The following is a 57,029-nucleotide window of genomic DNA, read 5'->3' on the forward strand; positions in this document are numbered from 1 at the left end:
CCACACCCCACACCCCACACCCCACACCCCACACCCCCACTTCGGCCTAGGAACCTCTTTGATAATCGGCTAATCTAAAAGCAGCAATCCCTAGATTCAATCCTGACTATGAAACTACAAGAGCTTTTAACAACTATCCCTCTGGTTTCCCCGATTTCTTCTCCTATCGCTTCTATTACCGAGATTACAGGAATTTCTACTAATTCCCATGCTTGTCAACCGGGAGATTTATTTATCGGTTTACCCGGTACTCGCGTCGATGGGGGGGAATTTTGGCGTTCCGCTTTGGAAAGCGGGGCCCTAGCGGCGCTTATCTCCCCAGCAGCCGCAGCTAAATTTCCCCCCCCGGAGGATGCTTGCGTAATCGTTGTGGCAGATTTAGTTACTGCCACTGCCGCGATCGCTGCTAAATTCTATCATTATCCGGCCCTTACCCTAAAATTAATCGGTGTGACGGGAACCAACGGCAAAACCACCACCACCCATCTAATTGAATATTTTCTCAGCCAAGCAGGGATTCCCACCGCGTTATTCGGGACTCTTTATACCCGTTGGCAAGGATTCCAAGAAACTGCTAATCATACCACCCCTTTCGCTAACGAGTTACAAGCGAGTTTAGCCAAAGCAGTGAGCGCCGGCAATGAAATCGCCGTCATGGAAGTTAGTTCCCATGCACTGGATCAGGGACGGGTACAGGGTTGTACTTTTCCTGTGACGGTGTTTACCAATCTCACCCGGGACCATCTCGATTATCACCTCGACATGGAGGATTATTTTGCCGCTAAAGCTAAATTATTTAGTCCCGATTATCTGCAAGGTAAGGCGATTATTAACCTTGATGATGCCTACGGTCAACGTTTAGCGGCCTCCCTCTCTCCTCAACAGGTTTTAACCTATAGTGTGTGCGATGCTCGTGCCGATTTTTATACTAAGGATTTACACTATCAACCCACGGGAGTGGAAGGGGTGATGGTGACTCCCCAAGGGGAAATAGCCTTTGCTTCTCCTCTGGTGGGTCAATATAATCTAGCTAACCTCTTAGCGGCGGTGGCGGCAGTGTTAGAATGTGGTGTAGATTTAGAGACAGTAATCGGTCAAATTCCCCAGTTTTCAGGAGTACCGGGGCGGATGGAACGGGTTAGCATCGCTCCCGACCAAGATATCAGCGTCATTGTCGATTATGCCCATACTCCCGACAGTTTAGAGAATGTTTTAAAAGCAACACGTCCCTTTATTTCTGGTCGGATGATTTGTGTTTTTGGTTGTGGCGGCGATCGAGATCGGACAAAACGGCCGTTAATGGGGAAAATAGCGGCAGAATTAGCAGATTTAGCCATAGTTACCTCCGATAATCCCCGCACAGAAGCTCCCGAACGAATCCTTGAGGATATTATCGCTGGCATTCCCCCAGAAATTACTGTTCAGGTAATTAGCGATCGCGCTTTGGCCATTGACACGGCTATTCAAGCAGCACAACCGGGAGACGGAGTAATTATTGCGGGTAAAGGTCACGAAGATTATCAAATTTTGGGGACGGAAAAAATCCATTTCGATGACCGCGAACAGGCCCGGGCTGCTTTGATGAAAGGGAAAAAGTGATTAGGGGTGTTGAATTATCAAGAAAAGCTAAGATTAGTTGACAATTAGCAGAGGTAGCCAATTTTAAAATCTGTGGTAAGCTAAAAGAGTTAAGGAAAAAATCCCAGTTAACAAGCAAACTCCATCTTGATAAGTTGCCCCTGCGTTAACTAAGCAATGACACAAAAAAGCGTTACAGGCGCTTTGAATGTCTCAGATCTCTGGTTTTGGACTTTGGGAGATACCTCCTCTTGAGGAGAATCTCTGAGGGTGCATTGTTGAACTTTCTTAGCAAAAAAGTATCGGTCAACTGGTGACTCTATATGACCTACTGTCTTAATCCCGACTGTCCTCAACCGAAAAACGCCGCAACAGCGTTAATCTGCGAGAGTTGCGGTTCAAAACTTCTTCTCCACAACCGCTATCGAATTCTAGGCATTTTAGGGAAAGGAGGGTTTGGGGCAACCTTTGCCTCATCGGATTTGTCCCTACCAGGTACCCCCCTATGTGTGGTCAAACAACTGCGACCTTGCACTGATGATGCTAATGTTTTTAAGATGTCCAAGGAACTTTTTGAGCGAGAAGCGGAAACCCTAGGAAAACTGGGGGTTCATCCGCAGGTTCCCCGATTATTGGACTATTTTGAAGATAATCAACAGTTTTATCTAGTTCAGGAATACGTTAAAGGTCATAACCTCTACCAAGAGGTAAAAAAACGTGGCCCGTTTAGCGAAGCGGGAGTCAAACAAGTTTTAAGTGAACTTTTGCCGATTTTGAAATATATCCACAAACAAAGGGTAATTCATCGGGATATCAAACCCGCTAACCTAATTCTCCGGCACACGGATCGAAAATTGGTTCTGATTGACTTTGGGGCTGTCAAAAATCAAGTTAACACTGTTATTGCCAATGTCAATTCTCAAGACGCTTTGACTAATTTTGCCGTGGGTACCCAAGGTTATGCCCCTCCCGAACAGATGGCCATGCGTCCGGTCTATGCCAGTGATATCTATGCCGTGGGAGTTACCTGTATCTATCTACTCACGGGCATATCTCCTAAGACTATCGAAGTTGATGTCAATACAGGTGAATTACTCTGGGAAAAATTAGTCAAGGTGAGTCCTCAGTTTGCTAAAGTCCTGAAAACAATGCTGCAAGTCTCCATCCGTCATCGCTACAAATCCGCCCAAGAGGTAATGGATGCTTTAGACATGACCGCTTATGCCGATAGTCTAGCCCAAAGTTTAATCGCGGCTCCAATGGTTACTTCCCCGAAACCACCACAAGATTCAGGTCAAATAGCCACTTCCTCCGTTTCTAGCTCTCTCAACTCTAAATTTCGCTCCAAAAATAAAAATCCAGAAACCTCTCCAGATAATCTGCCGGGGGCGCAGATGGCCTTTTCAATAACTAATACAAATATACTGCCGAAAAACAAAGACCACAGCAGCCCAGATATAACCTTACCGAAGAGAAAACGCCGCTTAGATGAAAAAGCGATTCTCTATGCTTACAATAACGGCCGGCGCAATTTCGCCCAGGAGGAATTATCGAATCTCAATCTGTCTAAAGTACAACTTTTGCGGGTAATTTTCTTTCAATGCAAATTAACAGGAACTAATTTACAAGGGGCGGATCTGTCCCATGCGGATCTGGGCCGGGCCAATCTCAGTCAAGCGATTCTCAAAAATGCCAATTTAGATAATGCCTATCTCGGTTATGCAGACCTGGAAGAGTCCGATTTACGCGGGGCTAATCTCACCTGCGCCCGTCTTCGCTACGCTAATCTCAAAGATGCTAATCTTTGCGGGGCTAATCTCTCTGATGCCCAAGTAACTCGAGAACAAATCGCTATGGCAAAAACCAATTGGTTAACAGTTATGCCCAATGGTAAACGCGGTTGCTGGTAATCTTTTTTCAGTGATCAATAATCAGCAATCAGTAAAAAGACAAGGAAACTTCGATTTAATACTGTCACTTAAAACTCAAATCTGATAGCTGATAACTTACCCACTGATAACTGATCACTGATCACTGATTTAACCGCGGCTTTCCTTAAAGGTTTTGTAGGCGGTTTCGGAGTCGAAAATATGGCAATAATCAACGATTCGCTTCATTAATGCCCAAGAAAACTGGGTTTCTTTCAGGTGACTACCCCAATTTTCTTGGAGACTAGCGTGAACTTTGCGGAGGTTATAGGAAGGAATCGCCGTCGAGATATGATGGGGGATATGGACATTAATATCGTGACAGAGAATTTCTACCCAACGGGGATAGCTACAGTGAACTGTTCCTTCTAGTTGCGCTAAAGCTTGATTCCAGTCTTCAGGATGGAAAAATTGAATATCGGGGTCTGTGTGATGGACAAGGGTAAAGGTACTCATCCAAAAATGATAGACAAACCAAGGTACCACCCAAAATTTAACCAATCCCCAGACACCAGTGTAGAAAATGAGGGTTGGGAAAAAAATAGCGGCAAAAACTAGGACGACAATCATCGAAAAGCGGGCTTTTTCCCGTTCGTTCTCCTTGAATTGTTCGATATTGAAGTGTAGAATAGCCCAGTGGGCGATCGAACCGAGCCACCAGAAACGTCCGCGAATGCCGCGATAAAAGAGACGCACTAGGGGATTGGCCGAGTTAAAAGCTTCTAATTCCCACGGATCCCAAGCATTATCTATCGTTACCATGTTAGTTTTAGCATGATGGCGATCATGGAGGAAACGCCAGCAGTGGAAGGGATAGATAAGGGGTAAAAGGAAAATATGACCGACAAGATCATTAACCCAGGGTCGATTAGAAAAAGACCGATGACCGCCATCATGGGCGATCACAAAGAATCCCGTTAAAGCTGTACCCGTGAAAATCCAAGCTAAAGGCAGTAAATACCAGGGAGAATAAACTAGCATTGCATAACCGGCAATGACCGCCAAAATATTCGTAATTACACCAAACCAAGCTTTAAGCGGGTCTTTCTGGAAATATTCTTTGGGAATGCTTTGAATAATATCTTTCAGTTTAAAGTCTGGCTCGATCGAGGTGATCAACTCCCCATGCAATTTATCCGTCGTTGCCGTCATGAAATCTCCAATTACACTTAGGTGAACCCTTGACAATAAATCAGCTAGGAGGTTTAGCCAAATTCTGCTCTATACCACAAGCCAATTTTTTTGTCAATATATTTTTAACTTTAATTAATAAACTTCCGCGAAGCTTAATAATCCTTTACTTTATATAACATAAGAGGGGATTTTCTGTTTTGGCAAAATTTGCCTTTTGCCTCTTGCCTTTTGCCTTCAGAAGCTGATAACCGATAAAAAGCCCAAATATTGACTATTTTTAGACGTTTTTTAACGACTAGCTGTGTTTTCTAGGGATTTAATCTCCTCCTGTACCTTACGGTGTTCGCGATTTAACTGTTTTTTGACCGATTCGGGGAGTTGTTCCTGTTTTTTCAGGGCATTATTAAAGTAATCTAGTGCCAGTTTCAAAGAGCCAGTATTTTTATCCGTATTGCCTTGAATTCTCAGGATTTGACCCTTCAGATACATTAATTCCGGATTCTCGGGGGTCGCTTTCAGAGCGTTATCGATAAACCGCAAAGCCTGATCATACTGCTTTAAATCCCGGTAAGCTAGAGCGATACCTCGATCGACCAAGTAATCAGGACTCCCATAGGTTTCTAGCCGTTGAATTGCCTCTTGAGGACTAGAAAAGGGCAAATTAACCGCTAAAATCAAATCCATATAACCCTTTAACAGGTTCAATTCCGGATCCGTAGGATTAACCTTTTCTGCGGTTTCCAAATACTGAAACACCTGTTGTAATCTGGGGATGGCCGATACTGCTCCTTCGGTTTGAAAAACGTAGGTTCCCTCCAAAAAACTCCCCACCGCGAGATACAAATTTCCCCTTAAAGGGTCACTGTCCTGCATTTGTTTGGCCGCTGCCTTAGTTTTCTCGGAGTAGGTTTTGAGGGTGTTCCAATCCTGGTCGGTAAAAGCAAGAGAGGCACGCATAGCATGGGACAAAGGTTCTTGGGGTTCCTTTTCTGTGGCCTCAACAATTAATTTTTTTGCCTCTAGATAATTACCTTGTTTAAAAATAGCGTTAAAAGCGGCCTCGGTCTTATCACCAATCGGTCGGGGATTGGTTTTGCGGAAAGGATCTCCAGCTAACCCTGGACTAATCCAGTTAACCACTACCATAACAGCCAGCGAAGCACCGATCGCCATTTTTTTCGTTAAACCTAACCTCAGCACCATGGTCAAAAGTCTCCTTGAGCGAATGAAAAAATCTGTCACAATAGAAACGGGTTTCTAGACTTAATTTCCAGTTATTTTCCTGTCAATGCTTTATCTCAAAGATGTGGTTTATCATCCTCCCGCTGCCCTCAATCCCATTTTACAGGGGATTAATCTCGAATTAGCATCCCAAGAATTAGGTCTGATTGTCGGGCCCAGTGGTTCCGGAAAAACGACTCTTTTGGAAATTTTAGCAGGCTTTGCCGATAAAACGGCAGGGACGATTCACTGGCGCGACCAAGAATTAACGGTGCTGCACCTGCAACAATTAGGAGGAATCGTTTTTCAGTTTCCTGAACGTCATTTTTGCGGTAAAACCATCCTTGAGGAGTTGCGTCTCGGTCATCCGGAGATTAAAAGCGATCGCCTGACGGCGGCCTTAAAGGAGGTAGGATTAGAAAACATTCCCCTGGATACTTCTCCCCACAATCTTAGTGGAGGTCAACAGCGTCGTTTATCCCTCGCTGTTCAGTTAATCCGGCAGCCTAATCTGTTACTTCTCGATGAACCTACGGCCGGTTTAGATTGGTCGATGCGTCGTCAATTGGCTAAACTTCTCGCTAGTCTCAAACAAAACTGGACTTTATTAGTAGTTAGTCACGATGCTGGGGAATTATTGCCTATTGCTGACCGTCACTGGAAAATTGAACAAGGACATTTGAGGGAAGTAATAAAGTAAAAAAACAGATAGTTGAGGTTTTGGGGTTTTGAGGTTTTGGAGTATTAGTTGAAATTTCCCCACTTCCCTATCTCCCCATTCCCCCATCTCCTATCTCCTGACTTGAAAGAGTATGAATTGTCTCCTAGGCACTTCTTAAAACTGGGGAACAGGCGTTCGTTATGTATGTATTATACATATAGGTTATGTATATATTGATTGTATATATAAGCTTGGGCATAATATAGTTAGTTATAAATAGTTGACTAGACAAAAAATGTCCATATAATGAATGGTTATGCGGTAACTCTCGCTGAATAAGGATAATGAGTATTAAGTTAAATATCGGGATATTATTTTTTGGGGTTTTCTTGTGGGGAGAGGCGGTTAAGGCACAGCTAGTCCCCACTAAGGGTTTATCTCCCTATGGTGAATATCGTCAAGAAATTCTCAATTTAGGTTGGAAGCCAAAACCAAGTATTGTTCCAGATTATGTACCAGGTTGGCCTGAAATTATTTGTGGAAACAGATTATGTAGTGCTACCTTTATTTCTCCCAATGGGAAACAAATTTTAACTTTATCTGTTTGGTTTGATGTTAAGCCTGGACACATAGATTATTATGTGGCTCCAGCTTTTGATATTGTTGAAGTTGAGCAAACAATTCAATAGACCTCAACCTAATTTAACTTAGTGCGATCACCAATCTCCCGGGTTGGGTACTCGCAACGAAACCCAACATCATTTTTAGCCTTGATTGTAAATTCTAGATAGTTTAAGCGATCGCCCCTTAAGAAAATGGCAATACAAACAACCTTTGCAGAGATTCTAGAAGCAGCCGAGCAACTTCCCCTTGAAGATCAAGAAAATCTCATTCATATTTTACAGAATCGTCTTCGAGATCAAAAAAGAACAGAGTTGTTTAGAGATGTTCAAGAAGCTCAACAAGAATTTGCACAAGGTCAATGTCAACCCATGACACCTGAACAAATCATGGAGGAAATCCTTTCGTGAATTTTGTTTTATTACGCTCGAATATACTTATTATAAATGCTCGAAAAGTTGTGAAAAAACAGGCTTTTTTAGTTCAAAATATCCAAGAAACTTTAGCTTTATTATCCGTAGATCCATTTCAACCTCGATTAAGAACACACAAATTAAAAGGGGAGCTTAAAGACTCTTATGCTTGTAGTATGGGCTATGATTTAAGAATTGTCTTTAAATTCGTTGAATATGAGCAGAAACAGGCAATTCTTTTGGAGTCAATTGGGACTCACGATGAAGTTTATTAGTGCGGATGATTATTACGCTCAGTTTGGAGAAACCGAACCAGAATCAAGATAAAAAACCCTAAGATGCCTCATTAACAGATATTTCAGCTTTTTTGAGGGCAATTTGCCATTCTAAGTCGGCTATTTCTCGCTCGAGTTCAACAATTTCACTATTAACTTGCTTTAAATCGGCGATAATTTCTTGTTTACTGCGTTTTCTACCGTAGATAGCCAGTTCATCCTCTTGTAATTTCTCAAGGATAGAGTCTAGGGAAGCGGTTAAATCGGCCGAGGGACTATCCATAATACCTAGACGCATCAATACCTGTACCGCTTTGACAACGTCTTGCTGATAAGCTTCTCTAGAAGGGTAATCTTGGGGGTTTTTGAGATTTAAAGCGTCAATGATATTCATAAGTAGTCGTGCAAAATTAATTTCCTAGTGAAGATAGGCAAGAGGCAAGAGGCAAGAGGCAAGAGGCAAGAGGCAAGAGGTGGTTAGATATGTGTAATTAATTTTGCTTAGGTACTTATTCCATACTGTGATTATGTCACATTTACATACCTCAAGTTTCTAATAAATTCCCTAACAGGGATTGCAATATCTTTTATTCTAGAGTAGAAATGCTCGACCGAGAAAATATTGATAGAGTATTGATAGGAGACTGGGGAAAAATTCAACTTTAAGAGGATTGTCACTGATGACAGCAGTTACCGAGAATGATCTGAAAAGGTTAGAAGATTTAATCGTTAGCGGACAGAAAGCGATCGAATCCCGACTGACAGCGATCGAGTCCCGACTGACAAACCTAGAAAATGGACAGAAGGCGATCAAAAACAGTTTAGGAGAAATTAAAGGGGATATTAAGGCCTTAGATGCCAAAGTTACGCGACTAGAAAAGCGGGTTGACGATCTCAACGCACGAGTCAACATTACCACCATTGGATTCCTTAGCATTGTCGGCATTTTGGTGACAGGAATGCTGACTATTGCCAGCAAAACAGTCTTTTTCCCCTAGTCCCTAGAATGATACTAAATCCTGTGTAAAAGGGATGGGAGAGTAGGTGAGTGCCAGAGCGGGGAAAAACAATCGATAACTTGGCAGTTAATCACACTATTAAAAACGGATTTGGGGTAAGACGGCCTAAATAAGTCAGTATATGCTTCTGCTCGCTGTCTATCCCGGGGAGAAATCCCTGTGGCGTTTCTCCAGTGCGAAATCTGGGCTAAAAATTGGCCTAGTCAGGAAATCTTGATCTTAAATTCCCCAACAATTGCGCTAGGATCGGCTTCATAGCACAGGAAGGGCGATCGAGTGGGATAACCGATCCTGTGGTTTGAGAAGGTGACTGTATAATTGTTAGAGTGTCAATAGATCAATTCCAGAGGAATCATGAGCAATATCCAAGACAAAATTCAAGAAGAGCTAGAAAATGCCAGAGCCGTCTGTAGTACGGAAGGTGCTACCTCTGGTGAATGTGCCGCCGCTTGGGATGCGGTGGAAGAATTACAAGCAGAAGCAGCTCACCAACGTCAAGACCACCCCCAAAAAACCTACTTCGAAAAGTATTGTGATGATAATCCCGATGCGGCCGAGTGTCGCGTTTATGACGATTAATGGAGTCGGGCAGCGGTTTTTTCTCTCCTCACAGTAGAATCCTAGCTTTAGGGCGATCTCAACTATAAAGAGATCGCCCCTCGTTTTCTTGTTTGTTGGTCAAGCTGTGGCCGATTTTAGCTGCTGCGTCCGAAGACAGTAAAATGTTGACAGTGTAATTATGTCTGAATAGTTTATGAATCAACTTTGGTTTCGTCCTCTCGTTTGGATAGATTATCGTTTAGCCGTCCTATTTACGGTGATTATTCCGGCAATTTTGTTGATTTGGTCTTTATTTGCAAAAATCGAATCATTACAGAAATTGTTGATTATCTATTGGCGAGTGGCTAGTCTTTTATTAATTACTGTATATTTAATGATTGCTTCCTGGCCGATTGGTTTTGTCACCAGTTTTTTAGCTAAGATTTTAATCCCGATTTCCCTCTGGTTTTGGGTGGATATTAACGATGAAATTAAAGATTTACCCGCTAGTCCGATTAAATTTGTCACCACTGCTTGGCGTTGGGCAGTAACTATCTATTCTCCTCTGGGCGCGATTTCTACCTTACCTTTTCTCTCCTGTGCTATGTCAGGGGAATTGCTAAATTCTCCCTATTGTCAGGTTTGGCAAGAAGCACCCTGGCAGTTTCGCGAGATTTTTCATTCAGAAGCTACCGCTAATGTTTTGGGCTTTTTTGGTTTGGTTGGTCTCTCTTTTTATACTCTCTATTTTGCCCATTTTCTTCTTATTCGCCTTGGCAAACAGGGACGTTCAGCTTTACAACAGTAAGTCTTTAGCTATCGATAATTAGCCATTTTTCTATGAATATTGGTCAACAACTCGAACAATACACCCTCAAAAATCCCCACGAGGTTTTATTAGTGACTATTGCTGTGGATGGGGAGGAGGAAGAAATCTCTATTTTTAAGGGTTTTTCTAGTTCTCTTACTCGCAGCACCCCCTACGATCCCGATATTCCGATCATTCCTGAAACGGCGACAATTATTAAGATAGATCGTCTTGCTAGTCCTTATCATCCCCTTAATCCTCGCTATATCCAAGAAAATCTTAGCTTAGAGGAAATGCAATTTTTACTGATTAATTGAACGGGTAATTTTGCTTGGATAATATCAGCACCCATCTCGATGGATTTAACAGCTTTTATTTACCTTCCACAAACCTTGTCTAGATAGACAAGAGGTAAATTTTGCGGCGTTTTATGGTAAAATTACCGGGGAACGATAATCTCTGCCAGCATTCAAGCTGTCAAAGTGGATTTCGTCCCCGGCATCGATCGAGAACAATCAAAAAACTGGAGAATAATCTGGAGAATCTATGCAGCTTAAACCATCTAAACAAGAACTATTACAAATTGAGTATTTAGCCACCGCTGCCACCGGTAAAAATATAGCTAAAGATCAGGGAAAAGATGTGATTGAAGGATTAACTAAAACCCCCAAAAGTTTACCATCTAAATATTTTTATGATCGGCAAGGTTCCCAACTTTTTGAAGAAATCTGTCAATTGCCAGAATACTATCCCACTAGGACAGAAGCGGCTATTCTCCAAGAATATGCTCAAGAAATTGTCGCCTATACAGGTCCCTGCGAATTGATAGAATTAGGTAGTGGTAGTTCCACTAAAACTCGTCTGTTATTGGACGCTTATTATCGGCAACAAAAATCCTCTAAATATGTACCTATCGATGTTAGTGAAACTATTCTCCAAGCTAGTGCCATAGAATTACAAAAAGAATATCCTAATTTACCGATTCAGGGGTTAATTGGAACCTATGAACAGGCCTTAGCTTATTATCAAAATGCTTCCGATAATACTAGAATGATTTTTTTCTTGGGAAGTTCGATCGGTAATTTTTCTGCGGCTGAATGTGATAAATTTTTAGGAAAAATTGGCACTGTCTTAAAAGCTGGAGATTATTTTTTATTGGGGATTGATCTCCAAAAACCGTCGGCAATATTAGAAGCCGCTTATAATGATGCTCAAGGGGTGACAGCCGCTTTTAATTTAAATATGCTTTCCCATTTAAATTGGCGTTTTCAAGCTGATTTTAACCTTGATTTATTTAGTCATCAAGCTATCTATAATCAAGATAAATCTCAAATTGAAATGTATTTAATTTGTCAAAAAACTCACCCTGTTCATCTCAAAAAACTCGATTTAACAGTTAATTTTCAAGCATCGGAGAGTATTTTAACAGAAATCTCGCGTAAATTTAACCTAGAAACTATGCAAAAAGACCTAGAATCAAAGGGATTAAACCCGCTCAAGGTTTTCACCGATCCTGAAAATTTATTTGGGTTAATTCTCTGTCAGTTATCCCTGTAATTAACGAAAACATTATCATCAGTAATAGAGGCACAAAAACATGGAAAAGATTCAAGCACAGGCTCCTATCTCTCTAAGTAACTGTAGTCGAGAAAATATACTGGACTATTTTGAAAATGCTTGGCAATTAGAAGATATGCTGTTAAAAAGCATCATCAAAGAAGAAGCTTTTTATTGTAACCCTGACGATTTAAGAAATCCCCTCATCTTTTATTTAGGTCATGCTGCCGCTTTTTATCTGAATAAATTGCAGATGGTTAACCTATTAAAAAAAAGCCCTAATTCTGACTACGAATCATTGTTTGGAGTGGGAGTAGATCCGGCAACTCCCGCAGAATTAAACTCTGCTATCGCTCAGATTCAGTGGACTAGGGTGGATAAAGTTTGGGAATATCGGCAACAAGTCTATGAAATTGTGGTCGAAATAATTAAAAATATCCCCCTCAATCTTCCTATTCATCCGCAGCATTCTCTCTGGTCATTAATGATGGGAATTGAGCATCAGCGTGTTCACTTTGAAACATCTTCAATGTTACTCAGACAACTGCCGTTAGACTGTCTGCAACGTCCTTCCGGTTGGCATTATGCCCCTTCTTTTGGTCAAGCTAGTCCTAATCAAATGGTGGAGGTTTCTGGGGGAATAGTAGAAATTGGTAAACCCCAGGATTCTCCTGTTTATGGTTGGGACAACGAGTATGGTTATCGTCAAGTTCAAGTTAACAATTTTCTGGTGAGTAAATATATGATTACCAACGGAGAATTTAAAGAATTTGTCCATAATGGTGGCTACGAAAATCCCAGTTATTGGGATGAGGAAGCTTGGCAATGGAAAAATCATTATCGAGTCAAATATCCTAAATTTTGGCTGGTAGATGAGGGAGGAAATTATCAATATCGATCCATGTTTGATGCTCTCGATTTACCTCTTGATTGGCCAGTAGAAGTTAACTATTATGAAGCGATCGCCTACTGTCGTTTTCAAGGTCAAGGAATACGTTTAATGACGGAAGCTGAGTGGAATTTAGCCACCTATGGCAGTCAAAAAAATCGATGTTATACCCTAGAAAACGATAACTTTGATGACTATAACCTCAATTTAAAATTCTGTTCTCCCACTCCCGTAGGAATGTTAAAAAATACGGGCAATAACTCAGAAATTTATGACTTACGCGGTAACGTCTGGGAATGGCTAGAAGATGATTTTAATCCCTTAACTGACTTTCAACCCCATTACCTCTATGCTGACAATTCCACTCCTTTCTTTAATAGTCAACATAAAATGATGTTAGGAGGAGCTTGGGTGACTAACGGCACAGAAATCCTACCCTACTATCGCAATTGGTTTCGCCGGAATTTTTATCAACACGCTGGTTTTAGAATCGCACAAAGTCTTTAGGTGGGGTGTGGGGTGTGGGGTTTTACCCATTTTCAGGGGGTCAATTACCTAATTTTCAGGGAAAAAGTGCCTAATTTTCTCCCCCGATTACTGCAAAAGCCAGCACTTTTTGATATCTTGAGATTTATCGGGCCAATTCTAGGTAATTGCCAATTAAAAAAAAATTCCCGGAAGGGTCGCCCCTCGATCGCTACAATAGAACCTAGTAGAATGCGGATAAACTCGATCGCCATGAATCAACCTGCAATTTTTCATCTCGCTATTCCGATTACCGATGTGTCCACAGCTAAAAGCTTTTACTGTGATGGTTTAGGTTGTTTAGCAGGAAGGGAAACCGAGAAAGCGATAATCTTAAATTTCTATGGTCATCAGGTAGTCGCTCACGTCACCGAAATGCCTCTTACTCCCCAAAATAGCATTTATCCTCGCCATTTTGGTCTAATTCTGCCAGATGCCAGGGATTGGGACAATCTTCTCGAAAAAGCACGAGTCAATCAACTAAAATTTTATCTAGAACCAAAAACTCGCTTTAATGGGGAGATAACCGAACATAAAACCTTTTTTCTAGAGGATCCTTTCTATAATCTCCTCGAATTTAAACATTATCGCCACTACGAAGCTATTTTTGCCAGTCGGCAATTAACAGCGATCGGCGATCGAGCTTAAAATAAACAACAGGTGACTTTTTTGTAACTGGTTAGTCCTATCTTTAACTGCGACAAAAATAGGGGAACTTCCCTCGGATTCTCTCATCGAAACTAAAAAAACCTTGGCTGGCAATGATCAATTCTTAGGAAATCTATGAAAAAAATTTTATTGTTAACCCTATTCGTTATCGGTCTAGGATTTGCGCTCTTTCACTTTACTGGATTAGCAAATCGGGGCGAATATCAATCAATTTTAATCGACTTTAAGGACGATATACCGGTCAACGTCCTCGATGAGCAGTTAAATACTGTCAATAAAAAAGCGGGAAAAACCACCAGTTTAAATAGTATTTTTTCCATCGATGAACATCTTTACATTATCGATGGAGATAGCAAACTCCTGAAAACTCTCCGCAATTCCGAGCTAAAAAAATACACTGAATCGATCGAACCAGATTATATATATCATGCTTTTATCGCCCCCAATGACCCCGACTATAGCAAACAGTGGAACCTGCGGGGAATTAACATCGAACGCGCTTGGGAAGAAAATCACGGTGAGGGGATCACCGTCGCCGTTATTGATACAGGTGTATCAAAAGTCCCCGATCTGCGAGAAACCGAGTTTGTCGAAGGCTACGACTTCGTCAATGATCGCAGCAATGCCGAGGACGATAACGGTCACGGAACCCATGTAGCGGGAACAATTGCCCAATCGACCAATAATAACTACGGGGTAGCCGGCATCGCCTACAAAGCCAAAATTATGCCCCTCAAGGTGCTTTCCGGGACGGGTGGGGGAACCGTGGGCGATATTGCCGAAGCGATCCGTTTTGCTGTCGATAATAAAGCCGATGTCATCAATATGAGTTTAGGGGGTGGAGGCGAAACCCAAGTAATGAAAGAGGCGATCGAATATGCCTATAGTAAAGGTGTGGTAATCGTCGCCGCTGCCGGTAATGCCGATGATAATTCCGCCGCCTATCCTGCCCGTTTTCCCCACGTTATCGGCGTTTCTGCGGTAGATGCCTCCGGAAATAAAGCCCCCTATTCTAATTTCGGGGCTGGAATCGATATTGCTGCCCCAGGCGGCTCCGATACGGGTAAAATTATCCAAGAAACCATCGATCCGGCTAAGGGAGGGGAACCGGCGTTCCTCGGTTTTCAGGGAACCAGCATGGCAGCCCCTCACGTTGCCGGGGTGGTAGCTTTAATCAAGGCTGCGGGAATTAAAGAACCCAATGCAGTTTTAGAGGTTTTGCAACAGTCAGCCCGTAAGATCAATGATGATCCCTTTAATCATTTTGGGGCCGGACAATTAGACGCGGGCAGTGCCGTACAATTGGCCCTGAAAGGACAGATTACTTTCCAAGATTTTTGGCGTTGGTTGCGCGATAACGGTTATCTCAATCCCCGTTTCTGGATTGATGGCGGTGCGGTGGCGGTTTTGCCCAAAATGGCTATGGTGTTGGGTTCTTATCTGCTTGCTTGGTGGCTGAGAAATTATTTTCCCTTCCCCTGGAACGGATTTTTGAATGCTGGTCTAATTTTTGGCAGTTCTGGCTTATTTTTCCTCAGAGGTCTTTATATCTTCGATTTACCCCAATGGCCTTTCCGAGTGATGGGGAGTTCTCTTTCCGACCTAGGAGGCGTTATTCAGGGAAGTTCTGCCCTTAATCCGCTTTTTGCCAGTGTTATCCTGCCCTTTGTCCTGATTGCTCTACTTTTGGGTCATCCCCAGGCAAAATGGTTAGCGGTGGGGGTATCTTTAGCCATGGCGGTGAGTTTAGGTATCAGTGCCGTTATCGATCCTACTCTGGTCTGGTTAGGTTCTGGTAGGATCGCTCAGGCATTTTTGGGCATAAATGCGCTTTTATGTCTCGGTTTAGGTTATTTAGCCCTGAAAAGTGCTACTTCATCCCGATACGCTTAAACAGGGGTTACAATGGGACAACAAAGGTGATTTACCGTTCAAAACCTTTTTGGTTTTGGTATCTTCCTTTTGTTTTGCATTGAGTTCTCCTACAACAGCAGCCTCGGACATTAACCGAGGTTTTTTCTTTATGGTGTATCTTAGTTTCTAAGGGTTTTTTGGGAATTCTCAATGCCTATGCCGAAAGTTTTCGCCAATATCCCCTCGAATCATCGAGTTTATCCATTGTCTCTTTTCTCAGGTGTCTATCGTGTCAAATCATAAAATTCTCGTTATCGATGACAGTAAAGTGATTAGGATGCGCGTTCGCGATATGTTACCAGAGGGTAACTTTGAATTCCTCGAAGCTAAAGACGGATTAGAGGGCTATAATCTCATTCGTACCGAAAACCCAAATTTGATTATTTTGGACTTCCTTCTCCCAAAAATGAGCGGTTGGGAGGTGTTTCAGCAAATCCAAAGCGAAGATAATCTCAAAAGTATTCCCCTAGTGTTAATGTCAGGAAGGAAAGAGGAGGTAGTAGAGAAAATACCCGAACCTTTCCAATATTTTGCCTTTATTGAAAAGCCTTTCGACCAAAAACAATTGCTACAGGCGATTAAAGAAGCGATGGCCAAGGCAAAACAGTATTCTGCCAAACCAACAGTTTCCAACCCGAAACTAGAGGAACTCTCCGGGGATTATAGCACTGATATTCAGAATCTCCATGGCCAAATTGCCCAAATGCAAACAGAAATGGAAACTATCAAAAAACAAATGTCTCAATTAGTGGCTTTTATTAAGAAAAAACTAGCCTAGAACTATTCATCCCGATCTTTGATGATTTGGGTAAGCAGTTATCCTTATCCAGTGTCGCTAATCTCTGGCTAATCTCCTATCCCTTTTCAACAGGATTTAGTATAATAGGAAGTGGTATTTATTTAGTGAGTGACTAAGAAGTTATTAATTCACTGATAACTAATTATGAATTGGCAAGAAATAGCAGGTAATTGGGTTTTTCTCCCCCGTCGTCCCCGGGGTATCATTCACTTTTTAGGTGGGGCATTTGTGGCGGCGGCACCGAATATTACCTATCGTTGGTTATTAGAAAGTCTTGGGAATTCAGGATACGCTATTGTCGCTACTCCCTTTGTTAATACCCTCGATCACAAATCGATCGCCCGCACAGTTTTAAACCGTTTTGATAATATTATTGAACGTCTGCGCTGGAATCATAGTCTGCGCCAAGGTTATCTCCCCATCTACGGATTGGGTCACAGTATGGGGTGTAAACTACATTTATTAATCGGTAGTCTCTACGAAGTGGAACGGGAGGGAAATATCCTCATTTCCTTTAATAATTATCCGATTCGTCGGGCTATTCCCTTCATCGAACCTTTGCAAATTGACACCACTTTTAACCTCGAATTTACCCCTTCCCCCGAAGAAACAAACGAGTTAATTTTCCAAGATTATGCCATTCGTCGCAATCTTTTAATCCGTTTTCAAGACGACACGATCGATCAATCTCTGGTATTAAATCCCCTGCTAAAAAAACGCTTTAATGATTTAATTGCCCTGCGAACTCTCCCGGGTAATCATCTCACTCCCTTGGGTCAAGATGTCAGTTGGCAAACCGGAGAAGTATTTACTCCCCTCGATGCGATCGGCCAATGGTTAAAACAGGGACTTGCCCGGGATAATTCCCGTCTCAAAGATGAGATTCTCCACTGGTTAAATCCCGTCCTTCCCGCCCCTCGTTAGCTTTCCTCCAGATTAATCCCCATTGCCCGTAATTGCGACTCTAGGCGGGCTAATTTTGCCTCAGCTTCCCGGGCCCGTTGTCGTTCCTGTTGGGCTTGCTGTTCGGCAGTCCTAGCTCGTTGTTCGGCTAATTCCGCTTTTTGCTTGATTTCTAGGGTGGTCAAAAACCGGGAGCCATCGGGATAAAAAATAGCTAACTGGGGACTCTCCAGTTGAAAACGAATCTGTAGAAGCGGACTCTGCCAATTATCGATCGCGGCAATCATCTCCAATTGATCACCCCTGCGCCACCAACCCTGTAGATAATTAGCATCGGGATCGTAGAGATAATATTCTTCTACGCCAAAACGCTGATAAAATTGCCATTTTCGGCGCATTTCCGCTTTAGTGTTGCCCGGAGAGAGAATTTCAAAGACTACCTGCGGCGCAATCTGGTTTTCTAACCATTGCTTATAGGAACCTCGATCGCCCTTGGGTCTGCCAAACACCACCATAGCATCCGGCGCTTGACAGATTTTATTATCCCCCTCGACCGGATACCACAACAGATCGCCAGCGATAAACACATTGTCATTGTCTGCGAATAAACATTCGAGATTTTCCTTAATCGTCACAATCCAGCGAAACTGTTTGGTATTATCGGCCATCGGTTTACCATCACTATCGGCATAGATAATCTCCGAGTCAGAGAAAGATTGGGCTTTTACCATCGTTCTACTCCCTAGCGTACTAACTATTTAGTATAACATTAAATTCCCTGACGAAAGAGGGCAAAGGCCGAGGTATAACCGTGTAAAAAAGTGCGACCGGCCACCGGCCCGATTTCTCCATTGCCAAAGAAACCGGCGAGGGGAACATTGGCGAAATAACGCTGAAAAAGACCCGAATCAAAGTCCGGTTTTTCGTAGAGATTTTCCCCGCGACCGAGACAGGAAAAGATTAAAGCCCCTAGTACCTCTGAACTATTAGGTCTTTCTTGGGGAAAAGCTTGCAAAAGTAATTCTAAATCTAGGGCGGAAGTGTCGGCATCGCGCAGGTGAAATTGTACCCGCTGCCCCGGACGAACTCGATCGCCAATTGCGATCGCACCTTGTCGAGGATCTACTCCCAAAACACTGCGAATTAAGAAATCCCCAGCCCGCAACTGCATTTTAAACTCATCCCTAGCAATACCGATAAAAAGGGAGTTTTGCACTAATTCTCGGTCTTTTTCCCTTAAGGAGGGGATTAAATCCCGCAGTAGATTTAAAGGTGGTTGCGGAGTCCCATCGGCCTCTTTACTGGTCATGGAGATGATAATATTGCGTTCTCCCTCACTCACCTGATAAATCGGTCCAATGGGACGACAACCCTGGGCGACGATAGTTTCGACGATAATATTGCCAGAAAGGGCGATTCCTACGGTTCCCTGACGATAGAGATAGCTATTACGCGGTTTTTGTTGATCGTGGTAGAATAGACCCCCAGAACGTTCGATCATGCCACCACTGACTAAACCGCCGATTTTGGCCGAACCGGGGTAGGCAAAATCCAAACCCTCTAACAGGTCATTGATGCGACTGGAAAAAGGATCGGCTAAAAGGATAAATTGGGGATTTTTGGCCGCTTCTACCCCTAATAATTCTGTCCAACTAGAGGGGGAACTGTCGAGATCGGGCATTTCCGCCGCTTCGATATAGAAGGGCTGCACTTCCACATTAGGCAAATGGGCGACGGTGAGACTTAAAGCCGGACTCGCTTCGATTTCTCGCGCTTTTTCCCTGTCACCCATACCGACAATCCCCGCCCCACCGCAGCCGATCAGGACAGGAACGGGGAGTTTATCCAAGATTAAGGGAACTAAACGGGGATAGTCGCTGGCATAGGCAGAAGAAATAAAAATTATGGCTAGATCTGCCGATCCGACTAACTTATCTTGCACTTTTTCCACTACTTCCGTCACCGCCGCTTCTAGGGAGGGACGGGTTGACAGGGCATTAATCCACTCGATGCGATCGCTCATGTTTCTTGACCCCAAATTTGGTCTCAATGGTCAAAGATGATCATCTTAACAATAAATTAACCTAAAAATCCTATCCGCGCCCCTAGATGGCGCAATAAATTGTAGAATTGTCATGACGTGAGCCAATAAGGCCGCAAGGGATTGTCAGTTATTTTAATCATATTTAATCTTAAAATAGAGAATTGTCCCCGCTAAGATAAAAGTAACAAAATTAGCAATAATAATCGGTTTACTGTTCATATAAAGGCCGTAGATGAGCCAAAGAAAAACCCCCAGACAAAAGCAAATAAACATAGTTAAGGACAAGTCCTTAGCCGAACGATAACGCCAAGTTTTAATCACTTGGGGTAAAAAGGAGACAGTGGTTAATATTCCCGCCACGATCCCAATTAGTTCAATAATATTCACCGATTATCCTCTTGGCTCAGTTTCTCTCATTTTAAACTGTTGACTATCTAAATTGCTGGTTAAGACGGCTCTCTCGACATCATCGGGTAAAGTGTTGGTAAATGTGACATTTTTTCCCATTGTTTCTATTGAGCGATTACTATCACCGAAGTGCCGATTTTTACCTTTTCAAATAAAGCTTTTATATCTCGATCGCGCATCCTGACGCAACCGTGGGAGACGGCCCGGCCGATGAGATTTTCTTGGGGTGTACCGTGAAAACCGATAAAATTCGCGCCATCAGTCCAAAATCCAATCCAACGGGCCCCTAAGGGGTTGTTTTTTCCCGATGGCACCAGTTGACCGGTGAAAGGATGTTCCCAGACTGGTTCCCGCACCATCTGAATCACCCTAAATTGTCCCGTCGGGGTTTCCCAACCCGGACGACCGATCGCCACTGGGTAAGAAGCGATTATTTTCTGTCCTTGGTAAACAAAAACTCGTCTTTTTTTTAAATTCAGCAGCAAACGGGTTTCCGTTCGAGTTACCGTGGTTGCGGGAAAGGAATTGACGGGACTAATGGGGGGATTGAGGAAAAATTCCCCTATTCCTAGACATAAACAGAGAATTGGCAGAAAAACTCGCATCTGATAGCAGCAAAGTCAAGATTTTTTATCTGCATTCTAATCTGATTGTGATGAGATAAAACCAAAGTCGATAGGACGATCCCGAGGGGGAAGGATAAAATCGCCGTCGAGTTGGGCTAATTCGGTTACACTAATCCATAGCTAGAATATTAACTTTTGTAACTATGACCGCCGCTATTGCTCTCGATCGCGTTTCTAAAATCTATAATAATCTCCCGGTAGTTAACGAGCTTTCCTTTGCTATCGAAAAAGGGGAAATCTTTGGTTTACTCGGTCCCAACGGTGCGGGAAAATCGACGACAATCCGCATGATTATCACTCTAACCGAAGCAAGTCAAGGAGAAATCGAAGTGGCGGGGTATGATGTGAAAAAATACCGCGATCAGGTGAAGAAAAATATTGGGGTAGTCTTACAACAGATTAGCGTTGATGGGGAATTAACCGTCTGGGAAAATATGGAATTTCACGGCCGGATGCACCATATCCCCAATCCCCAGAGACAAGAATTAATTGATCGCTATTTAGATTATGTCAGTTTAAGCGATCGAAAATCTGCCCTTGCCAAAACTCTTTCCGGTGGGATGAAACGACGTTTACAGATTGCTCGCGCTCTTCTTCACGAACCAAAAATCCTCTTTCTCGATGAACCAACTGTCGGTTTAGACCCCCAAAATCGTCGTCGTTTGTGGGAAGTAATTCGCGATTTAAACCAGCAAGGAATGACAATTTTGTTAACCACTCACTACATGGAAGAAGTGGAATTTCTCTGTCAGGATAACGCCGCAGGAAAACCGGGCAGAATTGGCATTATGGATGCGGGCAAATTAATCGAATTAGGAACTCTAACGGATTTTCGTAGTAAGTATGGCGAGGGTTTAGTTATCAAACAAGTTGGCGATAAAATCGATTATAAATTTTTCCCCACCGTGGCTGATGCTAATGCCTATCTCGACACTTTGAGCGATAAAACTGGAGTAATGTGTCGCCCTTCCAACCTCGAAGATATCTTTGTGGAACTGACGGGACATCAATTAGATTAAATTCTTAGTTTGTCCCTTAGGAAATTGTTAAGTTATCGGTTTTTGACTCCAGTTTTTCTGAGATTAGCTCTGTTTAAATTGGCATTTCTTGGCTTTGATCTGGTGTCAATTTTATGGGTCAACCTGCTAGAGTCTAGGTCAATTAGCTGAGGCTGTCCCTAAAAACCGAATTCAACCCTAAAAAAAGAGGCTTTTAGCAATTTTTAAGCTTTTTGAGCCAGATAAATCGACCAAGAAGGGAACTTTTTCCGAAGAGGGAGAGTCGTCGGGGACTGGATAAAAACTAGAGTACTCCCTCGATCGATAGACAAGATTGACGGTAATCGTTTAGAATAAGGCACTGAATACTGACGAGATGACAATTATCCCTATGACCGATCTCCAAGCAAAAACTAGATGGTCAACAGCGCGGCGATATTACGAATTGCTTAGTGTTTTAGTGGAACGTAATCTCAAGGGACGCTATCGGGGTTCTTTTCTGGGGGTTTACTGGTCTTTGTTAAATCCCGTGATTATGACTGCACTATACACGGCAATTTTCGGCACGGTTTTCGCCTCTTATTTTGATAATTCTATAGTTAACTATGTCCTAGCGGCTTTCACTGGTTTAGTCGTCATAAATTTCTTTAATGCTTCCACTAACCAAGCTTTACCTAGTATTGTTGGTAATGGCAGTATTTTAAATAAAATTCGTCTGCCAGTTAGCATTTTTCCCGTTTCCATGGTAGTGGCAAATATTTTTCAATTTGCTATTAGTATCTTTCCCCTTTTGGCTATAGTAACTCTCTGGAAGTCTCAAAGTTTAATTAATGTAATTGCTCTGATTTTTCCCGTGATCGGTCTTTCTCTGGTTTGCACGGGAGTGGGTTTCTTTGTTAGTACCCTCTACGTTTTCTTCAGAGACTTACCCTATTTTTACGAAATTGTTTGTTTTGTCGCTTGGATTAGCAGCCCGATTTTCTATCCTCCAGAAATTATTCCTCCCTCCGTACAACCATTCCTCCTATTAAACCCATTATTACCAGTAATTGAAAGTATTCGCCAATTGTCCCTTTCCCCCGGATTACCGGATTTTAGTTTGATTTTTCAATCTCTACTCGGTGGGATCATTATCTTAGGAATTGGTTGGACTTGCTTCCGACTCTGGCGACATTTATTTATGGATTTATTATAAATGACAGAAGTAATTCGACTCGATCAAGTGTCTCTCGAAAGACGCACTCAAGAAGAATTTTCCTACGATCTAAAAAGGACAATCTTCTCTCTTCTTGAAGGTAAATATCGTCAACCTGCCAAAAAATTAGTTCTAGATGATATAGATTTAGTAATTAATTCTGGAGCAAAATTAGGTATCATTGGAGCTAATGGCGCAGGAAAATCTACTCTCCTAAAAGTTATTTGTGGTATTCTGGAACCGACAAAGGGACAGGTGAGAGTCAGGGGACAAATTGCTTCTTTAATTGAATTAGGAGCGGGTTTTGATCCAGATTTACCAGTAAAAGATAATATTATTCTCTATGGGGTAATGCTGGGATTTTCGCGTCAGGAAATGAAGGAAAAAACCAAAGATATCCTTGACTTTGCTGAGTTAGAAGAATATATGGGAGCGCCGGTGAAATCTCTTTCTTCTGGGATGGTGGCTCGTTTAGGATTTGCGATCGCAACAGAGGTTCACCCCGATATTCTTATTCTTGATGAAGTCCTTTCCGTCGGGGATGAAAGTTTTAAAAATAAGTGTAAACGACGTTTAAAAAAATTCTGGAATTCTAACGCTACTATTTTAGTAGTTTCCCACGATTTGACTTTAATTCAAGAGTCCTGTGACCAAGCAATTTGGCTGAATAAAGGCCAGCTGCAATGTCAGGGTGCATCGGAAGATGTAATCAAGTTTTATTTGGATTCCGTGCATCAAAATGAAGTTAATTTTTAATTAAGTAGGTAATCTCAATTAATTTATCTACGTTTGGCTCTCTTGGGTTTGGTGGGTAAAATGTATTATAGGATACATTCCTGCTGGCAATCAACTGGAACGAACCACAAAGACCCAAAGAACACAAAGATTGATCGCTTCTAGATAATCTAAACTTATCACACAAAGAATAAGAGAGCCTACGTTTTACTCAGTCGAAAACGCTGTCACAAAATAAAAAACCTCGGTGTCCAGCCGAGGTAGCGCTAAGTTATGTAGGAGAACTCAAGCAAATCTGTCAATGGGGTAAACCCAAACCCCGAAAACTTTTTAAGCTAGTAGGCCAAGTTTTTTGCCGTTGTCTCGGACTCAAGGAATCATCTTCTGTCCTATACTCTTCGAGACAATCTAAACCGGCTTGCTGTCTTGGCTGTTTTGCTTTAACTTTTAGTTCATGTAAATAAATGTAACAATATTTTTACGAATTGTAAAGAAGGATTGACAAAATAAAACTTATAGGATGTATAAGCTAAGTTAATATTTTTCGCCGATCGAAGCTAGGGAGGTAATATATAGGGAGATTGGTTCACTAGCATGACAAGGTGTACCCAGAATGTCCTATTTGTTTTTGTTGCCACTATTCACCGCTGCTCTGGCTGCCTATTTCTGGCAGAAGTCCAGCGATGAAATTGCTTATCTCGCCAGTGCCGCCACGGTAATTAGTTTAGTGTTGAGTCTGGTTTTAGCTCCTTGGCAGATTCAGCTATTAATTCTCTTGACAGTTGTGATTGTCGTCACCTTTTTATGGCAAGGACGAGAAGAGCAGAAGAATATCCCCGTCCCCACTCCAGAAACCGCCGGCGAGAAAAAGTACCGTGGGGCCACCTATATGGAGCCAACAGTCGCCGAGGCTCCTGTCAAGGAGCGAGGGGGTAAATATCGCGGTGCGGAGGTTAAAATCACCAATAATCCCACGGTGGCTAACCCAATTCGCTCCTCATCTCTCAAATATCGCGGTGCTGGTTCGGCAAACAAGGACCAGTAATCAGTTATCAGTTATCAGTTATCAGTTATCAGCTTCTGAAGGCAAAAGGCAAAAGAAAGAATCTGGCAATTCTCTTACCTAAAAAGAAGGTTAGAAACTAAGCACATCAAAGCTTTTGGCTTAACCAATTAGGTCTTAGATTCAGTCGAGTTATCAGATTTGAGTTTTAAGTTCACTGATTGGGTGCATCTTATATTTGTGATTTTGGTGAGCAGCAGAAGTTATTAAAAGAGGGCGAATGCAATTCGCCCCTACAATAATATTATTGAGATGCCCCCACTTCCTACTTCCCACTTATCTACTGGTCTTGAATATAAGGCTGATTATTCTTGAGACAGTTGTATGCCTTTTGTAACTCGATTCCCAGATAACCGATATGTTCGGGAATGATTGCGGGATTAGTAGCGGCAAGCTCGCGGATTAATTTCAGGGGATTTTTGCCTTGATAACAGGCGACAATTTCCCCACTGCCGGGGGTAGTTTGTTGGACGAGAATTTGTTCTTTTTCCACGGAAATCAAAAAGTTACCGCTAGGGTCAAAAAAATCGCGCTGATTGACAATTTTATCGTACTGGGTGGCGATTAATCGTTCGACATTCTCCCAAGTATCATCGTATATATGGGCCGATTGACTAATAGTAATTAATGGACCCATTGATAAATTGTATTCGGAGCGCTTGCTAATCTCATCCCTAATATGTTGCTGTAAAGCGCGCAATCCCATGGCATTTGCCGGCCAAGCGGCAAACATATCATTACTTCTAAATATTGCGGTGAGGGATAATTCATTTTCCACCACTCGCACCCAAATATGATTTAAACAGGGACTACCTCCCTTTTCGTGGTCTTTCACATCCCAGAGGGACATAACTGCACTGGCTGCGTCAATTTCTGAGATTAATTTATTGATAACCTGTGCAATTTGGTCTCGGCCAAACCAAGAGCGCAATCTTTGACCATAGGTGTATTTAACTCCTTCTGTACAGGGAGAATCATCGAGAATTTGTCCGATATATTCGGTGAGAAAAGGTCTATCTATAGGCAAATAATTAGGTTCGGGAAAGTAAAAGTCTGGAGGTTCATCGGTGACAACGGCCATTAGGTCAATTAATTCTTGCCATTTACCATCATATCCTGTGGGTCTAATTGTGCCGGTGGTTTTAATCTTTTGGAGAATTTTTACCCAGGTTTCGGCAATAGTTTTTCCTTCAATGCGATGACCGTATCTTGTCCCAGGTAGCAGAGAAGGAAGATTTTCTAAGAGGGGAAAGATTAAGGGTTCTCCCCAAGTTGGTAAGGGAGATTGTTCTGCATAACTTTTGACGATTTCAATCGCTTCTGGGATGGATTTAACCAGTTGATATTGAATCGATTGACGTAATTTTTCGAGGGTTTCTCGGTCAATTTCTTTGTCAATATATCCCGTGATAGGAGAATTAATTAACCAACATTCTCTACCTGTGTCACTTTTTCCTAACTGAAATCCTTGACTAAAAAAATCTAGCAAACACTGACAGCTACCAGAGTTTTTATCTTCCTTGGTAGCGTTGAGAATAACTAAATATCTAACGTGGGGATTTGCTATTAAGTTTCTCAGCAGGGGACTAATTCCTCTGGTGGGACTATAAAGATTGCCAATTACTGCGTATTGGTCGGGATTTAAATGTTTAGCAAGGGACTGTTTTACTGTCCATCCCGTGATAATTGCCGTTTGTCCGTGACCGCAGATTAATTGATTAGGTTTATAGTGGGGTTGGTAGATGAATTTAGGGGTGGTTTCTGTACTGAGCATGGATTTAAATTAATTGTTCAAGATAATTAATAATATTTCGGTGAAGGTGTTCTATTGTATCATTGCCATCCAGTTGTAAATAATTATCTTTATATTCTTTAAATATCTCGATAAACATCTGACGAACTTTCATTAATTTTTCTTGTTTTTCGTACACTTCTGTGATGGCTCTGTTTTTAATTCTCGCTAGAGAAATATCGGGAATAACATCGATATAAATAACTATATCTGGATTGGGAAAATGTTGATTTAACTGCCGAACAAAAGCCAATTCTTCGGGATTATTGCAATTGTAGGCCAGGGAAGAAAAATAATAACGAGTAGTGATAACGTGGGTTTGTTCTTGGTGAATAAGTTTAAAAACGCCATCGTGATCATTATATAAGTGATAATGGCGATCAGCTGCAAATAAATAAGCCATTTGTCGGTCAAATTGATTTTGATCTTGGATAGAAATAAGATTAGTTTGCATTATTTCTCGAATCAAACGACCGATGACTCCCTCGGAAGGTTCCGGACTTAAAACTGCTTTTTCCCCTCGCTTGAAAAAATATTCTTGTAAGAGTTTTGCTTGGGTACTTGTTCCCGATCCATCAATACCTTCAAAGACAATAAATTTCGGTTTCATAATTTAATCTTCTTTTTTTACATCTAATTATCTGAATAATTTTTTTAGCCAAGTTAACCAAGATTTTTTCTGGGGGATTAATTGCGTCATTTCTCCGATAACCTCTCCCATACTTCCCCAAGCATAAATATTTTTATTGAGGGATTGTATGGTTAAATTTTCTTGTAAAGCTAAACTGATGATACCGATCATTTCTGCCGATTGATTACCGACTATTTGCGCTCCCAGTACTTTACCATCTTGTCGGTAGATTAATTGACAAAATCCGGTGGTTTCTCCCCAGATTTGCTGTGCCACTATATTTTTGATGGGATAGTTAATCATCTTTACCTCCTCACCATAGCTCTCCCGGGCTGCTTTTCCAGTTAAACCCACCCAAGCAATAGCAGGATCAAAAGCAATAAATGAGGGAATTTGATCGGGATTAAAGTTAAATTTTTCTCCCGTGAGCAGATGCTTGACTAACCCAAAAGCAGCCCGGTGATTTAAAGTAGGATCGGGATAATTATTTCTGAGCAAATTTAGGGCATAAATGCGGGAATTATCGGTTTGTAATTGCTGATTAACCCTAATTAATCCTTGTTCTAGTTTAACTCCCACCCCGGCCAAATTTAATCCCTGTTCATTGACTTGATAATTACCGGCAAAAATGAGATCATCAACTTCGATAACACGATTGCCTAATTGTAGCCATTTTTGACCCTCGATCGCTTTCACTTGACTAGGACAATAACCGGGTAAAATCTTAATTCCTTCCGCTTCTAAAATGGCAGTAACTAAATGGCAGATTTCCCGATCAATATCCGGCAGTAGATAATTATTCTCGATAATTAAGCTAATTTCTTTCCCCAAACGTCGGAGAATTTGCGCTAAACTCACAGCCATGCTGCTGTTACCAATAATCGCTAAATGTTGTCCCAACTTGTCTAAATTTGGCTCTTGCCAAAGGGTTTGAGCGGTAAAATAATTAACCTCATCTAAGCCGAAAATTTTCGGGACTTGCAGATAAAAACCCGGGGCGATAAGATAGTGTTTAGCCAACAATTGCCGACCGTTAACCACGAATCCTAAATGGGGCAGCCGGACAAATTCCCCCCCACCCGGGATCACATCTATTCCTTCCGTGGCTAATCTTGCCAAAGAATGATATTTATTAATAGTTTTATCCACTTCCTCTAACCATTGCCGCAACCGTTGCCATTGGGGATAAATGGCCGTTTCTTGCCAATGATTGAGCAGTTTATAGAGATTGATAATTTGGCTGTATCCCTTGCTAAAAATGTCCTCAGATGCCTCTAAATTGTCACTAGAAGGCTGTTGCACTAAAGCCACCCTTTTTTTGAGGTGAACAGCCAACAAAGCCGCTTCTATCCCCGCAGGAGTGGCACCGATAATTACTAAGTCGTAAACCACAAATATAAAGTAGGAATCAGGAGTCAGTATTCAGGAGTCAGGAGACAGTATTCAGGAGTCAGAATTCAGGAGACAGTATTCAGGAGACAGTATTCAGGAATCAGGAGTCGGTATTCAGGAATCGGAAACTTAACACTTAAGTAGGGAGGCACAATTATTTGTAGGATGGGTTAGCGGTAGCGTAACATAATCTGGCGTTGGGTTTCATGCTTCAACCCAACCTACGTTCATCTTATATTTAATTCCACCCACCCACTTAAAACTCAAATCTGATAACTGATAACTGATAACTGATAACTGATTACCGGCGCCGGTCTTGCAATTTTTTATAGACATCTCGCAGAGGAACTTGATGATAGGCGAGAGCGACGAGAGTATGATAAAAAAGATCGGCCACTTCTGCAGCAATAGCATCGCCATCATTATCTTTGCAGGCCATGACCACTTCTGCCGATTCTTCGCCGATTTTCTTGAGAATTTTGTTATCTCCCCCGGCCAAAAGTTTACAGGTGTAGGATTCCGGATGAGGATCGTCTCTGCGATCGCAAATTACCTTAAACAATTCCGAGAGGGTGTCGGCCGCTGGCGGTGATTTTTGCCAATTTACTTGATGAAAACAGCTTCTTTCGCCGGTATGACAGGCGATATCACCGATTTGCTCAACAGTCAGCAAGATAGCATCACTATCGCAATCGTAGCGAATTTGACGCACTTTTTGGATATGGCCCGAGGTGGCTCCTTTGTGCCATAATTCTTGACGAGAACGACTCCAATACCACGCTTCCCCGGTGGTGAGGGTTTTTTCGAGGGATTCCCGATTCATCCAGGCCATCATTAACACTGTAGCATCAAGATAGTCTTGAGCGATCGCTGGTACTAAACCCTGGGGATTATAAGCGATCGCGTCGAGGGGAATAGCGGAGAGTAAAGAGGACATCAGTTTTTCGCGGTCAAGAATTATGGTGGGACAAATTGCCCAAAGCTTAATTATATAGCCTTAACGTTGGGCAATTTCCACAGTGCGATCATTACTAAAGGAATCCACCACAATAATATGATCTATACCCAAGCTTTTTGGTGAAAGCTGGATAAATAAACAGGCTCTAGTTTTAAGAAATATCTCAAACTGTTATAAAACTTAATCAAGAGAGGGATCATATACAAAACTTAACATTGTTTAACGTCAAAACTTCAGTTCAAAGCCAATCAATTCCCTAACCAGGCAGCTGCGTTAAAATGGGGATAAGGTTAAGAATACAACTAATCCCTACAGCAGAGTCTTTTGGATTGGCACCTATAACAAGTTATCCCGTGCGATGATCGGGGAAACTCAGGTTTTAGGAGAACAAAGAATTTTTTTCCAAATCTCTGTGGAAAGATGTATTATGAGCCATCATAAATCTTCTTCAATCAGCATTGGGAGCTAATCACAGTATGAAAGTGGACAAACACCTGTCTTAAGTTAGACAATTCTACCCTCAGGAATTTCTTTGATTTAAAACCGAGTCCTGTCGATAGAGTTATGTATATAGTAATTTCAATTAAGCTTGAGAATATCAATACCAGATTTCCTAAGAGTTTTGTCGGTCTAGACTATATTAAACCTATCTGAAATGACTATTATTCCTACTCGAGGTAATCACAGGGTGAAGGTGGACAACTACACTGTCTCAGGTTGAACGATTCTCCTACAATAAATTTTTCTAATTTAAAACCAAGTTACTATGTATGGATAACCTAATCACGATTAGAGAAGCCTCGGGCTTGCTCGGAGTTAGCATTAAAACCCTCCGGCGCTGGGAACAACAGGGGAAAATTTCCTCAATTCGTACCCCTGGTGGTCATCGGCGCTACCGACGGCAAGATATATTACAATCTGTTCAATCAACCCCATTTATCATTGGCTATGCTCGTGTTAACCGACCTGAACAAAAACAACAACTAGAGGATCAAATAAAAGCCTTAGAAGACTTTTGTCATCAGCAGGGTCAACCCTTTGAAATTCTCAGCGATATCGGCAACGGAGTCAGTCACAATCGCCCTAATCTTATGCGTCTAGTAGAGATGATGTGTAACGGTGGGTTGGAATGTCTAGTTTTAACCCATCCAGAAAGTGTTGGCCGCTTTTGTCATGATTTTATTTTGGGTTTGTGCAGTTTCTTGAAAATCCAAGTCATTCTCCTCAATCAACCCCAGAAATCCATTGCAGCTGAGGATTTAGTGGACGATCTGCAAGCCCTCGTCACCATCTGTTACAATCGTCTCTACCCGCTACATAACCCGGATCATCGGCAATTGGTGGAATACCTAGGGGCGCTTAAGAATCTCCCCTCGGCTTAAAATTATCCTTGGACTGGGTTTCTCCTCCCTCTTTGTTGCCTGTCTGATGCCGACTCGGCTATTCCCCGAACAAGGGCCAAGAATAGTAATATTTTAGCTGACGACTAACGGCTATCATAACTCTACATTGACGGCAAATGAAACTAGAAACCACGGCGATTAAACGGATTCTCGATGCTAACCTTGACCGCGCTAGAGAAGGACTGCGAATTATCGAAGAATGGTGTCGTTTTGGCTTAGATAATCCCAATTTAGCCCAAGAATGTAAAGAAATGCGCCATCAATTAGCTAGTTGGCACTCGATCGATCTTAAACGACATCGGGACACAGCCGGCGATATCGGCACAAATTTAAGTCATCCCAGGGAAGAAATCCGGGAGACTGTCGAGGGACTGCTGCAAGCAAATCTCGCTCGCGTACAGGAGGCTTTTAGGGTTTTAGAAGAATACGGTAAACTCTATGATCTAGAGCTAGGGATAGCCTGTAAACAGCTGCGCTATCGGGTTTATCAGCTAGAGAGTAAACTATTAATCTCGCCACCTCTGGAAAAACTAAAAGCATCTCCCCTCTATCTAGTCACTTCTCCCGCCGAAAATCTGTTAGAAATCGTCGAATTAGCCCTAAAAGCAGGTTTAAAATTGGTGCAGTACCGCCATAAAACCGCCGCTGATACGATTCGTTTAGAAGAAGCTGCTAAACTGTGTGAGTTATGCCACCGTTATGATGCTTTGTTTATTATGAACGATCGCGTCGATATTGCTCAGGCCGTTCATGCTGATGGTGTTCATCTCGGTCAACAGGATCTACCGATTTCCCTAGCGCGGCAATTTCTCGGCCCGACGGCAATTATCGGCCGGTCCACCACTAATCCCCAAGAGATGGCCAAAGCAATCCAAGAAAAGGCCGATTATGTGGGAGTTGGTCCAGTTTATGCCACCCCCACCAAAGCGGGAAAAACCCCCGCAGGATTGGAATACGTCCGTTATGCGCGGGAAAATTGCCCTTTACCCTGGTTTGCGATCGGTGGTATTGATAGTAATAACATTAAAGAGGTTTTAGAGGCAGGAGCGCAACAGGTAGCTGTAGTCCGGGCCATCATGGAAGCGCAGCACCCCGATGTGGTGACACAAGAATTATTAACCCAATTAAAGTAGGGTGTGGGGTGTGGGGTGTAGGGTGTGGGGTGTAGGGTGTGGGGAGAAAAAAGCTGTCTCCTGTCTCCTGAATACTGTCTCCTGTCTCGACTAGGAAATTAATTTTGCACGACTACTTATCCAAATCCATGTCAGAAATAACCTTGCAAATTAACGGCAAAACTCAAACCTGTTTACCCGCAACTAAACTACCGCAAATGCTAGAAAATTTGGGCATGAATCCTCGGTTAGTTGCAGTGGAATATAACGGGGAAATCCTCCATCGTCAGTATTGGGAAAACACGGAAATCAAGGAGGGGGATAAATTAGAAATTGTTACTATTGTCGGGGGGGGGATAAAATAATCAACAATCGACAGTTGAGGGAAAAAACTTGTTAGTTATCGGTTTAATGAGTGGCACATCGGTGGATGGCATCGATACCGCTTTAGTGGAGATTAGCGGTACAGTGGAATCTCCACAGGTGCAGTTATTAGCAGGGGAAACCTATCCCTATTCCCCCCGATTACGAGAGACAATTTTGCAAGTCTGTGGGGGAGAAAAGCTATCTATTGAAGCTTTAGCCAGCTTAGATGATAACATCGCCGCAGAATTCGCCCAAGCCGCCTTAAATATCCAAAAAGAAGCCCCAAAAGCCCAATTAATCGGCAGTCACGGTCAAACCGTTTTTCATCGACCCCCCCAAAATGATCGCCTCGGTTACACGGTACAATTAGGACGGGGAGCAGCGATCGCAAAAATCACCAGTATTCCCACCATTAGTAATTTTCGCGCTGCCGATATCGCCCAAGCTGGTCACGGTGCGCCCCTAGTGCCGAAAATTGACGCTTATCTGCTTTCTCACCCCACCAAAGCCCGCTGCGTCCAAAATATCGGCGGTATTGGCAATTTAACCTATCTACCCCCCCGACAAACGGAAAATTGGCAGCAAAAAATTTTCGGTTGGGATACCGGCCCCGGCAATGTCCTCATCGATTTGGCCGTACAATTTTTGAGCCAAGGCCAACAAACCTACGACCATAACGGTCAATGGTCGGCCCAGGGTCAACCCTGCTCCGAATTAGTTCATAAATGGCTACAGGAGCCTTATTTTCAACAATATCCCCCTAAATCCACCGGCAGAGAGTTATTTAGCCCCGCCTATCTAGCCCAATTGCACCGGGATGCCCAAGCTTATTCCCTCAGTGATGCCGACTGGTTGGCCAGTTTAACCGATTTAACCGCCATTTCGATCGCCCACAGCTATCAAACCTTTTTGCCAGAAATGCCCGCAGAAGTGCTGCTCTGTGGTGGTGGCGCTCATAATGCCTACCTGCGCCAAAGACTACTAGCACATTTGGGGTCAAATGTCAAGCTTTTGACCACTGATGAGGTAGGATTAAATAGCGATTTTAAAGAAGCGATCGCTTTTGCCCTTTTGGCCTATTGGCGCTGGCACAATTTCCCCAGTAATTTACCGAAAGTCACGGGAGCAAAAGAGGAGGTTTTATTAGGAGAAATTTATCTATGAGCAGTATATATGAAATATTTTCAACAATTCAACGCCAAAGAGTCAGCGATGGGCAAATAGTGCCAATTTTAAGCGATTGTGCCGACTATAAACGTCTTTTAATTCTTGTTTGGCCGCAATTGGGAGATTTTGATAGTCTCGAATACGCTTGGTGGTTAGAAAAAGAGGCAGCCCTTTGGCAAAATGCCGGGATTACCATTCGTGCCATCGGTATCGGCGATCGCAATTCAGGTTTAAAATTCGCTGAATATACGAAATTTCGGCAAGATTGGCTGTTTGTTGACCCGAAAGCTGAATTACACGATTTATTAGGACTGTATCGCGGTTTATCGTTAAAATTACCGAGATTTTCCCCCGGACAAAATGCCTGGTTAAATCTAATTTTGATGTGTGCGGGTGTGGGTAGTCCGGGGACTCTGGCCGAAGTGCTGCGGGGTTATCGTGGCGATCGCAAAGCCCCCCAATTAATTGCCGAGGAGGAAACAATACAAGCGCGGCCTTTACCAGCTTTCCGGGGTTCCCTATTCAATCTTGCTGGGGGTCAAGGTTTTCAGCGACCTTTTGAATTAGCCACCCTGAGACTGCGTAATATGACTCAAGTTTTGGGCAATTGGTCAACATATATCCCCGATAGTAGTTATCTCACCCAACGGGGAGGGACTTTTTTATTTGATAGTCAAGGAAAGTTACTCTATGAGCATCGAGATGGAGGTATCTTGGGATTTGCTGAGAATATGAGTTATCCCCTCGCTTTTTTGCGGGATTAAGCTTTTTTATTCTCTATATAGAGAGTTTCGATTAAATAATACCAGTCCAAAATTTTAATCTTTTCCTGTTTCTCACCGATTTCAGGGAATAATAATCACAATAACCCTTTTGTAGGGCTTTTTGTTTCCCCATCGGGAATTATCATCTTACCTTGGCAGACTAGAACTGATGCACCACCCACAGAAACTTCCGTAATTTTACGGTTGTTTTTCTGAAACTTTAATTGTAAACTGCTGGGTCTGCCCATTTCCACCCCCTGGATTATCGTCCATTGATTCATCCCTTCCCTAGAAGATTCTAAGGCCCCTAGGTAGCCCGCTAAAGCGGCCACAGCCGAACCAGTGGCGGGATCTTCCATAACTCCTAAACCGGGGGCAAACATTCGGCCATAGAGACGAGATAGGGGAGATTCTGGGTCAAAACAGCAGACAAAAAGGGAATTAGCGGGGGATTGACCTAATAATGATGACCAAAGAGTTAGATTTAGTTTTATTTTCCCTAAAATATCTCGATTTTTGACGGGGATGAATAAAAAAGGGAGACCACAGGAAAAAGCGCGTGGGGGATAACCGGGTAAGAAATCGGCAACGCGTAGGGAAAGAATCGCCGCTAAATCATCGAGAGCATAAGTATCCGTCACTAATTCTGGCAATTGTGCCACTTTTAACTCACTATAGACCGGTTTTTCCCCCTCCATGATAATTTTCACCGGTACTAAACCGACTCCTTCCTCCAGATAAATCGTGGTTTCTTGGTAGGGGGGAATAGCGCCGATTAGGGCTAAAATATAGGCTGTGCCGACGGTAGGATGACCAGCAAAGGGTAATTCGGTACTGGGGGTGAAAATCCGGACTTTTTTAGTGCCTTGGGGCGTTTCTGGCGCAAAAACGAAGACTGTCTCCGAGAAGTTAAATTCGGCGGCGATTTTTTGCATCTGGGTGCGGGTTAATCCAGACGCTTCCGGAAAAACCGCCAGGGGATTACCGCCAAAAATGCGATCGCTAAAAACATCGGCGGTATAGTAGGAATAGGTAGGCACGCGGGGGATAGGGCAACAGTTATCGGAGAATTTTTTGATCTTACAACTATTTTCACCCGTGACCGCTGGGCGCACGCGGTGCGCCCCTACTTTTGGCGCGATAATAAATATTATTGTAGGGGCGAATTGCCTTCGCCCTCTTTTAATAACTTCTGCTGCTCACCATCAGTCCTGTTAGTCTTTATTAAGAAATAATTAAAATACAGAGTTTTTCCTAAAGATAAGGTATGTCTTGAATCATCTCGGAGTCTCCTAATAACTCTACTACTTATCCGCTTCTAATCTGGCTAATAAACTGACTAACTTATCTCTGACGGAATTGTGAGTGTATTCGTCTTCAGGGTGGGGTTTTTGATGGGGTTTTTGAAAATAGGGACGTTCCCCGTATAATTGTCCCCATTTCACATCGACTCGGTGTACTAATTCATAGAGTAATTCTTGATTGTCTAAAATTTCTTCTAGGATTAACTGTAAAGCTTGAACGGGATTATCTAAATTTTGACTGACTTTGGTTAATTCTTCATCGACAATAAGCTGTAAAATTATCTGCAAAGCTCCCGAAGAATCCCCTAAATTAGCGGCAATAAATTGTTTAATCTCTGTGGTAACTTGCACCAATTTGGGGACAGGAGATTCTCCTTTGAGGAAATCCGCCCCCTCTTGAGCGATAAAATCTGCTAGGGTAAACTCGCGCCTTTCGATGATATCTTGGGAAAAATCCGGTTCTTCAGGGGTCATAAATTAAAAATATTAGCGATAATAGACTCTAGGACTTATTGTGACATTTTTAGGAATATCTATGGGCATCGATCGCAGAGAGTTTCAGCAGCGTCGTCAGCAGGTAATGGAAAAAATCGGCAATGGAACGGCAATTTTTCGCAGTGCGCCCATGGTGGTCATGCACAATGACGTAGAATACACCTATCGTCAGGATAGTGACTTTTTTTACCTGACAGGATTTAATGAACCGGAGGCGGTGGCGGTTTTAGCACCCCATCACCCCGAACATCAGTTTATCCTGTTCGTGCAGCCAAAAGACCCAGAAAAAGAAACCTGGACCGGCTATCTCCACGGTGTGGAAGGAGCAAAGGAAATTTTTGCTGCTGATGAGGCCTATTCTATCGAAGAATTGGACGAAAAATTACCCCAATATCTCGAAAAAGCCGAACGAATTTATTATCATCTCGGCCGGGACAAAACTTTTAATACAAATGTTCTCAAGCACTGGCAAAAATTAATCGCCACTTTTCCCCGTCGCGGCACTGGACCGACTGCTTTAGAGGATACTAATTTTATTCTCCATCCTTTGCGCTTACTGAAAACCGAGGCCGAATTGGACAATATTCGCCAAGCAACTGCTATTTCAGCACAGGCACATAATCGGGCCAGAGAATTTACCAAAGTTGGTCACTACGAGTATCAAATTCAAGCGGAAATTGAGCATACTTTTCGCCTAGAAGGGGGTATGGGTCCCGCTTATCCTTCTATTGTTGCTAGTGGTGCTAATGCCTGTATTCTGCACTATATCAACAATAATCGCCAAGTACAAGAAAATGAGCTTTTATTAATTGATGCTGGTTGTGCCTACAATTACTATAACGGTGATATTACCCGCACTTTTCCCGTTAATGGTAAATTTACCCCCGAACAAAAAATTATCTATGAAATTGTTCTGGAAGCTCAATTAAAGGCGATTGAAGTGGTAAAAACTGGTAATCCTTATAATCTTTTTCATGACACAGCCGTGAGGACAATTGTGGAGGGATTAGTGGATTTAGGGCTATTGGTCGGCGACATTGATGAGATAATTAAAGAGGAAAAATATAAGCCTTTTTATATGCACAGAACTGGCCATTGGTTAGGATTAGATGTCCATGATGCGGGAGGTTATAAAGTTAACGAAGAAACTTGGCAAACTTTGCAGCCTGGTCATGTTTTAACCGTGGAACCGGGGATTTATATCTCCCCCGATATTAAACCGGCTGAGGGACAGCCGGAAGTGCCAGAAAAATGGCGGGGTATCGGTATCCGTATCGAAGATGATGTGTTAGTTACTGCCACAGGAAATGAGGTTTTAACTGCAACGGTTCCCAAAAAAGTTGAGGATATCGAATCTTAAGTAAAAAGCTAGGTGTTAAAAATTGTCAGATTCCCCCTAACCCTAGGGTTGATTAATAGTAGGGTTGATTCATGAATCAACCCTACCCCCCTTAAGGATATTCAATTAAGTTTTTTCTAGAGATTATTATGGTTGTCACCAAAGAAAAATTATATACCTTTGCGGAATATTTAAATTATCAGGACTGCACGGATGATAAATACGAATTATTTAACGGAGAATTAATTTCCATGCCTCCCGCTAGTGGCTTTCATTCTTTGATACTTAGATATATATTTAAGGTGTTAGAAAGGGAAATAGAGAGGCTACAATTAGACTGGCAAGTTATGCCCGCTACGGTGGGAATTCGCACCGATAAAGCTAAATCGAGAATTCCCGACTTAATGATTTTAACTGCCGAACAATGTCAAGAGATTAGAAATATGACCACAGCAGTGATTGAATTTCCTCCCCTGTTAGTTGTAGAAATTGTTAGCCCCAATAATGCTGATGATGACTACCGTTATAAACGTTCAGAATACGCAGTGAGAGGCATTCCTGAATACTGGATTATCGATCCTATTGCCCTAAAAATATCGGTTTTAAACCTAATTTCGGGATTTTATGAACTGGCAGAATTTAACAACGAAGATAGGATAATATCGGTGACATTTCCCGATTTACAATTAACTCCTCAAATGGTCTTTGCACAGTAAAATATTAGCTGGAGACTTTTATGATTGCTACCCAACAAAAAATATATACCTTTGCGGAATATTTAAATTATCAGGACTGCACGGATGATAAATACGAATTATTTAACGGAGAATTAATTTCCATGCCTCCCGCTAGTGGCTTTCATGCTTTGATACTTAGATATATATTTAAGGTGTTAGAAAGGGAAATAGAGAGGCTACAATTAGACTGGAAAGTCATGCCTGCTACCGTGGGAATTCGCACCGATAAAGCTAAATCGAGAATTCCCGACTTAATGATTTTAACTGCCGAACAATGTCAAGAGATTAGAAATATGACCACAGCAGTGATTGAATTTCCTCCCCTGTTAGTTGTAGAAATTGTTAGCCCCAATAATGCTGATGATGACTACCGTTATAAACGTTCAGAATACGCAGTGAGAGGCATTCCTGAATACTGGATTATCGATCCTATTGCCCTAAAAATATCGGTTTTAAACCTAATTTCGGGATTTTATGAACTGGCAGAATTTAACAACGAAGATAGGATAATATCGATAACATTTCCCAGTTTAAAATTAACTCCTCAAATGGTTTTTGCCCAGTAGCATTATTAACGATTATGACTATCCCCTTAGAAATCCAACAACGCTGCCAACAATTAAAAACAGAACTACAAAGGGCCAGTTATGCTTATTATGTTCTTGATGATCCTTTTATATCCGATAGCGTTTATGATCAACTTTATCGGGAGTTAGAAGACATAGAAAAGCGTTATCCCCAATTAATCACCCCCGATAGTCCCACCCAAAGAGTCGGGGATAAAATCTCTAGTCAATTCGTTTCTGTTCGTCATAATATTCCCCTGTATAGTCTCGAAAATGCCTTTAACCTCGAAGAATTAAATAAATGGGGCAACCGTTGGCAAAGATATGTAAATGAAACCCAAGACACGGAATATGTGTGTGAATTAAAAATCGATGGTTCCGCGTTAGCTTTAACCTACGAAAACGGCTTTTTAGTCAGAGGTGTTACTAGAGGGGATGGAGTCAATGGCGAAGATATTACCCCCAATGTGCGGACAATTCGCTCTATTCCTTTACGCTTAAATATAGATAATCCCCCAGCAATTGTGGAAGTGCGCGGTGAAGCCTTTTTACCTCTCGATACCTTCGATAAAATCAATCAAGAAAGAGAAGAAAAAAGGGAATCTCTCTTTGCTAATCCCCGCAATGCGGCAGCAGGAACCCTACGACAATTAGATCCGAAAATAGTTGATAAAAGACGCTTACAATTTTTTGCCTATACCCTGCATTTAGACGATAACAATATCACTACTCAATGGCAATCCTTAGATAGATTAGAAACCATGGGATTTCTGGTTAATCCCCACCGTCAACTCTGTCCATCCCTGCAAGAAGTGGCGCAATACTATCAAGATTGGCAAGAAAAACGTCATCAATTAGCCTACATGACCGATGGTGTCGTAGTCAAAATCAACGATTTACAGCGACAAAATCGCTTAGGATTCACTCAAAAATTCCCCCGGTGGGCCATCGCTTTAAAATATCCTGCCGAAGAAGTCCCCACGGTAGTTAAAGATATTATCGTCAATGTGGGACGCACCGGCGCAGTCACACCCATGGCGGTGATGGAACCGGTACAGGTAGCAGGAACCACCGTACAAAGGGCTACTTTACATAATAGCGATCGAGTGGCCGAATTAGATATCCGCGTCGGTGACACGGTAATTATCCGCAAAGCGGGGGAAATTATCCCGGAAGTGGTGAGAATCCTGCCAGAATTGCGTCCTAGCCACACCTTACCCTTCCAGATGCCCACTAATTGCCCTGAATGTCAATCTCCCCTAGTCCGTCCGGTGGGGGAAGCGGTGACGCGCTGTGTCAATAGTTCCTGTCCGGCGATTTTGCGGGGAAGTGTGGTACATTGGGCCAGTCGCGATGCTCTCGATATCCGGGGATTAGGGGAAAAAGTGGTGATTTTGCTGATTGAACAGGGATTAGTTACCGCTATTTCTGACCTCTACAGCCTCGAAAAAACGGAAATTGCCAAATTAGACCGAATGGGCGAGAAATCCGCCTTAAATTTGATTAAAGCTATGGCTCAGAGCAAAAATCAAAGCTGGTCGAGGGTACTTTATGGGCTAGGAATTCGCTATGTGGGCAGCGTTAACGCCAAAATTCTCGCCGAAAGTTTTCGGACTGTGGAGGAGTTAGCTAACGCCAGCGTGACTAATTTAGCCTCTGTTTATGGTATCGGTGAAGAAATCGCTCAATCGGTCTATGATTGGTTTAAAATCGCCGCTAATCGGGATTTAGTCGCTAAATTACAGGCAGCGGGTTTACAATTTGCCGCAGCAGCAAAAACCACCACCACAAAAGCGACTTTAGCAGGGAAAACCTTTGTCATTACTGGCACTTTACCAACTCTCAAACGGGAGGAAGCGAAAGAATTAATCGAAAAAGCCGGGGGGAAAGTGACGGGTTCTGTCAGCAAAAAAACTGATTATTTAGTGCTAGGAGAAGCGGCGGGTTCTAAGCTAGAAAAAGCCCTAGAATTGGGCATTACTCAGCTAACCGAAGCACAATTACTCGAATTAATCAAGGGTTAAAAGCTTAAGACTGGAGCAAATCTACTGAAGTATTATCGATTAACCCAGCAACAGCATCAAGATAATCATTAAGTTCCATTTTGTGAGCTTGGGCAAATAAATTAAGGGTTTCTACCTTTGTTCCTTCTCCCTGTTCAATGCGTCTCACTTGACGCTCGGATACTCCTATAATATCTGATTGTCGCAGTTGATGCTGTTTGCGTAAAGAGGCAATCGCTCGACCAAAAATCTGATCATGTTTTAATTTAATCGCTGCAAACTTTTGTTTTGCTACTGGTTCAATCACACTCAAAAAAGCCTCTATATCAAGATGAATGTCCACGACTGGCCAATGAATATAACTACCATCTTCTGCTATAATAAACTTCTCTCTTTCTTCTAGAGGAATACGCTGTAAAGCTGGCATAGATGCAAAGGGAATTTCTAGCTCATCGAGATCACAGCGACTGATTAATAAACTTTCCCCAATAACTAAAGCTCTGGCGATTAAATGCTCTTGCGCTCCCCAAATCCAAGCATTAATCACCCTTGTCGGTAAAATAAAATCTCGATAAACGAGGGTATTTCGCAGGGTGCGTAAATTGGCCTGTTTAAATAGTTGCGGCAACCAGATAGAATCAATGTCTGCTCGGATAAAAAGACCTCGCAGATGATGTTTATCATTAGCATTTCTGGCAATATCTGACACTGCTTTTAAACTGGTCAAAGAAGTACAAATAAAGATGTTTTTTAAAGAATCAATATTCTTTAAATCTGGTAAAGAAAGAATCTGCACAGATTGAAACTCTGGCAAGAAATTATAAATTTCTTTATCCTCAATTATAACAGTAATTTCTGGCTTATTTAACATGATTAATTCCCCTGCGTACAGACTTTTGCCTCCCATTCAATCAGGAGCGCAGAACGATTGGCTAAAACGTGGTCGAGTATTTGCTTTTTTTCCTTACTAGATATTTTGGCATTGGCGGGCCATTTCACCTGAAAATTTAGACCATTTTCTTGATTACAAAGTAAGAAAAAAACTCTAATTTCCCATTGGCCCGGTTTACGAACATGAAAATGAGGTGGCAAATGATCGTGAGAATTGAAAAACAGATCTAAGCCATCTAAATTAAAGGATTCCACCTTGCCCAAATGTTCACCTCGCCTACCTCAACTCTGGTCACTTAATGCCATTATACACTTAACCAGACATTTTGTCCTTAAATTCTGAAATATAATGTCTGCTTAACCTAGAACGATCAAAGCGTTAGATTAGAGAGAGTCCTTTTTTGAGAGATATTTAAACCTGATGGTCTGGCCTTTTAAACCGAAAACCCGCAAACAAATCGCTCGAATAGAAATTACAGGTGCAATTGCCTCCGATACCCGCCAAAGAGTCTTAAAAGCCCTAGAAATCGTCAAAGAAAGGCAATATCCCGCCCTACTTCTCCGCATTGACTCCCCCGGGGGAACCGTGGGGGATTCCCAGGAAATTTATGAAGCATTGAAGCGGTTACAAAAAACCACGAAAATAATCGCTAGTTTTGGCAATATTTCCGCCTCTGGCGGCGTTTATATCGGTATGGGGGCTAATTATATTATGGCTAACCCCGGCACGATTACCGGCTCGATCGGTGTTATCCTGAGGGGGAACAATCTAGAAAGATTGTTGGATAAGGTGGGAGTTTCGTTTAAAGTGATTAAATCTGGCCCTTATAAAGATATTCTCTCCTTCGATCGAGAATTAACTGATGAAGAAGAAAGAATTCTCCAGGATATGATCGATACCAGTTATCAGCAATTTCTGCAAACCGTCGCCGGAGCGAGAAATTTAGATGTCAATCAGGTGAAAAGTTTTGCCGATGGGCGCATTTTTACCGGTCAACAGGCGTTAGAATTAGGAGTGGTTGATCGCCTGGGAACCGAGGAAGATGCCCGACTTTGGGCGCTAGAATTGGCAGGATTACCCCCAGATAAAACTAAATGTCAGACTATCGAAGAACCGAAACCCCTGCTCAGTCGTCTGACGGGCAATCGTTCCCAAATACCCCCAGGATTACAAAAAACCCTACAGCGTCTAGAATTTGAATTGGAAGTTAACGGACAACTATTGTGGTTATACCGACCCTGATGACCAGATTAAAGTCGAGAAAAAGGGCGCGTTAACCCCTAAAATTGACTCATCAGGATTATCGGAGGATAACAATCGTGCAGTGGAAGGTTCGAGCCATTCGGGGAGCAACGACGGTAACGGTTAATACTATTGAAGCTATACGAGAAGCAGTGACAGAACTCCTCGAAGCGATCGAAATTCACAATAGTCTCGATCCCGATGATATTGTTAGTATTATCTTTACGGCAACTCAGGATTTAGACGCGATTTTCCCCGCTGCTATCGCTCGCGAACGTCCCGACTGGCAAAATGTCCCCCTCCTCGATGTGCAACAGATGCACGTCGCTAGTAGTCTAGAAAAGTGTATTCGCGTAATTCTCCACGTTAATACTCCCAAACTACAAGGGGAAATGCAGCACGTCTATCTCCGGGGGGCGAAAAATCTTCGCCCCGATTGGCAGATTTCTCCAGTAACTATTAATCGCTAAAATCTTCCATAACTGACTAAATCCCCATTTCCGACAGCCAACTCAAAATTAATTGATTAACTTTTTCGGGATGTTCATCGTGGGGACAGTGACCAGCTTTGGCAATCGGATAAAATTGGGTATTATTGCCCATTTTAGCTCTTTCTTGGTAAATTACCGAACCAGCGATCGGTGTCCAAGGGTCATCCTCTCCCCAGAGTACCAATAAAGGGCGATCGATTGGCGGTAATAATTCCTGGGGAGAAGGTCCAGGGGGTGCTGTCAACACCGATGCGAACACTCCCCACGCACCCGCATCACAGGAGGGTTGATAGAGAATTTCGACTAATTCCTCGGTAATCGCAGTATGGTCGCGATAAACCTGTTTTAAGGTGTTCCGGATGCGATTTTTCTGTCTTACCTGTTCAAAAATAAACTTTCCTGTCACGGGGGAACTAACTAAACCGGTAAAGGCAGCCATGATTAAACGCAAGGGGAAATTTAATTCTTCGGGACGATGGTTTAATCCTCCCGCACAGTTGATAATTACTCCTGCGGCAGTGATTTCGGGAGATTCTGCCATCAGCATTAAGGCAATCAGTCCCCCGATGGAATTACCGACAAATACGGTCGGTTTTGCGATTTTTTCCCGCCAAAAGTCTTGTATTTGCCGCAGCCAAAGGTTGAGACTATAATCTAAAGCGGGCTTATCCGCACCCCCAAATCCCAAGAGATCTAGGGCATAGACTTGATAGCCATTTTCCGCTAAAACGGGGATATTTTTGCGCCAATGACCGATAGATGCCCCAAAACCGTGAATTAATACTAGGGGTTGTCCTTCTCCCCGCACGGTGTAGGGGATGGTGTGACCTTGCCATGTCCAAGACAATTGCTCTAAGCTAGTCCCAGTGATCGGAGATTGTAGTGCCATTGTATGAAGTTTTATTAAGTGATAGGTAAATTATAGAGTAAAAATCAGTCGAGAATTTATGCCACAACGCCAGACTTTTACCAATAACTCGATGGCAATTTCCTATTTACAATGGAGCGATCGAGGTATGCCTCTACTATTATTGCACGGCATGGCGGATCATGCTCTGGTTTGGTCAAGTTTGGGCGATTATTTACGCTCAAATTATCAAGTTATTGCCCCAGATTTGCGGGGACATGGGGAAAGCGGTAAACCAACAACCGGTTATCACTTTCAGGATTATATCGGCGATTTAAGGGCTTTAATTAATCATTTAGGTTGGACGCAAGCACATATTTTAGGTCATTCTTGGAGTGCTAAAATAGCGGCGATTTGGGCAACTCAACAGCCAGAAGTATTTAAGAGTTTAATTTTAGTCGATCCCTTTTTTATCGATAAAATGCCTAGTTGGATTAGGATAACTTTTCCAATTCTCTATCAGGTTTTGCCCTTTTTAAAGATTACTCGTTCTTTTGATAGTTATCAGAGCATAGAAGCGATCGCTCGTCAATTAAAACAATATAAAGGTTGGTCAAATTTACAGCAAGAGGTGTTTAAAAATGCCATTGAACAAAAAGCGGATGGCAGTTGGAGCAGTAAATTTACTTTATCGGCACGCGGGGAAATTTTTGAGGATGTCATGGGGTTTGCTGGATTAACTAAAGCTTTAGATATTCCCAGTTTATTAATCCTTCCTCAACAAGGATTAAATCGCACTACTTGGCAAATTCAATCCTATAAAAAGTATTTAACTTCTCTAGAGATTAAAAAGATACCGGGTAATCATTGGGCATTTTTAGGGGAACCTGAAACTTTTAATCAAGCGGTGGCTGAGTTTTTATCTGTTCGGGAAAATGACGATGTTTAATTAGAAGGTAATTGAGCTCATTTTAAGCTGGATTACGCTGCCCTAAGTAGGTAGGTATTAAAAACTTTCAGATACCCCCCTTATCAAGGGGGGTAGGGGGTATCAAACCTAAAATCCATTTTTAATTTAATTATAACTAGCTACTTAACACCCTAATTTCATATAAATTTCTTCGGCAATATTCTTGCTACCTCCAGACTCTCCCACTCTAATTTTACCGTTCTCTAAACATCTATGTAAATACTGAGAGTCTGCCAAAATATCGATAATTTTAACCGCAGCATTTTTAAATAAATTTACCTCCGTGGGTTTCTTTCCAATAGTTATCACCGATTCCCCTAATAAGCGCATTTGTGCCTCAGCAAAAGGGTAGGTAAATTGGGGACCAAATCCGGGTATTTGTAGGACGGGTTTTCCTAATCCTACCGCTTGTTCTACTGCTGTCCCCGCCATGGCTAAACAAGCGTCACAATGGTGTAGAATATCGGCAAAAGCATCACGATAACAGCACAATAAAGCCCCGTTTTTCTCTAGTTTTCCCGCTCCTAAATAATGCCATCCCTCTTGTTTAGCTAAATTTTCTAAGTCGGTTTCTCTGATACTAGGAACGATAGCAGCCCGAAACTGCATCGGTTTAATTTTAACTATTTCCTCACAGACTTGTAACTGTAAAGCTAAATTACTCAAAGCTTCGGGTAAACGACTCCCCGCTAATAAAGCAATCATGGGAATTTGACTATCTAATTCTAAATCTTTACCCGTTGGTGTTAAGACATCCATAATCGGATAACCAGCAAAAATCGCTTTTTTAATACCCCGATTTTGTAGGTCTGTTGCTGTATATTTATCTCTGGTAAAAACCCTTAAACACTTGTCTGATCTTAAACATAATTCTGTCAGTAAAGGTAATTTAATTGTACCTTCGTAATAACTGGAAGTAGAAACAATAAAAGCCACAAAAGGACGACCAGTTAAACGAGCGATCGCAATCGGCACAATATCCCCCACTGCTATCAATAAATCACAATTCTTGCTAACTTTAAAAGCTGCCTGAATTTGTTTAATAGTTAGACCGATTAATCCCGCCCCAATATCTTTAATCCAATTAAAAGGATTGGTATAAATAATTCCCCCCGATGGCATAGTGGCAGTGGGGGCAATAATGGGTACTGGCAATTTTTGATAAGCTTTTCCCTCTCCCACTAAAGGCAAAGCAGCTATAGATAATTGGGGCTGAATTTTTTGTAATTCTCCCACAATTAAACTAGCATTTAAATCCTCACCATGACCATTACTAAGAAATAAAACCTGTTTAAGCATCGATTTCGTATCCTCTATATTCCCTTGCTGCCAAAGAAACTGCCACCGTCACCGATTTTGCTTCTATTTGCTTGCTGACTAGCAAAATCTCGCCCATTTTTAAAGCGGCAGCCTCAGCGACGCTAGGGGTTCCCCCTTGCTTGTTGACAATGGCTGAGGGATTGGGGACATTAATATCTCTCAACTCCTCGACAGTAAAGGTTTTTAGGGGCAATCCTTTCTCCTGACAGTAGGTAATTAAACCCAGTTCATCAGCTTTGATGTCAAGGGTGGCGATACCAGCAATAGCGGCTAAAGAGAGGTGATAACGCTGAAAAACAGCCCTAATTGCCCTATCTATGACCGCTTTCTCCGTGCCCCGGATGCAACCTATGCCTAGCCATAATACTCGTCCATGGCACTGCACTTTTACCCCGGAAGAATCGGGGGGTGGGTGGAAAGCAGGGGAAGCGCCAGTCATCATCGGTGTTGTCTCTAATTGTTGCGGGATTAGGGTTGCCAACGGGGAGAATCACCTTGGGGCTGTTTGGTAAGCTAAAAAACAGTTAAGAGAGGGTTCGTAAATTAATGTAAGGAAGATGGATTGTTTCTCGCCGCTCCCCGATACCTTTTTAACAGGATTTAGTTTAATACACTTGTGCTAATAGGGCGCAGAATCTGCGCCCTAGATAGCTTACTATCCTAGCGGGTTAAGGCCGCGCCTCTTGCGTATAAAGTGCGGGCATAATCGGTCCAAGTACCCTGGCCCCAATAACGGAAACAACTGGTTTGCACGAGCAAATTATAAAGTAGTGCCTCCAGATAATCCGGTCGTCGGGTGAAGCTAGGATCCGCCTGTACTAAAGGATCATATTTCTCGTGGAATTGAGCGCTTAATTGGTTCATCGGTTCGAGGACATTTTCGTAACCGCGCACCCAACTGAGATCATTTGTCCAAGAGGCCCCATCCATGCTAAAACGGTGGTCGGTCTGTTTTAACTCAACGATCGCCTGTTCTACCGCTTCTGGGGTAGCGGCATCCGGATTAACTCGCTGCCAGATTTTATGCTGGTGTACGGCTTGAATTGGGGGATAATCTTGGGGATTAACGCCAGCAGCCTCGATTAACTCCAGATATTCCGTACCGTTAAATCCTGCCACACTGGAACCCCCCTGCATTTCCCGCCAAGGATTGGGAAAATCGCGAGGAAATTCATTCATCATCACGCCACCATTTTCACCATCGGCAATCTGGGAACCTAAGGAAGGAACCCAAACGCCGCCGATTTGCTGTTTACTGCGGCATTTGGCCTCGTGGTAGGGTTGCATTTGGGCAACTAATTTGGTGTCGGAACCCTGGGTTTTAATCAAAGCAGTAATCGCAATCACTTCACCGCGAGAATTACGGGCCACCAGGCGATTAGGAATATATTTTTGTTCCTGACTCAATCCCGAACCGTCGAGATTTTCCACCGAGTGTTCCTGTACCAATAACCAACGATAGCCGCATTCTTTCAGAGCTTTAATATACTCGTAGAGGGTATCGGGATGATTAGGAAGGTGCATTTCCGGGGGAGAGAACCCTTTGACTCGTTTTAGAGCATCCACGCCAAAAATCGAGGCAAAATAGGTTTGCCATGCTTGCATCTGTAATTTTAGATCAGGAATCGGTGTGGAAGGAGCCACCGCGTGACTCCACATCGTCCCCAACCATTCCACATAGGGTTGATATTGACTGTTACAGGTGATTAATTTGAGTTTATCGAGGATATCCTGCCGTCCCATCTGCACCAAACCCCAGAGGAGATTGCCGGAATAATCGAGCATAATCCGGGGATTACAGCCTTCCGCCACCAATTCCGGGATAAAATCGCCCATGCGACTGTAACACCAGGCAAAAACGCTGGCATTGTGGTTATCACCATCCCCCTGATTTTCGAACATATGCTGGAGATTGCAGATTAATTCCCCGTTAACACCCGCCGGGATAGTGGGTTGGTGCATATGCAAGGCACAGGCAAAACCAGCCTTAATATTGTCTAATTTGAGATTTGTTGTCGGTAAAAAGATCGGATCATCGTGATTAACAATCGCTGCGATTTCCTGTTCCCAACCGCAAATAGTTGGTAGTCCGGGGCGTATTTCCGTGATAGGGTTCGATTTCGATGATACGGGTGTAGCGATCATAATTTTTCAGGCGAATAGATTGAGATAGTTTGTCCCCACTCTCCCAGGGACAACTTTTTTTTACTGGCAACAGGTCACTCCTGACTGTTCACTGCTAACTGAGCTAAGAGTGCGGACTTGATCCTATCCCATTTATACTGGGAGTAACCCCCTCCAGACACAAGCCTTCGTAACTCGTTAAAAATCAAGATGATTCTTTACTGAACTTAACCGATCCTCGCACTATGATACAAACAACTATCCGCCCTTTTACCTGTAACCTTTAACCATGTTCTCGGCGACTACCGAAATTCTTGTTATCTTCTTCCTCATCCTCCTCAATGGAGTCTTTGCTCTCTCGGAAATTGCCATTGTCTCGGCCCGCAAAATCCGTTTGGAACAATTAGCCAGAGATGATCGACGGGCGGCGGTGGCCTTAAAATTGGCCAATGATCCCAATCAAATTTTATCGACGGTGCAGATTGGCATTACCCTCGTGGGTATCTTTGCTGGGGCCTACGGAGGGGCTAATTTATCGGTCAGTGTGGCGCAATTATTGGCGCAAGTTCCTGTTTTAGCCCCCTATAGTCAAGCTTTGGGATTAGGATTAGTGGTGTTAATTATTACCTATCTATCCCTAGTGGTGGGGGAATTAGTGCCGAAACGCTTAGGTTTAAGTAATCCAGAAAAAATCGCTATCCTTGTTGCTAATCCTCTCGACAGGTTATCAAAAATTGTTTCGCCCGTTGTCCATCTTTTGAGTAAATCGACTAATCTGATTCTCGGTTTGTTGGGGATTAGCGGTAATAATAATGATTCCCCAATTACGGAAGAAGAATTGAAAATTATGCTTAAACAGGGAACCGAAGCGGGAACCTTTGAGGAAGCAGAACAGGATATGGTGGAAAGGGTGTTAGGATTGAGTGATCGCCGAGTAAGTCAGATTATGACCACGCGTCCGGATGTTGTTTGGTTAGATTTGGAAGATAGTGCCGAAATTAATCGCCAGAAGCTAATTGAGAGCAATCATACCCGTTTTCCTGTGTGTCAGGGCAGTTTAGATGAGGTTTTGGGGGTAATTGAAGTCACAGACTTATTGGCCGATTGTTTAACCGGTGAAAGTTTCGACCTAACGAAGGATTTACAGCAGCCGCTTTTTGTGCCGGAAAGCACTAGGGGTTTAAAAGTTTTAGAATTAGTGCAGCAAAGTGGTCATCATATTGCCTTGGTAGTGGATGAGTACGGGGTGATTCAAGGATTGGTGACGCGCCAGGATATTTTAGAGGCAATTGTCGGCGATTTACCCCAATTAGATAATATTGAAGATGCACAGATCGTGCAGCGGGAAGATGGTTCTTGGTTGATTGATGGCACAGTGGCGATCGAAGATTTTAAAGAATTATTTGAAATCAGTGAATTACCGGGGGAAAAACAGGGCAATTATCACACTTTAGGGGGTTTTATTATTACCCATCTTGGTAGGATTCCGGGGGCTGCCGATCATTTTGAATGGCAAAGGTTGCGTTTGGAAGTGGTGGATATGGACGGTAATCGCGTCGATAAGGTGTTAGTAACGCTCTTGTTGGATGATTTGTAAGTAAGTAGCTGGTTATATAGCGTTTCCTAAGCTGGTGAGGTACGCCTATTTTTCTTCCCTTTTGCCTAAAACCCATAACTTTTGTACCTCAGCAGACGGAAAAACGCTATATAACACCTAACAGCTGATGAGATGCACCCGAAGGGACTATTTTTGCAAGCTTGAGCGGCCAAGTCATTAGCCAATTTTGCCACAAACCCTAAGTAGCATCATGCTCAACGGATTTAGGATGATTATTTTTCTAGTCCGAAAAGCTCGCTCTTGAAAAAGGGGACAATTGTTAATTATTATTAAAAGTATATTTACTAATTAACCAAAATACCAGTGAAACTAGCTCAAGCTCAGACGATATTAACAGACACTTTAACCGTATTTTGGGGAGAATGGCTAGATTTACGGGCGAGAGTCCTTCAGATCGCCGCCACCGGTCTAGTTTCTCCCCTAATCTATATTATCGGTTTCGGGTTGGGGTTGGGAAGTGCCCTCGATCGCTCGATGAAACCCTCGATCGGCGATTCTTATCTAGAATTTATTTTACCCGGAATGGTGGCCCTGTCCTCAATGGCGATCAGTTTCGGGGGAACCACCTTTTCCATCTGTGGCGATCGCTTATTTAGTAAAACCTTCGAGGAATTATTATTACTTCCCGTCCATCCTCTCTCATTATTTTTAGGCAAAGTTTTCGCGGGAATTTTGCGCGGTGTAATGACTTCTGCATCGGTGATTCTCATTGCTATCTTATTTACAGGAAAATTTGCCAGTTTTCTCAATCCCCTCTTTTTATTAGTTTTAATCTTAAATTGTGCCGTCTTTGCCGGTTTAGGGGCAATTGTCGGATTGCGAGTTACATCCCTCGAAAGTGTCAGTCTGTATAATAACTTTTTAATCGTGCCGATGTCTTTTTTAGGAGCAACTTTTTTCGATCCCCAAACCTTACCCTGGCCATTAAAAATTATTGTTTATTCCTTACCCCTCACCTATGCTAGTCTGGGATTAAGAGCCGCAGCCTACGATATTAATCAATTCCCTTGGTTCGCTATCCCCATTTTGTTAATCGTCGCTATTCTTCTCTCGATTGTGGGTGCTTATCAATTCTCCCATCAACGGGATTAAATCAGTAATCAGTTATCAGTTATCAGTTATCAGTTAAGTACCCAGGCAAAATTAATTAAACATATCTAACTACCTCTTGCCTTTTGCCTCTTGCCTTTTGCCTATCTTCACTAGGAAATTTATTTTACACGACTACTTATCTCCTGACTCCTGACTCCTATCTCCTGACTCCTATCTCCCGACTCCTTTTTCCCTTGAATAAATATATCCTTTTTTATAAACCCTACGATGTATTATGTCAGTTTACTGATGAAAATGGGCGCTCGACTTTAAAAGATTATATTCCCATCCCAAATATCTATTCTGTCGGTCGTTTAGATAGGGACAGCGAGGGATTATTATTACTCACAGATAACGGTCAATTACAGCATCGTTTGGGCCATCGTCAATTTGCACATCCGCGCACCTATTGGGTACAAGTCGAAAGAATTCCAGACCTAAACGCTTTAGAAAAATTGCGTCAAGGTCTTCATATTCAGGATTATCGCACTCGACCGGCAATAGTTAATTTACTAGATTTTGAACCGGATTTACCCCCCAGAGAGCCAGCGATTCGTTATCGAAAATCTGTTCCCACCGCTTGGTTAGAAATTACCTTAACTGAGGGAAGAAATCGTCAGGTAAGAAGGATGACGGCTGCCGTTGGTTATCCCACTTTAAGATTAATTAGAACCGCCATTACTATTGACAAAAACAATAAATTATGCTTAACAGGATTACAACCCAATCAATGGCGAGAAGTGACTGAAAAAGAGAGAAAAGCCTTAGAAAAATTGTAGATTAAATTATTGATAAATCAGCTATAGATGCTCATTTTTAAAAACTTCAAACACCTGCCGGCTGAAATATTTTAACTTATCAGCCACCTTAGGAGAGGGTTGATAATTGCCGACTAATTGCCAATTTTCCACCGTAGATAGTCGCCAAGCGGTTCCTTGATGGTTAAAAGCCTGCATTTCTAAGCCAATCAAACGCTGATGCTGATCCTCGCTATCGAGATGAAAACGAATTTGTACCAGAATACTGCGCCCTTGAATTCTGGGACTCCAACCGGGAAAATGGAAAGCGATATCGATCGAGTCGGGATCCGTTAACTCCCTTGTGTGGGGATCGTTGCGCCAAGGTTTCAGATCTGCCTTTGCATCGGGGAATTGTTGTTTAAACAGGTTGACGAGTGTGGCGATCTTCGCCGTTAATTCTAATCCTTTTGCCTGTTCCGACGCATTCATGCTCACCTCTGATAATTGCTTATAAAGTAACTATTTATACAGTTTAGCCCTGCTTTTTGCGACTATTGGAACAATTATAACGATATTTTCTCGATCGAGTCCAAAATGCCGCACCTGTCAATCAAGATAGCCGCCACCAAAAAGACAAAATCAAAACTACACTAGAAAATAGGATAATCGACAGGAACAGTATTTTCTATGAATCCCCAAGAGTCTCTATTACAATCGATCGAAAAATTAGGCTATCGGGTTACGGTGGGTGATGTGGCGGCAAAATCGGGTTTAGAGATTAACGCTGCACAACAGGGATTATTAGCTTTAGCTGCGGAAGCGGGGGGACATTTACAGGTAGCAGATACGGGGGAGATTATCTATCTTTTCCCCGAAAATTTTCGGTCGATTCTTCTGAATAAATATTGGCAATTGCAGTTAAAAGCTTTCGGGAGTAAAATCTGGAAAGTAGTTTTTTATGTTATTCGCATTTCCTTCGGCATTGTTTTAATTATTTCGATTTTAATCCTGTTGCTGGCTATCCTAGCGATCCTGATCGGCTTAATGTTTAAAGATAGTGACTCGGATAACAATTCGGGAAATAATAACATTAATATTAACTTCTTTCCCACGGACTTTTTCTGGATTTTTTATCCCGATTTTGGTAATAACTACTACGAAAGAAGAGATCGGGAAGTTAAGGCAGACAAACCCCCTAGTAAGATGAATTTTCTCGAGGCAGTTTTTTCTTTTCTTTTTGGCGATGGCGATCCTAATTTTAATTTAGAGGAGAGACGCTGGCAAATTATCGGTAAAGTAATTCAAAATAATCGTGGCTCGATTATCGCTCCACAAATTGCCCCCTATCTCGATAGTATTACCCCCAGTCATGAGGAGACAGAAGATTATATACTACCAGTTTTAACTCGCTTTAATGGATTGCCGCAAGTATCCGATCGAGGCGATATTATCTATTATTTTCCTGATCTACAGGTGACAACCAAAGAGAGAAAATTACAAACAGTTTCCCCCTATCTAAAGGAAAAACGCTGGAAGTTTAGCGAAGCAGATAGCGGTCAAATTATCCTAGCTTTAGGTTTAGGGGTGGTTAACTTTATCCTCGCTTTAGTTTTAGGATCTTTGCTCAACAGTGATAGTGTGGATTTGAGCGGTTCTCTGGGGTCAATAGTCACAGGAATCTACGGTTTTCTCCTCAGTTATGCCGGTGCTTTTTTGGGGATTCCCCTCGGTCGTTATTTCTTTTTACAGTGGAGAAATGAGCGGGTTAATCAACGCAATCAACAGCGAGAAAAAAGAGCAGATTTATTAGCCCAAAGTAATCCTGAATTGGAGCAAAAACTGGACTACTCTCGTCAATTTGCTGACCAAAAAGTGATTACAGATGCTGATATTAGTTATTCTACCGATCAAGACTATCTCGAACAAGAGATCGAGCGCTCCGATAAAATCGATCAAGAATGGCAAAAACGCTTAGAATCCCCCGATTCTTGACTCCTGACTTGAAAGAGGGTGTAGGGTGTAGGGTGTGGGGTGTGGGGTGTGGGGAAAGAAACCTCTTTCATCTGTGGTGGTGAAAATTTTTTCATCAGCACTGACTCCCCAGACTCCTGACTCCTAACCCCACCAACAAACTTTTTGCCGCAAACCCTAGCTTAAACGATCGAGAGTGCGATACTGAATTGCTTCGGCAACGTGGGAACTTTTCAGCATTTCACTATCTCCTAAATCGGCAATGGTGCGGGCAACTTTGAGAATGCGATCCATTGCTCGGGCCGATAAACCCAATTTTCGGATTGCCCCTTCTAAAATATGGCGACTGCTCTGATCAAGAGCGCAAAAACGCCGCAAATGCTCGGAATTCATCTCCGCATTAGAGCGAATCCCCGTATTCTGAAAGCGATCGCTGGCCTTTTGCCGGGCCCCTTCTACCCGTTGCCGCACTTGCTCAGAAGCTTCTCCCCGACTCTCTTGGGTCATTTCTTCCGGTTTCAGGCGATTTACCGTCACTTGTAGGTCAATACGGTCTAAAAGCGGCCCCGATAATTTCGCCCAATATTGTTCCCGTTGTCGCGGTGAACAGCTGCAGGGTTGCACCGAATCGCCGTAATAACCACAGGGACAGGGATTGGTACTGGCCACCAAGGTAAAACGGGCCGGAAAAGCGACGGAAAGACGAGTGCGAGAAATGCTCACATAACCATCCTCTAGGGGTTGTCGGAGATATTCCAAGACACTGCGCTTAAATTCCGTTAATTCGTCCAAAAATAAAATACCACGGTGGGAAAGGGAGATTTCTCCCGGTCGGGGATAAGTGCCACCTCCCACCAGCGCCGCTCCGGAAGCGGAGTGATGGGGACTGCGAAAAGGACGCTCGCGCACCAGGGAACCTCGATCTTTCAGTAATCCAGCGACGGAATGAATCTGGGAGACTTCTAGGGATTCGGCAAAGGTAAGCTGGGGCAGAATTCCGGGTAAACGTCGCGCTAACATGGTTTTACCGCTGCCCGGTGGCCCGACAAAAATTAGGTTATGACCTCCAGCTGCGGCAATTTCCAGGGCCCGCCGGCCAATTGCTTGGCCTTTGACATCCTTGAGATCGGGGAGATTTACCTGCGATCGCCCAAATTCCTCGGCAGCGTTAAAAGTCATCGGTGAATAGCGATCGGGTTTATTTAAGAAATTTACCACTTCCGATAGATGACGAAACCCATACACTTGTACGCCTTTGACCACGGCCGCTTCTTTGGCATTATCGGCGGGAACCACTAAACCCTTGATCCCCATTTTTTCGGCGGCGGCAGCAATGGGTAAAACCCCCGCCACGGCACGCAAACTGCCATCGAGGGATAATTCACCTAAAAAGAGAAAATCCCCCAATAAATCGGCTTCTACCTGTTCGGAGGCTCCTAAAATGCCGATACTAATCGGTAAATCATAAATTGGACCCTCTTTGCGGATATCGGCAGGACTTAAATTGATGACAATTTTGCGGATGGGAAAGGCAAATCCGGCATTTTTTAGGGAAGCTTTTACCCTTTCTTTCGACTCCTGCACGGCGGTATCGGGTAAACCCACCACGGCAATTCCGGGCAATCCCCCCGATACATCCACCTCTACCCCGATTTTAATGGCATCGATGCCGATAATTGCCGCACTCCAAACCCTTGCTAACATTTTGGCTCAAGTAAAAATAAAGTGAGTTCTTAGGAAAATGAAACAGGATGTTAGGCTAGTTTTCCGCATAAAAATGATTTTATCTGGGAATTTACCCTGAAAATCAGCCTATTTCTCGGGATAACCTAGCCAGAAAAGCTGAGAGCTTAATGGTATAGTTGAAAAAAAAAGCAATTTGTCTATGAGTGAGACTATTTTTAGCAAAATTATCCGGAAAGAAATTCCCGCCTCGATCGTCTATGAAGATGATCTGGTTCTCGCTTTTCGAGATGTTAATCCCCAAGCACCCACCCATATCCTCATTATCCCCAAAAAACCGATTCCGAAACTAGAGGAAGCCAGCGAAGGCGATCGCAATTTATTGGGACATTTGTTACTAACTGTTAAAAAGGTGGCCGCCGAAGCTAAATTAAGTCAAGGTTATCGCGTGGTGATCAATAATGGGGAACAGGGGGGTCAAACCGTCGATCATCTTCATGTCCATCTCTTAGGCGATCGCTCAATGGCTTGGCCTCCGGGTTAAACTCCTGTTATTTTCCCGTATTTTTGGGCAATTATAGGGCTAGAAGCGTTCTTTTCCGAGTCGGTCTTCTCGATGTTAAACCCATGAATAGGTCTATTTCTGCGATCGCATTAGCCAGCACTCTGCTGTTATTTCCCTTCACCCCTACGACTCTCGCTCAATCGGAATGCTTTCTCCAAAGAGCAGATGGACAACACATAGATCTTAGCCGTCTCTGTGGCGGTTCATCTAGAAATAGGAAAAATTCCCCGCAAGTTTATCAGCTACCGATTCAACGCCGGGTTAAAGGCATTCCCACGGTGATGGTAGTTTTTAATCACCGTCACTCCTATGAAATGCTTTTTGATACAGGTGCTAGTGGCATCGTCCTCACCGATGCCATGGCGAAAGCGATGAAAGTCAAACGGGAAAGGAAAGTAATCAATAATACCGCCGGCGGTGTCGTTACTGGTTATCTTGGTCGCATTAATTTTGTTAAAGCTGGCGAGATGACTTTATATAATCAGATTGTTAATATTTCTCCCCAAATGAAAGGGTTAGGACTCTTGGGACAAACCTTTTTTGGTTCCTATGATGTCACGATCAAAAAAGATGTGATTGAATTACGTTATCGTTGATAAGTAGCTGGTTATAATTAAATTAAAAATGGATTTTAGGTTCGATCCCCCCTGCCCCCCTTGATAAGGGGGGTGCCGATAGGCGGGGGGATCCCCCCTGCCCCCCTTGATAAGGCTATCCATTAGTCAGATCTTTCTTAACAAAAAGAGAAGAAACTTAAAAAAAGGGGAAACGATTGATAGGTATAGTTTTGAAAGAAGGAATTAAGGTGGAGGTAAGCAAAAAAATGGAGAAATGGGCAGCCCAAGAATTACAGTATGCAGACCTAGGGGACACCAGAAGAAAGAAAAGGTTAATCAGTATCGTAGAAAACTTGGCCAGCCAA

At 42.7% G+C, this 57,029-nt stretch carries 60 protein-coding genes (1 of these 60 running past the window's edge); 39 read left to right on the plus strand and 21 right to left on the minus strand.

Annotated features, from left to right (window positions below; genetic code table 11):
- The first annotated feature begins 108 nt into the window (after positions 1-108).
- Together H6G40_RS09790 and H6G40_RS09795 are read left to right on the plus strand one after the other, a co-directional pair.
- Entirely contained in the window at positions 109-1,599 is a 1,491-nt protein-coding gene (locus H6G40_RS09790; RefSeq protein ID WP_002739837.1) for a UDP-N-acetylmuramoyl-L-alanyl-D-glutamate--2,6-diaminopimelate ligase, read from the plus strand.
- Between the two features lie 302 nt (positions 1,600-1,901).
- Positions 1,902-3,488, plus strand: a complete 1,587-nt coding sequence (locus tag H6G40_RS09795; protein ID WP_069475391.1) for a serine/threonine-protein kinase — start codon at positions 1,902-1,904, stop codon at positions 3,486-3,488.
- A 129-nt stretch (positions 3,489-3,617) separates the two neighbouring features.
- On the opposite strand, the gene H6G40_RS09800 is transcribed toward H6G40_RS09795, so the two are convergent.
- Positions 3,618-4,658: a fatty acid desaturase gene (locus H6G40_RS09800; protein ID WP_002739807.1), complete on the minus strand. Its 1,041-nt coding sequence runs from the start codon at positions 4,656-4,658 to the stop codon at positions 3,618-3,620.
- 270 nt (positions 4,659-4,928) lie between these two features.
- Positions 4,929-5,843: a Sll0314/Alr1548 family TPR repeat-containing protein gene (locus H6G40_RS09805; protein WP_002739989.1), complete on the minus strand. Its 915-nt coding sequence runs from the start codon at positions 5,841-5,843 to the stop codon at positions 4,929-4,931.
- An 85-nt stretch (positions 5,844-5,928) separates the two neighbouring features.
- On the opposite strand from H6G40_RS09805, the gene H6G40_RS09810 reads away from it, so the two are divergent.
- From H6G40_RS09810 to H6G40_RS09825, 4 genes are all read left to right on the plus strand, one after another.
- A complete protein-coding gene (locus H6G40_RS09810; protein ID WP_002739514.1) occupies positions 5,929-6,561 on the plus strand; it encodes an ABC transporter ATP-binding protein in 633 nt (210 codons plus the stop codon).
- Positions 6,562-6,866: 305 nt separating this feature from the next.
- On the plus strand, positions 6,867-7,211 hold the full coding sequence (locus tag H6G40_RS09815; RefSeq protein WP_002739681.1) for a hypothetical protein: 345 nt from the start codon (positions 6,867-6,869) through the stop codon (positions 7,209-7,211).
- Between the two features lie 126 nt (positions 7,212-7,337).
- Complete coding sequence (locus H6G40_RS09820; RefSeq protein WP_002739613.1) at positions 7,338-7,553, plus strand: hypothetical protein; 216 nt, start codon at positions 7,338-7,340, stop codon at positions 7,551-7,553.
- Positions 7,550-7,831, plus strand: a complete 282-nt coding sequence (locus H6G40_RS09825) for a type II toxin-antitoxin system RelE/ParE family toxin (protein WP_002776663.1) — start codon at positions 7,550-7,552, stop codon at positions 7,829-7,831. The genes H6G40_RS09820 and H6G40_RS09825 overlap by 4 nt, the downstream gene beginning before the upstream one ends.
- Positions 7,832-7,889: 58 nt before the next feature.
- Here H6G40_RS09825 and H6G40_RS09830 read toward each other — a convergent pair whose 3' ends face one another.
- Positions 7,890-8,225 carry a hypothetical protein gene (locus H6G40_RS09830; protein ID WP_002740066.1) on the minus strand — a complete coding sequence of 112 codons (336 nt, stop codon included), beginning with the start codon at positions 8,223-8,225 and terminating at the stop codon, positions 7,890-7,892.
- 286 nt (positions 8,226-8,511) lie between these two features.
- Between H6G40_RS09830 and H6G40_RS09835 the strand changes: the two genes are divergently transcribed.
- The 10 genes from H6G40_RS09835 (at position 8,512) to H6G40_RS09880 (ending at position 17,475) form a co-directional block, all read left to right on the plus strand.
- Entirely contained in the window at positions 8,512-8,829 is a 318-nt protein-coding gene (locus tag H6G40_RS09835) for a hypothetical protein (protein WP_002740179.1), read from the plus strand.
- Positions 8,830-9,204: 375 nt separating this feature from the next.
- Positions 9,205-9,429, plus strand: coding sequence for a Calvin cycle protein CP12 (locus H6G40_RS09840; protein WP_002739926.1), 225 nt, complete (start codon positions 9,205-9,207; stop codon positions 9,427-9,429).
- A 175-nt stretch (positions 9,430-9,604) separates the two neighbouring features.
- Positions 9,605-10,198, plus strand: a complete 594-nt coding sequence (locus H6G40_RS09845; RefSeq protein WP_002740183.1) for a DUF3177 family protein — start codon at positions 9,605-9,607, stop codon at positions 10,196-10,198.
- Positions 10,199-10,230: 32 nt separating this feature from the next.
- The gene (locus tag H6G40_RS09850) at positions 10,231-10,515 is read left to right on the plus strand and encodes a DUF7734 family protein (protein WP_002739558.1); all 285 of its coding nucleotides are present in this window, start codon (positions 10,231-10,233) and stop codon (positions 10,513-10,515) included.
- A 229-nt stretch (positions 10,516-10,744) separates the two neighbouring features.
- Positions 10,745-11,755 carry an L-histidine N(alpha)-methyltransferase gene (gene egtD / locus H6G40_RS09855; protein ID WP_002739524.1) on the plus strand — a complete coding sequence of 337 codons (1,011 nt, stop codon included), beginning with the start codon at positions 10,745-10,747 and terminating at the stop codon, positions 11,753-11,755.
- Between the two features lie 40 nt (positions 11,756-11,795).
- Complete coding sequence (gene ovoA / locus H6G40_RS09860) at positions 11,796-13,151, plus strand: 5-histidylcysteine sulfoxide synthase (protein WP_069475394.1); 1,356 nt, start codon at positions 11,796-11,798, stop codon at positions 13,149-13,151.
- Between the two features lie 231 nt (positions 13,152-13,382).
- Positions 13,383-13,817 (plus strand): VOC family protein, encoded by a 435-nt coding sequence (locus H6G40_RS09865; protein WP_002740177.1) that lies wholly within the window; start codon positions 13,383-13,385, stop codon positions 13,815-13,817.
- Between the two features lie 135 nt (positions 13,818-13,952).
- On the plus strand, positions 13,953-15,731 hold the full coding sequence (locus tag H6G40_RS09870) for a S8 family peptidase (RefSeq protein ID WP_002740233.1): 1,779 nt from the start codon (positions 13,953-13,955) through the stop codon (positions 15,729-15,731).
- A gap of 250 nt (positions 15,732-15,981) precedes the next feature.
- Positions 15,982-16,530 (plus strand): response regulator, encoded by a 549-nt coding sequence (locus H6G40_RS09875; RefSeq protein WP_002793002.1) that lies wholly within the window; start codon positions 15,982-15,984, stop codon positions 16,528-16,530.
- Positions 16,531-16,695: 165 nt separating this feature from the next.
- Complete coding sequence (locus H6G40_RS09880; protein ID WP_002739518.1) at positions 16,696-17,475, plus strand: DUF1350 family protein; 780 nt, start codon at positions 16,696-16,698, stop codon at positions 17,473-17,475.
- On the opposite strand, the gene H6G40_RS09885 is transcribed toward H6G40_RS09880, so the two are convergent.
- The 4 genes from H6G40_RS09885 to H6G40_RS09900 form a co-directional block, all read right to left on the minus strand.
- Positions 17,472-18,185, minus strand: coding sequence for a Uma2 family endonuclease (locus H6G40_RS09885; RefSeq protein WP_190537594.1), 714 nt, complete (start codon positions 18,183-18,185; stop codon positions 17,472-17,474). The genes H6G40_RS09880 and H6G40_RS09885 overlap by 4 nt on opposite strands.
- A 38-nt stretch (positions 18,186-18,223) precedes the next feature.
- Complete coding sequence (locus H6G40_RS09890; RefSeq protein ID WP_002740060.1) at positions 18,224-19,477, minus strand: FIST signal transduction protein; 1,254 nt, start codon at positions 19,475-19,477, stop codon at positions 18,224-18,226.
- 153 nt (positions 19,478-19,630) lie between these two features.
- Positions 19,631-19,885 carry a SemiSWEET transporter gene (locus H6G40_RS09895; RefSeq protein WP_002739519.1) on the minus strand — a complete coding sequence of 85 codons (255 nt, stop codon included), beginning with the start codon at positions 19,883-19,885 and terminating at the stop codon, positions 19,631-19,633.
- Positions 19,886-20,010: 125 nt separating this feature from the next.
- Positions 20,011-20,511: a L,D-transpeptidase gene (locus H6G40_RS09900; RefSeq protein WP_002740021.1), complete on the minus strand. Its 501-nt coding sequence runs from the start codon at positions 20,509-20,511 to the stop codon at positions 20,011-20,013.
- 164 nt (positions 20,512-20,675) lie between these two features.
- On the opposite strand from H6G40_RS09900, the gene H6G40_RS09905 reads away from it, so the two are divergent.
- From H6G40_RS09905 to H6G40_RS09920, 4 genes are all read left to right on the plus strand, one after another.
- The gene (locus H6G40_RS09905) at positions 20,676-21,551 is read left to right on the plus strand and encodes an ABC transporter ATP-binding protein (RefSeq protein WP_002740012.1); all 876 of its coding nucleotides are present in this window, start codon (positions 20,676-20,678) and stop codon (positions 21,549-21,551) included.
- Positions 21,552-21,921: 370 nt separating this feature from the next.
- Positions 21,922-22,725: an ABC transporter permease gene (locus H6G40_RS09910; protein WP_176721683.1), complete on the plus strand. Its 804-nt coding sequence runs from the start codon at positions 21,922-21,924 to the stop codon at positions 22,723-22,725.
- Positions 22,726-23,481 (plus strand): ABC transporter ATP-binding protein, encoded by a 756-nt coding sequence (locus H6G40_RS09915; protein ID WP_002739797.1) that lies wholly within the window; start codon positions 22,726-22,728, stop codon positions 23,479-23,481. It abuts the gene before it with no gap.
- A 592-nt stretch (positions 23,482-24,073) separates the two neighbouring features.
- Entirely contained in the window at positions 24,074-24,505 is a 432-nt protein-coding gene (locus H6G40_RS09920; RefSeq protein ID WP_002793009.1) for a DUF4278 domain-containing protein, read from the plus strand.
- Between the two features lie 298 nt (positions 24,506-24,803).
- Here the strand turns inward: H6G40_RS09920 and H6G40_RS09925 are convergent, their stop codons facing one another.
- The 4 genes from H6G40_RS09925 to hisIE form a co-directional block, all read right to left on the minus strand.
- Entirely contained in the window at positions 24,804-26,297 is a 1,494-nt protein-coding gene (locus H6G40_RS09925; protein WP_069475396.1) for a thymidylate synthase, read from the minus strand.
- A gap of 4 nt (positions 26,298-26,301) precedes the next feature.
- Positions 26,302-26,925 carry a dTMP kinase gene (gene tmk, locus H6G40_RS09930; protein WP_002739947.1) on the minus strand — a complete coding sequence of 208 codons (624 nt, stop codon included), beginning with the start codon at positions 26,923-26,925 and terminating at the stop codon, positions 26,302-26,304.
- A 27-nt stretch (positions 26,926-26,952) separates the two neighbouring features.
- Complete coding sequence (locus H6G40_RS09935) at positions 26,953-28,338, minus strand: dihydrolipoyl dehydrogenase family protein (RefSeq protein WP_002739626.1); 1,386 nt, start codon at positions 28,336-28,338, stop codon at positions 26,953-26,955.
- A gap of 301 nt (positions 28,339-28,639) precedes the next feature.
- Positions 28,640-29,275 carry a bifunctional phosphoribosyl-AMP cyclohydrolase/phosphoribosyl-ATP diphosphatase HisIE gene (hisIE, locus tag H6G40_RS09940; RefSeq protein ID WP_123231062.1) on the minus strand — a complete coding sequence of 212 codons (636 nt, stop codon included), beginning with the start codon at positions 29,273-29,275 and terminating at the stop codon, positions 28,640-28,642.
- Between the two features lie 791 nt (positions 29,276-30,066).
- On the opposite strand from hisIE, the gene H6G40_RS09945 reads away from it, so the two are divergent.
- The 5 genes from H6G40_RS09945 (at position 30,067) to H6G40_RS09965 (ending at position 34,108) form a co-directional block, all read left to right on the plus strand.
- On the plus strand, positions 30,067-30,678 hold the full coding sequence (locus tag H6G40_RS09945; RefSeq protein ID WP_130757568.1) for an IS607 family transposase: 612 nt from the start codon (positions 30,067-30,069) through the stop codon (positions 30,676-30,678).
- Positions 30,679-30,815: 137 nt separating this feature from the next.
- On the plus strand, positions 30,816-31,832 hold the full coding sequence (locus tag H6G40_RS09950; RefSeq protein WP_190537596.1) for a thiamine phosphate synthase: 1,017 nt from the start codon (positions 30,816-30,818) through the stop codon (positions 31,830-31,832).
- Between the two features lie 128 nt (positions 31,833-31,960).
- Complete coding sequence (thiS, locus tag H6G40_RS09955) at positions 31,961-32,176, plus strand: sulfur carrier protein ThiS (protein ID WP_190537598.1); 216 nt, start codon at positions 31,961-31,963, stop codon at positions 32,174-32,176.
- 28 nt (positions 32,177-32,204) lie between these two features.
- Positions 32,205-33,341, plus strand: coding sequence for an anhydro-N-acetylmuramic acid kinase (locus H6G40_RS09960; protein ID WP_002739809.1), 1,137 nt, complete (start codon positions 32,205-32,207; stop codon positions 33,339-33,341).
- Positions 33,338-34,108, plus strand: a complete 771-nt coding sequence (locus H6G40_RS09965; protein ID WP_130757412.1) for a peroxiredoxin-like family protein — start codon at positions 33,338-33,340, stop codon at positions 34,106-34,108. Before H6G40_RS09960 ends, H6G40_RS09965 begins: the two co-directional genes overlap by 4 nt.
- A 95-nt stretch (positions 34,109-34,203) precedes the next feature.
- On the opposite strand, the gene H6G40_RS09970 is transcribed toward H6G40_RS09965, so the two are convergent.
- Complete coding sequence (locus tag H6G40_RS09970; RefSeq protein ID WP_002776634.1) at positions 34,204-35,148, minus strand: PhzF family phenazine biosynthesis protein; 945 nt, start codon at positions 35,146-35,148, stop codon at positions 34,204-34,206.
- A 264-nt stretch (positions 35,149-35,412) separates the two neighbouring features.
- Entirely contained in the window at positions 35,413-35,886 is a 474-nt protein-coding gene (locus H6G40_RS09975; protein WP_002739904.1) for a hypothetical protein, read from the minus strand.
- Positions 35,887-35,947: 61 nt separating this feature from the next.
- Here H6G40_RS09975 and H6G40_RS09980 point away from each other — a divergent pair, with 61 nt between their 5' ends.
- The 4 genes from H6G40_RS09980 to ligA all read left to right on the plus strand — a co-directional run bounded on the left by H6G40_RS09980 (position 35,948) and on the right by ligA (position 40,573).
- Positions 35,948-37,267 carry an aminopeptidase P N-terminal domain-containing protein gene (locus tag H6G40_RS09980; RefSeq protein ID WP_123231059.1) on the plus strand — a complete coding sequence of 440 codons (1,320 nt, stop codon included), beginning with the start codon at positions 35,948-35,950 and terminating at the stop codon, positions 37,265-37,267.
- Between the two features lie 128 nt (positions 37,268-37,395).
- Positions 37,396-37,962, plus strand: coding sequence for a Uma2 family endonuclease (locus H6G40_RS09985; protein WP_002740295.1), 567 nt, complete (start codon positions 37,396-37,398; stop codon positions 37,960-37,962).
- A 20-nt stretch (positions 37,963-37,982) separates the two neighbouring features.
- Complete coding sequence (locus H6G40_RS09990) at positions 37,983-38,549, plus strand: Uma2 family endonuclease (RefSeq protein ID WP_190537600.1); 567 nt, start codon at positions 37,983-37,985, stop codon at positions 38,547-38,549.
- 14 nt (positions 38,550-38,563) lie between these two features.
- Positions 38,564-40,573, plus strand: coding sequence for an NAD-dependent DNA ligase LigA (gene ligA / locus H6G40_RS09995; RefSeq protein WP_190537601.1), 2,010 nt, complete (start codon positions 38,564-38,566; stop codon positions 40,571-40,573).
- A 4-nt stretch (positions 40,574-40,577) separates the two neighbouring features.
- Here the strand turns inward: ligA and H6G40_RS10000 are convergent, their stop codons facing one another.
- Positions 40,578-41,423: a DUF2442 domain-containing protein gene (locus H6G40_RS10000; RefSeq protein WP_190537604.1), complete on the minus strand. Its 846-nt coding sequence runs from the start codon at positions 41,421-41,423 to the stop codon at positions 40,578-40,580.
- Between the two features lie 2 nt (positions 41,424-41,425).
- On the minus strand, positions 41,426-41,698 hold the full coding sequence (locus H6G40_RS10005) for a DUF4160 domain-containing protein (RefSeq protein ID WP_223211069.1): 273 nt from the start codon (positions 41,696-41,698) through the stop codon (positions 41,426-41,428).
- Between the two features lie 166 nt (positions 41,699-41,864).
- Between H6G40_RS10005 and sppA the strand changes: the two genes are divergently transcribed.
- Positions 41,865-42,686, plus strand: a complete 822-nt coding sequence (gene sppA / locus H6G40_RS10010) for a signal peptide peptidase SppA (RefSeq protein WP_110578845.1) — start codon at positions 41,865-41,867, stop codon at positions 42,684-42,686.
- Positions 42,687-42,754: 68 nt separating this feature from the next.
- Complete coding sequence (aroH, locus tag H6G40_RS10015; protein WP_190537611.1) at positions 42,755-43,156, plus strand: chorismate mutase; 402 nt, start codon at positions 42,755-42,757, stop codon at positions 43,154-43,156.
- Positions 43,157-43,172: 16 nt separating this feature from the next.
- Here aroH and H6G40_RS10020 read toward each other — a convergent pair whose 3' ends face one another.
- The gene (locus H6G40_RS10020; protein WP_190537606.1) at positions 43,173-44,066 is read right to left on the minus strand and encodes an alpha/beta fold hydrolase; all 894 of its coding nucleotides are present in this window, start codon (positions 44,064-44,066) and stop codon (positions 43,173-43,175) included.
- Between the two features lie 58 nt (positions 44,067-44,124).
- Between H6G40_RS10020 and H6G40_RS10025 the strand changes: the two genes are divergently transcribed.
- A complete protein-coding gene (locus H6G40_RS10025; RefSeq protein WP_069475407.1) occupies positions 44,125-44,973 on the plus strand; it encodes an alpha/beta fold hydrolase in 849 nt (282 codons plus the stop codon).
- A gap of 144 nt (positions 44,974-45,117) precedes the next feature.
- Here H6G40_RS10025 and H6G40_RS10030 read toward each other — a convergent pair whose 3' ends face one another.
- The 3 genes from H6G40_RS10030 to H6G40_RS10040 all read right to left on the minus strand — a co-directional run bounded on the left by H6G40_RS10030 (position 45,118) and on the right by H6G40_RS10040 (position 48,459).
- Entirely contained in the window at positions 45,118-46,293 is a 1,176-nt protein-coding gene (locus H6G40_RS10030) for a lipid-A-disaccharide synthase-related protein (protein ID WP_190537607.1), read from the minus strand.
- The gene (locus H6G40_RS10035; RefSeq protein WP_071590361.1) at positions 46,286-46,753 is read right to left on the minus strand and encodes a cobalamin biosynthesis protein; all 468 of its coding nucleotides are present in this window, start codon (positions 46,751-46,753) and stop codon (positions 46,286-46,288) included. Before H6G40_RS10035 ends, H6G40_RS10030 begins: the two co-directional genes overlap by 8 nt.
- A 221-nt stretch (positions 46,754-46,974) precedes the next feature.
- Entirely contained in the window at positions 46,975-48,459 is a 1,485-nt protein-coding gene (locus H6G40_RS10040) for a polysaccharide deacetylase family protein (RefSeq protein WP_190537609.1), read from the minus strand.
- Positions 48,460-48,727: 268 nt separating this feature from the next.
- On the opposite strand from H6G40_RS10040, the gene H6G40_RS10045 reads away from it, so the two are divergent.
- From H6G40_RS10045 to H6G40_RS10055, 3 genes are all read left to right on the plus strand, one after another.
- Positions 48,728-50,035, plus strand: a complete 1,308-nt coding sequence (locus H6G40_RS10045) for a hemolysin family protein (protein ID WP_130757402.1) — start codon at positions 48,728-48,730, stop codon at positions 50,033-50,035.
- 324 nt (positions 50,036-50,359) lie between these two features.
- A complete protein-coding gene (locus tag H6G40_RS10050; RefSeq protein ID WP_002739916.1) occupies positions 50,360-51,148 on the plus strand; it encodes an ABC transporter permease in 789 nt (262 codons plus the stop codon).
- Positions 51,149-51,342: 194 nt separating this feature from the next.
- Entirely contained in the window at positions 51,343-51,927 is a 585-nt protein-coding gene (locus H6G40_RS10055; RefSeq protein WP_002740279.1) for a pseudouridine synthase, read from the plus strand.
- A gap of 21 nt (positions 51,928-51,948) precedes the next feature.
- Here the strand turns inward: H6G40_RS10055 and H6G40_RS10060 are convergent, their stop codons facing one another.
- Positions 51,949-52,377 carry a hypothetical protein gene (locus H6G40_RS10060; protein WP_002740194.1) on the minus strand — a complete coding sequence of 143 codons (429 nt, stop codon included), beginning with the start codon at positions 52,375-52,377 and terminating at the stop codon, positions 51,949-51,951.
- 198 nt (positions 52,378-52,575) lie between these two features.
- Between H6G40_RS10060 and H6G40_RS10065 the strand changes: the two genes are divergently transcribed.
- Positions 52,576-53,880: a hypothetical protein gene (locus tag H6G40_RS10065; protein WP_002739648.1), complete on the plus strand. Its 1,305-nt coding sequence runs from the start codon at positions 52,576-52,578 to the stop codon at positions 53,878-53,880.
- Positions 53,881-54,036: 156 nt separating this feature from the next.
- On the opposite strand, the gene H6G40_RS10070 is transcribed toward H6G40_RS10065, so the two are convergent.
- Complete coding sequence (locus tag H6G40_RS10070; RefSeq protein WP_002739907.1) at positions 54,037-55,563, minus strand: YifB family Mg chelatase-like AAA ATPase; 1,527 nt, start codon at positions 55,561-55,563, stop codon at positions 54,037-54,039.
- A 181-nt stretch (positions 55,564-55,744) separates the two neighbouring features.
- Between H6G40_RS10070 and H6G40_RS10075 the strand changes: the two genes are divergently transcribed.
- From H6G40_RS10075 to H6G40_RS10085, 3 genes are all read left to right on the plus strand, one after another.
- The gene (locus H6G40_RS10075; protein ID WP_002740118.1) at positions 55,745-56,086 is read left to right on the plus strand and encodes a histidine triad nucleotide-binding protein; all 342 of its coding nucleotides are present in this window, start codon (positions 55,745-55,747) and stop codon (positions 56,084-56,086) included.
- Between the two features lie 83 nt (positions 56,087-56,169).
- On the plus strand, positions 56,170-56,703 hold the full coding sequence (locus H6G40_RS10080; RefSeq protein ID WP_002739793.1) for a retropepsin-like aspartic protease family protein: 534 nt from the start codon (positions 56,170-56,172) through the stop codon (positions 56,701-56,703).
- A gap of 227 nt (positions 56,704-56,930) precedes the next feature.
- Positions 56,931-57,029, plus strand: part of the annotated coding region (locus H6G40_RS10085) for an IS4/Tn5 family transposase DNA-binding protein (RefSeq protein ID WP_190537532.1) (this coding region is incomplete at its 3' end). 116 nt of the annotated region lie beyond the right edge of the window; 99 of its 215 annotated nt are in view.

This window comes from Microcystis viridis FACHB-1342 (assembly GCF_014698335.1).
In the GTDB taxonomy this organism is placed as follows: Bacteria; Cyanobacteriota; Cyanobacteriia; order Cyanobacteriales; family Microcystaceae; genus Microcystis; species Microcystis ichthyoblabe_A.

What these genes read in the sequence shown, in the direction of transcription:
- H6G40_RS09790 (WP_002739837.1), top strand. Translation starts at nt 109, where the DNA reads ATGAAACTACAAGAGCTTTTAACAACTATCCCTCTGGTTTCCCCGATT.
- H6G40_RS09795 (WP_069475391.1), top strand. Translation starts at nt 1,902, where the DNA reads ATGACCTACTGTCTTAATCCCGACTGTCCTCAACCGAAAAACGCCGCA.
- H6G40_RS09800 (WP_002739807.1), bottom strand. Translation starts at nt 4,658, where the DNA reads ATGACGGCAACGACGGATAAATTGCATGGGGAGTTGATCACCTCGATC.
- H6G40_RS09805 (WP_002739989.1), bottom strand. Translation starts at nt 5,843, where the DNA reads ATGGTGCTGAGGTTAGGTTTAACGAAAAAAATGGCGATCGGTGCTTCG.
- H6G40_RS09810 (WP_002739514.1), top strand. Translation starts at nt 5,929, where the DNA reads ATGCTTTATCTCAAAGATGTGGTTTATCATCCTCCCGCTGCCCTCAAT.
- H6G40_RS09815 (WP_002739681.1), top strand. Translation starts at nt 6,867, where the DNA reads ATGAGTATTAAGTTAAATATCGGGATATTATTTTTTGGGGTTTTCTTG.
- H6G40_RS09820 (WP_002739613.1), top strand. Translation starts at nt 7,338, where the DNA reads ATGGCAATACAAACAACCTTTGCAGAGATTCTAGAAGCAGCCGAGCAA.
- H6G40_RS09830 (WP_002740066.1), bottom strand. Translation starts at nt 8,225, where the DNA reads ATGAATATCATTGACGCTTTAAATCTCAAAAACCCCCAAGATTACCCT.
- H6G40_RS09835 (WP_002740179.1), top strand. Translation starts at nt 8,512, where the DNA reads ATGACAGCAGTTACCGAGAATGATCTGAAAAGGTTAGAAGATTTAATC.
- H6G40_RS09840 (WP_002739926.1), top strand. Translation starts at nt 9,205, where the DNA reads ATGAGCAATATCCAAGACAAAATTCAAGAAGAGCTAGAAAATGCCAGA.
- H6G40_RS09845 (WP_002740183.1), top strand. Translation starts at nt 9,605, where the DNA reads ATGAATCAACTTTGGTTTCGTCCTCTCGTTTGGATAGATTATCGTTTA.
- H6G40_RS09850 (WP_002739558.1), top strand. Translation starts at nt 10,231, where the DNA reads ATGAATATTGGTCAACAACTCGAACAATACACCCTCAAAAATCCCCAC.
- egtD (WP_002739524.1), top strand. Translation starts at nt 10,745, where the DNA reads ATGCAGCTTAAACCATCTAAACAAGAACTATTACAAATTGAGTATTTA.
- ovoA (WP_069475394.1), top strand. Translation starts at nt 11,796, where the DNA reads ATGGAAAAGATTCAAGCACAGGCTCCTATCTCTCTAAGTAACTGTAGT.
- H6G40_RS09865 (WP_002740177.1), top strand. Translation starts at nt 13,383, where the DNA reads ATGAATCAACCTGCAATTTTTCATCTCGCTATTCCGATTACCGATGTG.
- H6G40_RS09870 (WP_002740233.1), top strand. Translation starts at nt 13,953, where the DNA reads ATGAAAAAAATTTTATTGTTAACCCTATTCGTTATCGGTCTAGGATTT.
- H6G40_RS09880 (WP_002739518.1), top strand. Translation starts at nt 16,696, where the DNA reads ATGAATTGGCAAGAAATAGCAGGTAATTGGGTTTTTCTCCCCCGTCGT.
- H6G40_RS09885 (WP_190537594.1), bottom strand. Translation starts at nt 18,185, where the DNA reads ATGGTAAAAGCCCAATCTTTCTCTGACTCGGAGATTATCTATGCCGAT.
- H6G40_RS09890 (WP_002740060.1), bottom strand. Translation starts at nt 19,477, where the DNA reads ATGAGCGATCGCATCGAGTGGATTAATGCCCTGTCAACCCGTCCCTCC.
- H6G40_RS09900 (WP_002740021.1), bottom strand. Translation starts at nt 20,511, where the DNA reads ATGCGAGTTTTTCTGCCAATTCTCTGTTTATGTCTAGGAATAGGGGAA.
- H6G40_RS09905 (WP_002740012.1), top strand. Translation starts at nt 20,676, where the DNA reads ATGACCGCCGCTATTGCTCTCGATCGCGTTTCTAAAATCTATAATAAT.
- H6G40_RS09910 (WP_176721683.1), top strand. Translation starts at nt 21,922, where the DNA reads ATGACCGATCTCCAAGCAAAAACTAGATGGTCAACAGCGCGGCGATAT.
- H6G40_RS09915 (WP_002739797.1), top strand. Translation starts at nt 22,726, where the DNA reads ATGACAGAAGTAATTCGACTCGATCAAGTGTCTCTCGAAAGACGCACT.
- H6G40_RS09920 (WP_002793009.1), top strand. Translation starts at nt 24,074, where the DNA reads ATGTCCTATTTGTTTTTGTTGCCACTATTCACCGCTGCTCTGGCTGCC.
- H6G40_RS09925 (WP_069475396.1), bottom strand. Translation starts at nt 26,297, where the DNA reads ATGCTCAGTACAGAAACCACCCCTAAATTCATCTACCAACCCCACTAT.
- tmk (WP_002739947.1), bottom strand. Translation starts at nt 26,925, where the DNA reads ATGAAACCGAAATTTATTGTCTTTGAAGGTATTGATGGATCGGGAACA.
- hisIE (WP_123231062.1), bottom strand. Translation starts at nt 29,275, where the DNA reads ATGTCCTCTTTACTCTCCGCTATTCCCCTCGACGCGATCGCTTATAAT.
- H6G40_RS09945 (WP_130757568.1), top strand. Translation starts at nt 30,067, where the DNA reads ATGGATAACCTAATCACGATTAGAGAAGCCTCGGGCTTGCTCGGAGTT.
- H6G40_RS09950 (WP_190537596.1), top strand. Translation starts at nt 30,816, where the DNA reads ATGAAACTAGAAACCACGGCGATTAAACGGATTCTCGATGCTAACCTT.
- thiS (WP_190537598.1), top strand. Translation starts at nt 31,961, where the DNA reads ATGTCAGAAATAACCTTGCAAATTAACGGCAAAACTCAAACCTGTTTA.
- H6G40_RS09965 (WP_130757412.1), top strand. Translation starts at nt 33,338, where the DNA reads ATGAGCAGTATATATGAAATATTTTCAACAATTCAACGCCAAAGAGTC.
- H6G40_RS09975 (WP_002739904.1), bottom strand. Translation starts at nt 35,886, where the DNA reads ATGACCCCTGAAGAACCGGATTTTTCCCAAGATATCATCGAAAGGCGC.
- H6G40_RS09980 (WP_123231059.1), top strand. Translation starts at nt 35,948, where the DNA reads ATGGGCATCGATCGCAGAGAGTTTCAGCAGCGTCGTCAGCAGGTAATG.
- H6G40_RS09985 (WP_002740295.1), top strand. Translation starts at nt 37,396, where the DNA reads ATGGTTGTCACCAAAGAAAAATTATATACCTTTGCGGAATATTTAAAT.
- H6G40_RS09990 (WP_190537600.1), top strand. Translation starts at nt 37,983, where the DNA reads ATGATTGCTACCCAACAAAAAATATATACCTTTGCGGAATATTTAAAT.
- ligA (WP_190537601.1), top strand. Translation starts at nt 38,564, where the DNA reads ATGACTATCCCCTTAGAAATCCAACAACGCTGCCAACAATTAAAAACA.
- H6G40_RS10000 (WP_190537604.1), bottom strand. Translation starts at nt 41,423, where the DNA reads ATGTTAAATAAGCCAGAAATTACTGTTATAATTGAGGATAAAGAAATT.
- sppA (WP_110578845.1), top strand. Translation starts at nt 41,865, where the DNA reads ATGGTCTGGCCTTTTAAACCGAAAACCCGCAAACAAATCGCTCGAATA.
- H6G40_RS10020 (WP_190537606.1), bottom strand. Translation starts at nt 44,066, where the DNA reads ATGGCACTACAATCTCCGATCACTGGGACTAGCTTAGAGCAATTGTCT.
- H6G40_RS10025 (WP_069475407.1), top strand. Translation starts at nt 44,125, where the DNA reads ATGCCACAACGCCAGACTTTTACCAATAACTCGATGGCAATTTCCTAT.
- H6G40_RS10030 (WP_190537607.1), bottom strand. Translation starts at nt 46,293, where the DNA reads ATGCTTAAACAGGTTTTATTTCTTAGTAATGGTCATGGTGAGGATTTA.
- H6G40_RS10035 (WP_071590361.1), bottom strand. Translation starts at nt 46,753, where the DNA reads ATGACTGGCGCTTCCCCTGCTTTCCACCCACCCCCCGATTCTTCCGGG.
- H6G40_RS10040 (WP_190537609.1), bottom strand. Translation starts at nt 48,459, where the DNA reads ATGATCGCTACACCCGTATCATCGAAATCGAACCCTATCACGGAAATA.
- H6G40_RS10045 (WP_130757402.1), top strand. Translation starts at nt 48,728, where the DNA reads ATGTTCTCGGCGACTACCGAAATTCTTGTTATCTTCTTCCTCATCCTC.
- H6G40_RS10060 (WP_002740194.1), bottom strand. Translation starts at nt 52,377, where the DNA reads ATGAATGCGTCGGAACAGGCAAAAGGATTAGAATTAACGGCGAAGATC.
- H6G40_RS10065 (WP_002739648.1), top strand. Translation starts at nt 52,576, where the DNA reads ATGAATCCCCAAGAGTCTCTATTACAATCGATCGAAAAATTAGGCTAT.
- H6G40_RS10070 (WP_002739907.1), bottom strand. Translation starts at nt 55,563, where the DNA reads ATGTTAGCAAGGGTTTGGAGTGCGGCAATTATCGGCATCGATGCCATT.
- H6G40_RS10075 (WP_002740118.1), top strand. Translation starts at nt 55,745, where the DNA reads ATGAGTGAGACTATTTTTAGCAAAATTATCCGGAAAGAAATTCCCGCC.
- H6G40_RS10080 (WP_002739793.1), top strand. Translation starts at nt 56,170, where the DNA reads ATGAATAGGTCTATTTCTGCGATCGCATTAGCCAGCACTCTGCTGTTA.